Source organism: Roseomonas alba (genome assembly GCF_019430885.1).
GTDB lineage: Bacteria > Pseudomonadota > Alphaproteobacteria > Acetobacterales > Acetobacteraceae > Neoroseomonas > Neoroseomonas alba.
Genome location: NZ_JAHYBZ010000008.1, coordinates 222,211 through 279,881 on the forward strand (window position 1 = coordinate 222,211; position 57,671 = coordinate 279,881).

43 protein-coding genes (2 of these 43 only partly in view) are annotated in these 57,671 nt (G+C 69.5%); 14 read left to right on the forward strand and 29 right to left on the reverse strand.

All coding sequences use genetic code 11. The annotated features are described in order from the left end of the window. The 7 genes from KPL78_RS22430 to KPL78_RS22460 form a co-directional block, all read right to left on the reverse strand. A protein-coding gene (locus KPL78_RS22430) for a DMT family transporter (protein WP_219765206.1) crosses the window boundary here: on the reverse strand, window positions 1–232 show its start. The gene continues 638 nt to the left of window position 1, outside the view; the window shows 232 of its 870 coding nt (coding positions 1–232); its start codon is at window positions 230–232; its stop codon lies off the left edge, out of view. A gap of 340 nt (window positions 233–572) precedes the next feature. Continuing rightward, entirely contained in the window at window positions 573–1,574 is a 1,002-nt protein-coding gene (locus KPL78_RS30665) for a bifunctional GNAT family N-acetyltransferase/(deoxy)nucleoside triphosphate pyrophosphohydrolase (RefSeq protein WP_219765207.1), read from the reverse strand. 34 nt (window positions 1,575–1,608) lie between these two features. Beyond that, complete coding sequence (locus tag KPL78_RS22440; protein WP_219765208.1) at window positions 1,609–2,532, reverse strand: class I SAM-dependent methyltransferase; 924 nt, start codon at window positions 2,530–2,532, stop codon at window positions 1,609–1,611. Beyond that, entirely contained in the window at window positions 2,529–3,701 is a 1,173-nt protein-coding gene (locus tag KPL78_RS22445) for a glycosyltransferase (protein ID WP_219765209.1), read from the reverse strand. Before KPL78_RS22445 ends, KPL78_RS22440 begins: the two co-directional genes overlap by 4 nt. A gap of 244 nt (window positions 3,702–3,945) precedes the next feature. Next, the gene (gene argJ / locus KPL78_RS22450; protein ID WP_219765210.1) at window positions 3,946–5,175 is read right to left on the reverse strand and encodes a bifunctional glutamate N-acetyltransferase/amino-acid acetyltransferase ArgJ; all 1,230 of its coding nucleotides are present in this window, start codon (window positions 5,173–5,175) and stop codon (window positions 3,946–3,948) included. A gap of 39 nt (window positions 5,176–5,214) precedes the next feature. Next, window positions 5,215–6,177: a peptidylprolyl isomerase gene (locus tag KPL78_RS22455; RefSeq protein ID WP_255569316.1), complete on the reverse strand. Its 963-nt coding sequence runs from the start codon at window positions 6,175–6,177 to the stop codon at window positions 5,215–5,217. Window positions 6,178–6,411: 234 nt separating this feature from the next. Further along, window positions 6,412–7,434, reverse strand: a complete 1,023-nt coding sequence (locus tag KPL78_RS22460) for an Ivy family c-type lysozyme inhibitor (RefSeq protein WP_219765211.1) — start codon at window positions 7,432–7,434, stop codon at window positions 6,412–6,414. Window positions 7,435–7,842: 408 nt separating this feature from the next. Here KPL78_RS22460 and secA point away from each other — a divergent pair, with 408 nt between their 5' ends. From secA to KPL78_RS22560, 7 genes are all read left to right on the forward strand, one after another. After that, complete coding sequence (gene secA, locus KPL78_RS22465; RefSeq protein ID WP_219765212.1) at window positions 7,843–10,587, forward strand: preprotein translocase subunit SecA; 2,745 nt, start codon at window positions 7,843–7,845, stop codon at window positions 10,585–10,587. Between the two features lie 4 nt (window positions 10,588–10,591). Further along, a complete protein-coding gene (locus KPL78_RS22470; protein ID WP_219765213.1) occupies window positions 10,592–11,056 on the forward strand; it encodes a hypothetical protein in 465 nt (154 codons plus the stop codon). A gap of 68 nt (window positions 11,057–11,124) precedes the next feature. Continuing rightward, on the forward strand, window positions 11,125–13,260 hold the full coding sequence (locus tag KPL78_RS22475) for a peptidase domain-containing ABC transporter (protein ID WP_219765214.1): 2,136 nt from the start codon (window positions 11,125–11,127) through the stop codon (window positions 13,258–13,260). Between the two features lie 280 nt (window positions 13,261–13,540). Then, window positions 13,541–14,890: an HlyD family type I secretion periplasmic adaptor subunit gene (locus KPL78_RS22480; RefSeq protein ID WP_219765215.1), complete on the forward strand. Its 1,350-nt coding sequence runs from the start codon at window positions 13,541–13,543 to the stop codon at window positions 14,888–14,890. A gap of 158 nt (window positions 14,891–15,048) precedes the next feature. After that, window positions 15,049–20,718, forward strand: coding sequence for a heme utilization protein (locus tag KPL78_RS30425; protein ID WP_255569317.1), 5,670 nt, complete (start codon window positions 15,049–15,051; stop codon window positions 20,716–20,718). A gap of 44 nt (window positions 20,719–20,762) precedes the next feature. Next, entirely contained in the window at window positions 20,763–22,727 is a 1,965-nt protein-coding gene (locus KPL78_RS22555; RefSeq protein WP_219765216.1) for an O-linked N-acetylglucosamine transferase, SPINDLY family protein, read from the forward strand. A 2-nt stretch (window positions 22,728–22,729) separates the two neighbouring features. Next, window positions 22,730–24,496, forward strand: a complete 1,767-nt coding sequence (locus KPL78_RS22560; protein WP_219765217.1) for an O-linked N-acetylglucosamine transferase, SPINDLY family protein — start codon at window positions 22,730–22,732, stop codon at window positions 24,494–24,496. A gap of 100 nt (window positions 24,497–24,596) precedes the next feature. Here the strand turns inward: KPL78_RS22560 and KPL78_RS22565 are convergent, their stop codons facing one another. The 12 genes from KPL78_RS22565 to KPL78_RS22620 all read right to left on the reverse strand — a co-directional run bounded on the left by KPL78_RS22565 (window position 24,597) and on the right by KPL78_RS22620 (window position 38,654). Then, complete coding sequence (locus KPL78_RS22565; RefSeq protein WP_219765218.1) at window positions 24,597–25,175, reverse strand: class I SAM-dependent methyltransferase; 579 nt, start codon at window positions 25,173–25,175, stop codon at window positions 24,597–24,599. A gap of 12 nt (window positions 25,176–25,187) precedes the next feature. Further along, window positions 25,188–26,042: an FkbM family methyltransferase gene (locus KPL78_RS22570; protein ID WP_219765219.1), complete on the reverse strand. Its 855-nt coding sequence runs from the start codon at window positions 26,040–26,042 to the stop codon at window positions 25,188–25,190. Between the two features lie 87 nt (window positions 26,043–26,129). After that, complete coding sequence (locus KPL78_RS22575) at window positions 26,130–27,239, reverse strand: NAD(P)/FAD-dependent oxidoreductase (protein ID WP_219765220.1); 1,110 nt, start codon at window positions 27,237–27,239, stop codon at window positions 26,130–26,132. Continuing rightward, window positions 27,236–28,615, reverse strand: coding sequence for an FAD-dependent oxidoreductase (locus KPL78_RS22580; protein WP_219765221.1), 1,380 nt, complete (start codon window positions 28,613–28,615; stop codon window positions 27,236–27,238). Before KPL78_RS22580 ends, KPL78_RS22575 begins: the two co-directional genes overlap by 4 nt. Beyond that, window positions 28,612–28,887: a (2Fe-2S)-binding protein gene (locus tag KPL78_RS22585; protein WP_219765222.1), complete on the reverse strand. Its 276-nt coding sequence runs from the start codon at window positions 28,885–28,887 to the stop codon at window positions 28,612–28,614. The genes KPL78_RS22580 and KPL78_RS22585 overlap by 4 nt, the downstream gene beginning before the upstream one ends. Next, window positions 28,884–29,579, reverse strand: a complete 696-nt coding sequence (locus KPL78_RS22590; RefSeq protein WP_219765223.1) for an SDR family NAD(P)-dependent oxidoreductase — start codon at window positions 29,577–29,579, stop codon at window positions 28,884–28,886. The genes KPL78_RS22585 and KPL78_RS22590 overlap by 4 nt, the downstream gene beginning before the upstream one ends. Beyond that, window positions 29,576–30,553 carry an ABC transporter ATP-binding protein gene (locus KPL78_RS22595; RefSeq protein ID WP_219765224.1) on the reverse strand — a complete coding sequence of 326 codons (978 nt, stop codon included), beginning with the start codon at window positions 30,551–30,553 and terminating at the stop codon, window positions 29,576–29,578. Before KPL78_RS22595 ends, KPL78_RS22590 begins: the two co-directional genes overlap by 4 nt. After that, window positions 30,550–32,403, reverse strand: coding sequence for a dipeptide/oligopeptide/nickel ABC transporter permease/ATP-binding protein (locus KPL78_RS22600; protein WP_219765225.1), 1,854 nt, complete (start codon window positions 32,401–32,403; stop codon window positions 30,550–30,552). The genes KPL78_RS22595 and KPL78_RS22600 overlap by 4 nt, the downstream gene beginning before the upstream one ends. Next, window positions 32,403–33,356, reverse strand: coding sequence for an ABC transporter permease (locus tag KPL78_RS22605; RefSeq protein ID WP_219765226.1), 954 nt, complete (start codon window positions 33,354–33,356; stop codon window positions 32,403–32,405). Before KPL78_RS22605 ends, KPL78_RS22600 begins: the two co-directional genes overlap by 1 nt. 4 nt (window positions 33,357–33,360) lie before the next feature. Further along, window positions 33,361–34,890, reverse strand: a complete 1,530-nt coding sequence (locus KPL78_RS22610) for an ABC transporter substrate-binding protein (RefSeq protein WP_255569319.1) — start codon at window positions 34,888–34,890, stop codon at window positions 33,361–33,363. A 48-nt stretch (window positions 34,891–34,938) separates the two neighbouring features. Further along, on the reverse strand, window positions 34,939–36,588 hold the full coding sequence (locus tag KPL78_RS22615) for a hydantoinase B/oxoprolinase family protein (RefSeq protein ID WP_219765227.1): 1,650 nt from the start codon (window positions 36,586–36,588) through the stop codon (window positions 34,939–34,941). Next, window positions 36,585–38,654, reverse strand: a complete 2,070-nt coding sequence (locus KPL78_RS22620; RefSeq protein ID WP_219765228.1) for a hydantoinase/oxoprolinase family protein — start codon at window positions 38,652–38,654, stop codon at window positions 36,585–36,587. The genes KPL78_RS22615 and KPL78_RS22620 overlap by 4 nt, the downstream gene beginning before the upstream one ends. A gap of 154 nt (window positions 38,655–38,808) precedes the next feature. On the opposite strand from KPL78_RS22620, the gene KPL78_RS22625 reads away from it, so the two are divergent. Then, window positions 38,809–39,636, forward strand: a complete 828-nt coding sequence (locus KPL78_RS22625; protein ID WP_255569320.1) for an IclR family transcriptional regulator — start codon at window positions 38,809–38,811, stop codon at window positions 39,634–39,636. Between the two features lie 30 nt (window positions 39,637–39,666). Here the strand turns inward: KPL78_RS22625 and KPL78_RS22630 are convergent, their stop codons facing one another. The 9 genes from KPL78_RS22630 to KPL78_RS22670 form a co-directional block, all read right to left on the reverse strand. Then, window positions 39,667–40,305, reverse strand: a complete 639-nt coding sequence (locus KPL78_RS22630; protein WP_219765229.1) for a TetR/AcrR family transcriptional regulator — start codon at window positions 40,303–40,305, stop codon at window positions 39,667–39,669. Beyond that, the gene (locus tag KPL78_RS22635; protein WP_219765230.1) at window positions 40,302–41,786 is read right to left on the reverse strand and encodes an efflux transporter outer membrane subunit; all 1,485 of its coding nucleotides are present in this window, start codon (window positions 41,784–41,786) and stop codon (window positions 40,302–40,304) included. The genes KPL78_RS22630 and KPL78_RS22635 overlap by 4 nt, the downstream gene beginning before the upstream one ends. A 4-nt stretch (window positions 41,787–41,790) precedes the next feature. Further along, window positions 41,791–44,940 (reverse strand): efflux RND transporter permease subunit, encoded by a 3,150-nt coding sequence (locus KPL78_RS22640; RefSeq protein ID WP_219765231.1) that lies wholly within the window; start codon window positions 44,938–44,940, stop codon window positions 41,791–41,793. A gap of 15 nt (window positions 44,941–44,955) precedes the next feature. After that, window positions 44,956–46,176 carry an efflux RND transporter periplasmic adaptor subunit gene (locus KPL78_RS22645; protein WP_219765232.1) on the reverse strand — a complete coding sequence of 407 codons (1,221 nt, stop codon included), beginning with the start codon at window positions 46,174–46,176 and terminating at the stop codon, window positions 44,956–44,958. 111 nt (window positions 46,177–46,287) lie between these two features. Then, window positions 46,288–48,363 (reverse strand): acetate--CoA ligase family protein, encoded by a 2,076-nt coding sequence (locus KPL78_RS22650; protein ID WP_255569321.1) that lies wholly within the window; start codon window positions 48,361–48,363, stop codon window positions 46,288–46,290. 29 nt (window positions 48,364–48,392) lie between these two features. Further along, a complete protein-coding gene (locus KPL78_RS22655; protein WP_219765234.1) occupies window positions 48,393–49,475 on the reverse strand; it encodes an acyl-CoA dehydrogenase family protein in 1,083 nt (360 codons plus the stop codon). Window positions 49,476–49,478: 3 nt separating this feature from the next. Continuing rightward, window positions 49,479–50,657 carry an acyl-CoA dehydrogenase family protein gene (locus tag KPL78_RS22660; RefSeq protein ID WP_219765235.1) on the reverse strand — a complete coding sequence of 393 codons (1,179 nt, stop codon included), beginning with the start codon at window positions 50,655–50,657 and terminating at the stop codon, window positions 49,479–49,481. Between the two features lie 5 nt (window positions 50,658–50,662). Further along, window positions 50,663–51,433, reverse strand: coding sequence for an enoyl-CoA hydratase/isomerase family protein (locus KPL78_RS22665; protein WP_219765236.1), 771 nt, complete (start codon window positions 51,431–51,433; stop codon window positions 50,663–50,665). A gap of 38 nt (window positions 51,434–51,471) precedes the next feature. Further along, entirely contained in the window at window positions 51,472–52,470 is a 999-nt protein-coding gene (locus KPL78_RS22670) for a Bug family tripartite tricarboxylate transporter substrate binding protein (protein ID WP_219765237.1), read from the reverse strand. A gap of 242 nt (window positions 52,471–52,712) precedes the next feature. Between KPL78_RS22670 and KPL78_RS22675 the strand changes: the two genes are divergently transcribed. After that, window positions 52,713–54,293 (forward strand): ABC transporter substrate-binding protein, encoded by a 1,581-nt coding sequence (locus tag KPL78_RS22675; protein WP_219765238.1) that lies wholly within the window; start codon window positions 52,713–52,715, stop codon window positions 54,291–54,293. Between the two features lie 4 nt (window positions 54,294–54,297). On the opposite strand, the gene KPL78_RS22680 is transcribed toward KPL78_RS22675, so the two are convergent. Further along, entirely contained in the window at window positions 54,298–54,915 is a 618-nt protein-coding gene (locus tag KPL78_RS22680; RefSeq protein WP_219765239.1) for a TetR/AcrR family transcriptional regulator, read from the reverse strand. Window positions 54,916–55,193: 278 nt separating this feature from the next. On the opposite strand from KPL78_RS22680, the gene atpD reads away from it, so the two are divergent. The 5 genes in view from atpD to KPL78_RS22705 are tightly spaced (each overlapping or abutting the next) and all read left to right on the forward strand, a layout consistent with a single transcriptional unit that may run on beyond the window. Then, on the forward strand, window positions 55,194–56,612 hold the full coding sequence (gene atpD, locus KPL78_RS22685; RefSeq protein WP_219765240.1) for a F0F1 ATP synthase subunit beta: 1,419 nt from the start codon (window positions 55,194–55,196) through the stop codon (window positions 56,610–56,612). Continuing rightward, window positions 56,609–57,091, forward strand: coding sequence for a F0F1 ATP synthase subunit epsilon (locus KPL78_RS22690; protein ID WP_369412824.1), 483 nt, complete (start codon window positions 56,609–56,611; stop codon window positions 57,089–57,091). The genes atpD and KPL78_RS22690 overlap by 4 nt, the downstream gene beginning before the upstream one ends. Then, window positions 57,088–57,372 (forward strand): AtpZ/AtpI family protein, encoded by a 285-nt coding sequence (locus KPL78_RS22695; RefSeq protein ID WP_369412825.1) that lies wholly within the window; start codon window positions 57,088–57,090, stop codon window positions 57,370–57,372. Before KPL78_RS22690 ends, KPL78_RS22695 begins: the two co-directional genes overlap by 4 nt. Continuing rightward, on the forward strand, window positions 57,369–57,641 hold the full coding sequence (locus tag KPL78_RS22700) for an N-ATPase subunit AtpR (protein WP_219765242.1): 273 nt from the start codon (window positions 57,369–57,371) through the stop codon (window positions 57,639–57,641). The genes KPL78_RS22695 and KPL78_RS22700 overlap by 4 nt, the downstream gene beginning before the upstream one ends. Beyond that, window positions 57,638–57,671, forward strand: partial view of a F0F1 ATP synthase subunit A gene (locus KPL78_RS22705; RefSeq protein ID WP_219765243.1) — the beginning only. 668 nt of this gene lie beyond the right edge of the window; only the first 34 of its 702 coding nucleotides appear in the window; the start codon lies at window positions 57,638–57,640; its stop codon lies off the right edge, out of view. Before KPL78_RS22700 ends, KPL78_RS22705 begins: the two co-directional genes overlap by 4 nt.

A 57,671-nucleotide genomic window follows, 5' to 3' on the forward strand; every position in this document is an offset into this window, starting at 1 on the left:
CGAGGGTGAGGCTTCGCAGGGTCTGCCAGCCAGGTGCCTTCGACCGCCAGGGGAAATGGCCGGTGATGACCCGCAAGGCGATGGCGACCGTGATGAAGCCGAACAGGAACCGCGCCCACATCACCTGCGTGACCGGAAATCCCGCGGCGAGCAGCTTGATGAGGGTGTCCATGCAGACGAAGGTCGCCAGCGCGGCCAGTTGAAGGGCAACGCCGGCCAGGCGGGAGTGCATGATCAGCGGGCGCCCCACTGCGGGCGAAGGGACCATTGGAGGGGCTTTGCCCCTCCAAACCACCCCACCACGGGTACCCATTCACGTTGCCCCGGCAAGGTGAATGGGGCCCAAATAGGCCAAAAGGCCTTTGGAAACATCGACTTGGCGCCGCGCACGACAGGCACGCCAGCCAAGGAAGCGCAGCCCTTGCGCCCAATAGGCCCGAGGGCACGGGCGGCGCGTCCCGGTCGGCCCCGACAGCGCCGCGAAGCGCCAAGTATCGGTTTCCAAAGGCCTTGCGGCCTTTGGTGTGGAGGAGTCCGGGGAGGGGCAAAGCCCCTCCCCGCCACGCCCTGCGTCACAGAAAATCCCGCAGCAGCGCGACGAGCGGCTTGTCCGCCGGCGGCATGGCGTAGTCCCCCAGCCGCTGCGGCCGCACCCAGGCCAGTGCCTGCCCTTCCTGCGCCGTCACCATCCCGTCCCAGCGCCGGCACAGGTAGAGCGGCATCAGCAGGTGGAAGCTCTCATAACCATGCGATGCGAAGGCGAAGGGCGCGAGGCAGGCCTCGGACACGTCGATGCCGAGTTCTTCCTTCAACTCCCGGATCAGCGCGGCCTCGGGGGTTTCGCCGGCATGAACCTTGCCGCCTGGGAATTCCCACAGGCCGGCCAGGGGTTTGCCCTCGGGCCGGCGGGCCAGCAGCACGCGGTTGTCCGGGTCGATCAGGCCGACAGCGGCGACGAGGAGGATGCGCTTCCCCTCCCCTTCCGGCAGGGCGGGCGCGGCGGCGGGCGCGGCCTGGGCCGGCGAGAGGTCGGCGCGGCCGGCCTCGAACAGCCGCACCGGCATGGCGCCGCCACGGGAGAGGAAATCCTGCGCCCCGGTCCCGGTCTCGCGGAAGCCGATGCGGAGCAGCACGGCGGCGGACCGGGCGTTGTCGGTCAGCGCGCTCGCCGTGATGCGGTCGAGGTCGAGATTGGCCAGCGCCCAGTGGGTGAGGCGACCAGCGGCCTCGGGCGCGATGCCCTGGCCCCAGTGGCGGCGGCCGACCCAGTAGCCGAGCTCGGCGGACCGGTCGTCGCGGTCGCGGGTCAGGCCGACGCAGCCGACCAGGACGTCGTCCGTCTTGCGGGCGATGGCAAGGTGATAGGCCTCGCCCTCGACGATGCGGTCTGCGGTGGAGGCGATCCACTCATCGGCCAGGTCGCGCGGATAGGGAAAGGGCACCCGGGCGAGGGTCTTCGCCACTTCCCAGTCATTGACCAGGCGGTGCAGTTCGGCGGCATCCTCGGCACGAAGCGGGCGCAGCAGGAAGCGCTCGGTCTCGAGCGGAGCGAAGGTCAGGGCGGAGTCGGGCATCCAGCCGCCAGGAACGGCGAGGGGACGGTTGCCGTCAAGGCTTGCGCGCGACCAGAAAGACGAACATCGGCGGAGCGTGTCGCGGCAGCGGCAGCACGGCGGCGGCAAGGCGCCCAAGCAGCGCCGAGGCGGCCAGCGCGGCGTACCATGACCGCCGGGCGGCAAACCATGGCCCGTCGGGCGGCGCCTTGATCGGCGCAAGCCGTCCCATCCAGTGAATCAACGGCTGGGCCGCGACCGGGCCGAGGGGCAGCACGGCCTCCACCGCCAGCCCCAGCCGATCCGCAAGCGCCCGCATGGCGGGTTCGCTCCACCACGACAGGTGATGCGGCGGGGCGTTGAAGACGAAGTCGGGAATGGCCGTCATGGCCGAAGGCCAGGTCGGCGCCCCGAGCATGAGCAGCCCGCCGGGCTTCAGGCAGCGGGCCATGTCCCGCGCCAGATGCAGCGGATCAGCGACATGCTCGATGACCTGGAAGGCACAGGCGGCGTCATAGGCAGCCTCATGCGTCGCCGCATGGTCGGCGAGGCTTTCGGCACGAATCCCGGCCCCCGGCGCGGCATAGGCTCCGGGGTTGGGGTCGAGGCCGACATAGCGCGCCTCAGGGATCAGGTGGGCGAAGGCGCCGGCGCCGGCACCGACCTCCAGCACTGCATCGCCAGGGCGGATGCGGGCGGCGGCGTGGGGATACTCGGCACGGTCGCGGCCCGCGGCGCGGACCCGGCCGCCGGCGTCGAGACGCCGATACAGTGCCTCATAAAACGCACCGTCGCCTTCCTCGGCCGGGGCGAAGAAGATCAGGTCGCAGGGGCTGCGCCAGATGCCGATCCGACCCACGGGCAACGGCGTCGGGTCCACCCCAAAGGTCCGGCGCCACAGGCCGCGCAGCAGGCCCGCCGAAACCTCCTGCACCCGCCGCGCGGGCTCCCCCGTGATGGGGCAGACGCCCGGCGTCACGCCGTGGCGCCAGGGAGGTGGCGCCGCAGGACGCGGACCTCCTCGGGGCCCAGGACCTCGTATTCGATGTGACGCCAGCGGATCACGCGGGTTCGGGCACTGGTCCAAAACAGCGCCACTACGGCCGGCGCCGTCACCGGCGCCAGGGCGCCAAGCACAAGCTGAACGCCACGCGCGACCGCGCCCTCCCGGATGCCGACCGCCCGCGTCACCCGGTCATGCAGCACGGCCCGCCCCAGCCCCACCGCCGAGACAGCGGCGAGGAACCCCAGCGCCAGCCCATCCCCGGCAAGACCCAGCAGCGCGACCGGCAGGGCCAATGCCTCGGCATGCAACGCGAGGCCCAGCCAAACCCAGAGGCTGGGCACATAGACATGGACGATCTGGAGTTGCCGCGTCTTGAAGGCGATGGCCTCGCGATCCCCGCCCTCCGGCGGCGTCGGTAGCAGCACCGCCCGCCGCGTCAGCACCCGCAGCCCGAGCGCCCTCGCCCGCCGACTGATCGCCCCATCCGTCGAGAAGGTGTTCGCCAGCGCCCCCGGCAAATCCATCCGCCCCAACGCATCCCGCGAGATCGCCACCGACCCGCCCCAGACCAGCCCGGTCGCCAGGAAGCGCGGCCCCAGCGCCAGCGACCGGTCGAGCCAGGCCACCACATGCCGTCCCGGGCCCGCCCCATCCAACGCATGCCAGCGGTATCCGGTGACGACATCCGCCGCCCCGTTCATCGCCGGCGTCGCCAGCCAGGACAGCCAATGATCCTGCGGCAGGATATCGGCATCCAGCAGCACCAGCGCGTCGTCCTCGGCGTCCAGCCGCGCCAGCGCGGCGATCATGTTCGTCGCCTTCTGGCTGCGGGAATCATCCAGGCCAGCCACCACGATGTCGATCGGAAACGGCAACAGGTCCTGGAGTTCGCGCACTTGGGCCAGCGCCGGGTCGGCCTCGGACTCCACCGCCACCAGCATGCGGCGCGGGCGCAGCGTCTGGCGTGCCAGGGCGGCGAACAGAGCCGGCAGGCCCGCCGTGCGGCCGGTCACGGCCAACAGCAAGGTGACGCGGCCGGGGACCTCGATGGCCGGGGCACGGAAGAAGCGGAGGAACCAGATGACGCCCGCCAGCCAGGCGAGGGTCGCGAGCAGCGCGGCCAGGCCGAGTAAAACCGTCACAGGGCGCACCGGAGAGGGGCCTTGCCCCCCTCCGGACCTCCCCCCACCAAAGGCCACAGGGCCTTTGGAAACCGTTGATCAGTCTGGCAGCCCCGAAGAGCAAGGCTGCGTCCATCGCCCCCAAAGGAACTGACAGCAGCGCCCTGGACCGCCAGCGCAATTCGACGGGATCCAAGGGCCGTGGGCCCTTGGCAGGTGGGGTCCGGGGCGGGCGGCGCCCTCCCCGGTTCCGCCATCCGCCGCACTAGCTCCGATAGGACCCGTTGATGTCGATATACCCGTGCGTCAGGTCGCAGGTCCAAACCGTCGCCTTGCCCTTGCCGAGCCCGATATCGACGGTGATCTCAACCTCGCGCCCCTTCATGTGCGCGACGACGGGAGTTTCGTCGTATCCGTCCACCACGCCGCCATCGCGGGCCATCCACACCCCGCCCACGGCGATCGACAGAGTGTCGCGGTCGGCCGGTTCGCCGGCCTTGCCGACCGCCATGACGATGCGGCCCCAATTCGCGTCCTCGCCAGCGATCGCGGTCTTCACCAGCGGCGAATTGGCGATGCACATGCCGATCTTGTACGCCGAGCGCGCCGTCACCGCGCCGGTCACATCGATGCGGATCAGTTTCTGCGCGCCCTCGCCGTCGCGGGCCACCATCAAAGCGAGGTCCATCAACACCTCGTTCAGCGCCCGGGCAAAATCCTTGAGGATCTTGCCGCCTTCGGCCGGCACGCGAGGATGCTTCGCGGCGCCGGTGGCGAACAGCAGCACCGTGTCCGAGGTCGAGGTGTCGGAATCGACGGTCACGCAGTTGAAGGACTTGTCGCAGCCCTTCTTCAGCAGCGCCTGCAGCGCCGCCGCCGGGATCTTCGCGTCAGTGGCGAGGAAGGACAGCATCGTCGCCATGTCCGGCGCGATCATCCCCGAGCCCTTGGCGATGCCGGCGATGGTCACGGTCGTCTCACCGATCACCGCCGTGCGCACCGACGCCTTGGGGAAGGTGTCGGTGGTCATGATGGCCTTCGCGGCCTCGGTGAAGCCGGCCTCGGACACCGCCTTGAAGACCTTGGGCAGGGCGCCGACCAGCTTCTCGGTCGGCAGGCGCTCCCCGATCACGCCGGTCGAGGCCAGGAAGACCTCCTTCGGCTTGCAGCCCAGGATCTTCGCGGTGGCCTCGGCGGTCCTCTCGCAGGTCTCGCGCCCGGCCTTGCCGGTGAAGACGTTGGAATTGCCTGAGGTGACGACCAGGCCGCGCGCCTTGCCGCCCTTCAGTGCGGCACGGGACCATTCGACCGGCGCGCCGGGGCAACGGTTCTTGGTGAAGACGCCCGCCACGGTGGTCCCGGCCGGGAAGGCCATGGCCATCACGTCCTCCCGCGCCTTGTAGCGGATCTCGGCCATGCCGGTCGCGACCTGCACGCCGGCGATGGGCGGCATGTCAGGCATCGGCAGGGCCAGGGGCGAAACGGGATGGGCCATGGCGGGCGTGTCCTTGGGTGACGCTTGGAATGGGCCTGATCAGCGCCGGGTCGGCGCCGCCGCGGGGCGGGAAGCGGGCGGGGCGGCCGGCGCCGGGGGCTCCGCCGAATCGGTCGCGCGCGGGGTCGATCCGTCGAGGTTGAAGCGCTCAACCGTCACGGCATTGCGGGCGCGCTCCACCGCCGCCTGCACCTCGGCCTGGAGGAGCTGCTGGCGGATCTGCGGCGCGGCTTCCTCGAAGCTCGGCGGGGTCGCCTGGCGGCGTTCCTCGACCTTGATGACGTGCCAGCCGAAGGGGGACCGGACGGGGTTCTCGCTGATCTGCCCCGGCTGCAGCGCGAAGGCGGCCTCGGCGAATTCGGGCACCATGTCGCTGCGCTTGAAGAAGCCGAGATCGCCCCCTTCGCGCGTGCCGGGGCCGGTGGAGCGGCGCTGCGCCACCTCGGCGAAGTCGGCGCCGCCGCGGATCTCGGCAAGGGCGGCGCGCGCCTCGGATTCGGTGGGGACGAGGATATGGCGCGCATGCACCTCCTCCTCGGCCGGGCGGTTCGCCACCTGCTGCTGGTAGCGCGCGCGCAGCGCATCCTCAGTGATGCGGGAGGCGATCTCGGCCGAGAGCCAGGCCTGCTGGAGCTCCTGCTCCTCGGCGCGGCGGATGCGGGCGCGGACCGCCTCATCCTGGTCGAGGCCGGCCCGGCGGGCGGCTGCCGTCACCGCCTTGCCGGCGATGAGCTGGTCGAGCAGCAGCGGGTAGAGCATCTGCGGCGGGGCGCCGCGCAGTTCCTCCGGCAGGTCGCGCGCGGCGGCGGCGAGGTCGGCGAGGGTGATCGCCTCCCCATTCACCCGTGCGACCACGGTCTCACCCGGCGGCGTGGCCGGCGCGGGGGCTTGCGCGGGCGCCGGCGCAGGCTGCTGCGCGCCGAGCGGCTGCACGGCGCAGAGCACGGCCGCGAGGGCAAGGCCCATGCGAAGGGAATGGGCGGGACGGGGGCGCAGGGTCATGATGCCTCGGGGAAGCGAAACGCGCGGAACATGGCCGATGGCGCAGGGCGCTACAAGCAGACGCGCCGCGACCGTCCCATCCGCGGCCGCTCGCTGGCCCTCCGCGCGGCCCTGGCCCGCCCCTTGCATTCCGCCCTCATTCCGCCCTTTGCATCCCGCCCTTTGCACATGGCGCCGCGGCCGCGCACCGGGGGACGGGTGCTGGTCGGGCCCCTGCCCCGCCTGCCGCCGGTGTCAGCGAAGGCCGCGGCAGCGCTGGTCGAAGGCAGCGAAAAGCGGCTCGCCGCCTGCGATGTTGAACATCAGCGTGCGCGGCCTTCCACTCGCGACCAGGCCATTGACCCGCAATTCCCGCCCCGTCGCCAGGAGCCGGCGCGTCTCCTGAGAGAAGGTGGAGGTGTTGTTCTCGGTCGCATCCGACAGGACGAAGCCACTGTCGGCGCCGTCGACTTCCATGGCGCGCGTCACGCCGTCGATCTGGATCGTGGTCTGGAAGCCCGTGAAGCGCCAGCCGCGCGGCGCGGACAGGTAGGTCGTCAGGACATACGGGCTGCCACGCCCGGCGGTGCAACTGAGTTCCAGGCTGCCGCCGCGCTCCGTTGCAGGAACGGACAGCGACCATTGGGCAGGGCTCGGCGCGGTCAGCCGCCAGGCGGTGGCCTGGGCGACCGGTGCCGCGCCTGAGGGGGCCGCGGCGCCCGCGCCGCCGCCCGCAGCGCCGGCCTGGCGGAAGCGGACGTTCCGGCTATCGGCCGGCAGTTCCGCCATCCAGGCCCGCGCGGCCGGGCTCAACCCATCGCGCGGCCCGCGGCTGACCATGCTCGCCTTGCCGTCCATGAGGAGCCCGACCTCGACCGCCATCGAAGCCACGTCCACGCTGATGAAGGCCGTGTTGTAGTCCATCTGGCGAGGCACCCCCCCGGCGCCGGACAGCCGCCCCGCCTCCAGGCGCATCGGCATCACGACGCCGTTGAAGCTGCGGACGAGATGCTGCCGTTCCTGGCGCGTCAGCATCGCATCGAGCGCCGTGGCCACAGCCGGTTCGCGCAGCAGCCGCGGATAGTCGTAGCCGCCGGCATAGCGCGTCAGGGTGGATTGGGCATGCGCGCTTCTGATCGGGAGAAGCGATGCGAGAAGGGTCTGCGCCCGAGAGACCTCGAGGCCCGCGGAGCCGATGCCGTGATTGGCTCCGAACCCGCCGGCGATGACGGCCATGCCCAGCGCAAGTGCCCCGCGCGCCAACACTCTGCTCTTCATTCCCGGTCTCCGGCATGATTGGTTACGGAACCGTGCCCGGCCGATCGAACGCCGGCGCTGAAGACCTTCACGACGGTTGCAGAGCTGGGTGGCTTCGGGCCCGGCATGCCCGCGGTTCAATTCGAACCCGGATTCATATCCACAGCCCGCCCCCCCCGGCCGGAGATCGGCCTAGAGTACCGACGGCGTGTCGGTTGCAACGCATTATTCCTGAACGATTTTCTATCCATGCCATGCGGCATGGCCGCCGAATCAGGACGGCATCGCATGCCGCCTTCGTTGACCCGACCTCCCTGCCCGCCTATCTCTCCCGCGGCTGCGTCGCCTCCCTGCCGGGCGGCGTAATGCGTGTTGCCTGACCGCGCACGCGACCGGGCATGCCCCGCCCGACGGAGACTGACGCCCCCGATGTTCGCTCGCCTCGCCGCCGCCATTTTCGGCACCTCGAACGACCGCGCCCTCAAGCGCTACCAGTCGCGCGTGCCGGCCATCAATGCGCTCGAGCCGACGATGCAGGCGCTGTCGGATGAGGCGCTGGCCCACCAGACCGTGCTGTTCCGCGAACGCCTGGCCAAGGGCGAGACGCTGGACGACATCCTGCCCGAGGCCTTCGCCACGGTGCGCGAGGCCGCCCAGCGCGTCCTCGGCATGCGGCATTTCGACGTGCAGATGATCGGCGGCATGGTCCTGCACGAAGGCAAGATCGCCGAGATGAAGACCGGCGAAGGCAAGACGCTGGTCGCCACCCTGCCCGTCTACCTGAACGCGCTGCCCGCCAAGGGCGTGCATGTCGTCACCGTGAACGACTACCTGGCCCGCCGCGACGCGGAATGGATGGGCAAGCTCTACGGGTTCCTCGGCCTGACTACGGGCATCATCGTCCATGGCCTGACCGATGAGGAGCGGCGTGCGTCCTACGCTTGCGACATCACCTACGGCACCAACAACGAATACGGCTTCGACTATCTGCGCGACAACATGAAGTACCGCCTGGACGACATGGTCCAGCGCGACTTCGCCTACGCGATCGTCGATGAGGTCGACAGCATCCTGATCGATGAGGCACGCACGCCGCTCATCATCTCCGGCCCATCGGAGGATTCCTCCGACCTCTATCGCGGCGTGGACGAGGTGGTGAAGGCGCTCGTCACCGACGAGGCGACCTACGAGAAGGACGAGAAGCAGCGCACCGTCACTCTGACCGAGGAAGGCGGCGAGCGCGTCGAGCAGATGCTCAAGGACGCCGGCCTGGTGACCGAGGGCGACCTCTACGACATCCACAATGTCTCGGTCGTCCATCACCTGAACCAGAGCCTGCGCGCGCATACGCTGTTCAAGAAGGACGTCGAATACGTCGTCCGCCAGGACAAGATCATCATCATCGACGAGTTCACCGGCCGCATGATGGAAGGCCGGCGCTATTCCGACGGCCTGCACCAGGCGCTGGAGGCGAAGGAACACGTCACGGTCCAGCCCGAGAACCAGACGCTGGCCTCGATCACCTTCCAGAACTACTTCCGCATGTACCCGAAGCTGGCCGGCATGACCGGCACCGCGGGCACCGAGGCGGACGAATTCGCCGAGATCTACAAGCTCGAAGTCGTCGAGATCCCGACCAACGTCCCGGTTGCGCGCCTAGACAATGACGACGAGGTCTACCGCAGTGCGACCGAGAAGTACGAGGCCGTCGCCGCCCTGATCGCCGAGGCGCGCGAGCGCGGCCAGCCCTGCCTGGTCGGCACCACCAGCATCGAGAAGTCCGAGCTCATCTCGATGCTGCTGAAGAAGAAGAACGTCCCGCACCAGGTGCTCAACGCCCGCTACCACGAGCAGGAGGCCGGCATCGTCGCCCAGGCCGGCCGGCCCGGCGCCGTGACGATCGCGACCAACATGGCCGGCCGCGGCACCGATATCCAGCTCGGCGGCAACTACGAGATGCTGGCGCGCCAGGAAGTCGGCACCAATGAGGGCCCCGAATACGAAGCCGCGGTCGCGAGGCACAAGGCGGAAGTCGAGGCGCTGCGACCGTCGGTGAAGGCCGCGGGCGGCCTCTTTGTCATCGGCACCGAGCGCCACGAATCGCGGCGCATCGACAACCAGCTCCGCGGTCGCTCGGGCCGCCAGGGCGACCCCGGCGCCTCGCGGTTCTTCCTGTCCCTGGAAGACGACCTGATGCGCATCTTCGGGTCGGACCGCATGGGCGGGATGCTGCAGAAGCTCGGCCTCAAGGAAGGCGAGGCGATCGTCCATCCCTGGATCAACCGGGCGCTGGAGAAGGCGCAGAAGAAGGTCGAAGCGCGCAACTTCGACATGCGCAAGAACCTCCTCAAATACGATGACGTGATGAACGACCAGCGCAAGGAAGTGTATTCCCAGCGCCGCGCCTTCATGCTCGCCGACGAGGTGGCCGAGACTGTCCAGGAGATGCGTCACGAGACCATCGCGGAACTCGTCGCCCGCTGCATCCCCGAGAACGCCTATCCCGAGCAGTGGGACCTCGAGACCCTGCAGCGCCAGGTGCAGGACGTGCTGAACCTCGATGTCCCGGTCGCCGACTGGGCGCGCGAGGAAGGCATCGACGACGACGCCGTGCGCGAGCGGCTGGAGGAAGCGGCGGACCGTTCGTACGCATCCCGCGCCGCCAATGTCGGCCCGGAGATCATGCGCCAGGTCGAGAAGTCTCTGCTGCTGCAGGTCTTCGACCAGGTGTGGAAGGAACACCTGCTGGCGCTGGATCACCTGCGCCAGGGCATCGGGCTGCGCGCCTATGGCCAGCGTGACCCGCTGAACGAGTACAAGTCCGAGGCGTTCAACCTGTTCAACGCCATGCTGCACGATCTGCGCGAACGCGTGACGTCTCTGCTGCTGCGCATCGAGCTGCGCCCCGAGGCGCCGCCACCCTCGCCGGAGGGCATCGGCTTCCTCGATATGCGGCACCCGGACCCGGCCATGGCCTCGGCCGAGCTCGAAATGGCGAATGGCGGCGGCACGACCTATGAACCCGTGCCCATGGCGATCGGCACCGCCGCGCCACGCCCGGTCGCGGAAGGGGTGGATCCGAACGACCCGTCCACCTGGAGCCGCACGCCGCGCAACGCCCCCTGCCCCTGCGGGTCGGGGAAGAAATACAAGGCCTGCCACGGGCGGGCCTGACGCGGTGCGGCTCGGCTGCGTCGCGGCACTGCTGCTGGTCGCCTCCGCCGCGCCAGCGGCCGCCCATTGGGAGAACACCCGCTGGGGCATGAACCAGCAGCAGGTGCTGCGTGCCTTGCGGAACCAGCAGGTGCGGGCGCTTTCCCCGGCGGAGCGCCGGCCGGTGCCCTCGGCTCGCATGGAGTACCTGCTGGCCGGTGAGTTCCGCAGCGGCCCCCTGCGCCTGAACGTCGCCTTCGCCTTCGACGGCCGCACGGGCGGGCTGGTCTGCGTGTCGATGCAGGGCGAGGAAACGCAGGCGCCCGCGCTGCGCGCCCGGCTGGAACGGGCCTTCGGCGCACCGCAGGAACGGGCTCGCGACCCGGGAACGGGAATCGAGACGCTGGGGTGGTCCCGGCCGGACGAGATCGATTTCCAGACGGGGTTGGGGCGGCCGGTGACCGCGCTGCACTGCTCGCGCGGCGTGTGACGGCGCCGGCTTAACCGGAGCGCAAGACTGCCAACGGTATCGTCCTGCCGGATCCCGGGCCGGACAGGATGTTGGCGCCAGAATTCACAGCCCTGCGCTGCCTCTTCCTGCTGGCCATGCATCACGGCCGGCAGATCGCGCCCGAGGATCTGCCCCGGGCCGAAGGGGCGGCGATGTTGCCCGCCTTGCTCGACGCGCTGCGCCGGCAGGGGCTGAAGGCGCGCGCCCTGACCGGCGGCGGGTGGGAGACGGCGGCGGGCCTCGGCACTGCCTATCCGGCGCTGGCGCAGCGGCGGGACGGGTCCTGGGTGGTGCTGGTGCATGTCATGCCGGGGGCTGACGGCGCGCCCGCCGCGGCCGTGCTGGACCCGGCGGAGGAAGAGGCCGGGGTGCGGCTCGTCGCGCGGGAGCGCTTCCTGGCGACCTGGTCGGGGACGCTGGTGCTGTGCCGCGCGCCGACCGTACGCGCCGAGGATCGCCCTTTCGGCCTTGCCTGGTTCCTGCCCGAGATCGTGCGGCACCGCAGCTTCTTCGCCGGCATCGCCGTGGCGGCGCTGCTGTCCAACCTGATAGGCTTCGCCATCCCGCTGCTGTTCCAGGTGCTGATCGACAAGGTGGTGCCGCACCAGGCCTGGCAGACCTTGTCCGTCGTGGTCGGCGTCTTTGTCATGCTGGCGATGTTCGACGGCTTCTTTGCCTATGCGCGGCAGCGCCTGATGCTGCTGGCGTCGAACAAGGTGGATGCGCGGCTGGGGTCGCGCACCTTCGCGCATCTGCTGTCGCTGCCGCTGGCCTTCTTCGAGGGACACACCGCCGGTGTGCTGGTGCGCCACATGCAGCAGACCGAGAAGCTGCGGCATTTCCTCACCGGCCGGCTGTTCCAGACCCTGCTGGATGCGGCCATGCTGCCCGTGCTGCTGGTGCTGCTGGCTGTCTATTCCGGCGTGTTGACGCTGGTGGTGCTGGGGTTCTCGGCGGCGATCGCGGCAGTGATCGGGGCCATGGTGCCGGCCTTCCGGAAACGGCTGAACATGCTTTATGCCGCCGAGGGCGCCCGCCAGGCACATCTTGTCGAGACGCTGCACAACATGCGCGCGGTGAAGTCGCTGGTGCTCGAACCGGCGCGGCGGCGGGCGTGGGATACGCAACTTGCAGCGGCCGTGCGGGCGCATGCCGAGGTCGGGCGGATTTCCGCCGCCGGGGGCGTCGCGACCTCCGTGCTGGAGCGGCTGATGCAGATCGCGGTGCTGGGACTCGGCGCGACGCTGGTCTTCGAAGGGCATCTGACCATTGGCGCGCTGGTCGCCTTCACCATGCTGTCGGGTCGCGTCACCGGGCCGCTGGTACAGATCGTCACGCTGATCAACGAATATCAGGAAGCAGCACTGTCCGTGCGCATGCTGGGCACGGTGATGAACGCCCAGCCCGAGGTGCGTGCCGGCCAGCGCCTGTCACGCCCGCCCATCACCGGCGCGCTGCGCTTCGAGGGCGTGACCTTCCGCTACCCCGGTTCCGTGACGCCGGCGCTCGACCGCGTCTCCTTCATCGCGGAGCAGGGCCAGGTGGTCGGCGTGGTCGGGCGGTCGGGATCGGGCAAGACCACGGTGACGCGGCTGATCCAGGGCATCCACACACCGCAGGAGGGCCTGATCCGCTTCGGCGAGGCCGATATCCGCACCATCGATCTGGAGCACCTGCGCCGCCATGTCGGCGTCGTGTTGCAGGAGAACCTGCTGTTCCGCGGCACTCTGCGCGACAACATCGCCGCTGCCCGTCCTGGTGCGAGCCTGCCTGAGGTGATCGAGGCCGCCCGCCTGGCCGGCGCGCTGGAATTCATCGAGCGCCTGCCCCACGCCTTCGAGACGCTGGTCGAGGAAGGGGCGAGCAATTTCTCCGGCGGCCAGCGCCAGCGCATCGCCATCGCCCGCGCGCTGATCACCCAGCCGCCGCTGCTGATCCTGGACGAGGCGACCAGCGCGCTCGACCCCGACAGCGAGGCGATCCTGCAGGCAAACCTGAAGGACATCGCGCGCGGGCGGACACTGATCGTGGTGTCGCACCGGTTGTCGTCACTAGTCGGCGCGGACGCGATCCTGGTGCTGGACCAGGGGCGCGTGATGGATTGCGCGCCGCATGAGGTGCTGCTGGAACGCTGCGAGATCTACCGCCATCTGTGGCGGCAACAGACGCAGCATCTGCGGTGACGGGCACGGTCGACCGGAGAGGGGCGCCGCCCCTCTCCGGACCTCACCCCGCCAAAGGCCACAGGGCCTTTGGAAACCGGTACCTGCCGCTGTGCGCGTTCGGCGGGCCCCATGCCGAAACCCACCCTTGCGCACGAAACGCGCTGGACGGGGAGCAGGGCGCCTGCACCGCGCGGCGCCAGAAGCCGGCTTTCAAAATGATACGGTCATTTGGCGGGGTGAGGTTTGGAGAGGGGCAAAGCCCCTCTCCAATCGCCCTTCGCCACCCCGTGCGCCCGCGATGAAGCCCCGCCCCCAGGCGCGCCGCCGCCGCCCGCCCAACCTCGCCGCTGACGCGCTTCCTTTCCAGGACCCGCTGGAGGCGCTGATCGCCGAGCCACCCCCGCGCGCACTGCGCGGCATCCACTGGCTGGTCGCCGCCCTCTTTGTCGGGTTGCTGGTGCTTGCGGCGGTGGCGCAGGTGGATGTGGTCGTCACGGGGCCCGGCCGGCTGGCGCCGGACGCGCCGCCGATCGTGTTGCAGCCGATGGAACGCGCCGTAATCCGCGAGATCCGCGTGCGGCCAGGAGACAGCGTGCGTCATGGCCAGGTGCTGGCCGTGCTGGATCCGTCCTTCGCCGAGGCAGATCGCGCAGCATTGGTGGCACAGCGGCGCCTGCTGACCACGCAGCGCGCGCGGATCGAGGCGGAGCTCGCCGGCTCGCCCCCTCCGCCGGCCGAGGATCGCGACAGCACCTTGCAGGCGGGGCTGCATGCCCAGCGCCAAGCCTTCCTTGCCGCGCGGCTCGACGCGCTAGCGGAGGAGATCCGCGGGCAGGAAGCCGCAATCCGCTCGCTGGAGGAGGCCGAGGCCGCGCTCGCCGAGCAAGTCGCGATCGCGCGGGATGTGGAGATGCTCCGGGCACGATTGCTGGAAGGCCAGATCGGATCGCGACTGCAATTCCTCGAAGCGCGGGCGCGGCGCGTCGCGGCCGAGCAGCAGCGCGATCAGGATCGCGGACGGCTGACCGGGCTGCGGCATACGCTCGCGCAGAAGGAGGCCGAGCGGCAGGGCTTCCTGGACGATTGGCGACGGCAGCTGATGGAAGACCTCACCCGCCTGAGCGGGGAGATCGACCGCGTGGAGGAAGCCCTCGCCAAAGCAACGCGGCTCGCCGACCTGACCGTGCTGACGGCGCCGGCGAATGGCACGGTGCTGGAGGTAGCGCGGCGGTCCGCCGGGTCGGTGCTGCGGGAGGCCGAGCCGCTGATCACGCTGGTGCCCGCCGGCGCGCCGCTGATTGCGGAGATCACGCTGCGCTCGGCCGATATCGGCCAGGCGCGACCGGGCGATGCGGTGGTGGTGAAGGTCGATGCCTTTCCCTTCCAGCGACATGGCACGCTGACGGGCCGACTGCGCGCCATCGCGCAGGATTCGCAGCTTCCCCGCGCCGAGGGCGATCCCGCCGGGCCGCATCATCGCGCGCAGATCGTGATCGAGGATGCGGCGCTGCGCGGCCTGCCTGCTGGCGTGCGGCCGCTGCCCGGCATGACGGTCGCGGCCGAGATTCATGTCGGAACCCGCAGCGTGCTGGCGACGTTTCTGATGCCGCTGATCCGTGGCGCGCAGGAGAGCCTCCGCGAACCCTGAGTGTCGCAGTCGCGTTTACGCTCGGGAAACCGTGAGCCCGCCATGCTGAGCGGGACCTTCGGCCGACAGGACGTCCAAGTCGCAGGGTCATGCCGTCAGCCGCCGCCGCGGCTGCCTGCCGCTGTCCAATCAGGGCGGCGGCCAGCCGGGAGCCCGCGATGCCTGTCATCTCCAATCTCAACACGACGCAGATCGCGGCGCTGACGACGACGACGATTGCGGCGCTGACCACCGCGGACATCGCGAGCCTGGCGTCCACGCAGATCCAGGCGCTGACGACGACGCAGTTCGGGGTGCTGAAGGCGACGCATATCGCGGCGCTGAGCACGACGCAGATCGCGGCGCTGGAGACGACCGACCTCGCCGCGCTGAACACGACGCAGGTGCGGGCACTGGCGCCGACCAGGATCGGCGCGCTCAACACGACGCAGGTCGCGGCGCTGACCACGACGCAGGTGGGCGCGCTGACCGGCACGCAGCTTGCGGGTCTGGACACCACCGACATCACGGCACTGACCACCACGCAAATGGGCGTGCTGACCAGCACCCAGGTCGCCGCCTTCACCACCGCGCAGATGCGCGCGATGGAGACGACCGACCTCGCGGTGCTGACGACCACGCAGATCCGCGGGCTGTCCTCCGCGCAGATGGCCGCGCTGAACACCACGCAGGTCGGGGCGCTGACCACGACGCAGGTCGGGGCACTCAGCACGACCCAGGTGGCGGCGATGAATTCGGCGCAGGTCTCTGCGCTGACCACGACGCAGCTCGGGGCCCTGACCTCCACGCAGGTCGGGGCCCTGACTGCCGCGCAGTTCCGCGGCTTCGACACCACAGACATTGCGGCGCTGACCACAACCCAGGTCGCGGGCCTGCGGTCCAGCCAGATCGGCGCGCTCACCACCACCCAGGTGCAGGCGCTTGAGACCACCGACCTCGCCACGCTGACGACGGCGCAGTTGCTGGGCCTGTCGACCGTTCAGATGGGCGCGATGACGAGCACCCAGGTCGGGGCGCTGACCACGACCCAGGTCGCGGGCCTGGCGGCACGCCAGGTGGCGGCGCTGAACACGACCAATGTCGCAGCGCTGACCACGACCCAGGTAGGTGCGCTGACGACCAGCCAGGTCGCGGGACTGACGACCACCCAGATCCGCGGTCTGGAGACAACCGACCTTGCGGTGCTGACCACGACGCAGCTCCGGGCGCTCAGCGGCTCGGCCGTCGGGGCATTGAACACGACGCAGATCGGCGCCCTGACCACCACGCAGATAGGCGCCCTGACCACGACGCAGCTTTCCAAGTTCGCCTCGTCCCAGGTGGCGGCGCTGACCACCACGCAGCTCGGGGCGCTGAGCTCGGCCCAGGTGGCGGGGCTGTCCACGGTCCAGATCCGTGGCTTCGACACCACTGACATCGTCAACCTGACCACGACCCAGATTGCGGGTCTGACCGCGACGCAGGTCGGCTCGCTGACGACGGCGCAGCTCGCGGCGCTGGAGACGACGGATCTCGCGACGCTCAACACGACGCAGATCCGCGGCATCGCGGCCTCCAGCATCCGTGCGCTCACCACGACCCAGGTCGGCGCCCTGACCACGACGCAGATCGGTGCCTTGGCGGCCAGCCAGGTGGCAGGGCTGGAAAGCAGCGACATAGCGGCGCTGACGACCACACAGATTGGCGCCCTGTCCAGCACCCAGGCCGCTGCCCTGACGACCACGCAGATCGCTGGGCTGGAAACGACGGACCTCGCCGTGCTGAGCACGACCCAGCTCCGGGGTCTGGGGGCGACGCAGATCGGCGCCCTGAACACGACTCAGATCGGCGCCATCACCACCACGCAGATCGGCAGCCTGACCAACACGCAGGTCCTGGGGCTGAAATCCAGCCAGGTCGCTGCGCTGACCACGACGCAGATCGGGGCCTTCAGCTCGACCCAGATCGGGGCGATGGCGACCGCACAACTGGCCGGACTGAACACGACGGACATCGCGGCGCTGACCACGACCCAGGTGGCGGGGCTGCTCGCCGCCCGGATCACCGGCCTCGCCACGACCCAGATCGCGGCGTTGGAGACGACCGACCTTGTTACGCTGACCACGACGCAGCTTGTTGGCCTGAACACGTCGCAGATCGCGGCACTGACCACCACACAGGTGGCGGTGCTGACGACGACCCAGATCGCCGGGCTTCTGCCCGCCCGCATCAAGGGCTTTGAGAGCACCGACATCGCGGCGCTGACCACCACCCAGATCGGGGCGCTGTCCAGCACGCAGCTCGCGGCGATGAGCACGACGCAGCTTCGCGGCATGGAGACCACCGATCTCGGCGTGCTGACCACGACGCAGATCCGTGGGTTGACCTCGGCGCAGCTCGGTTCGTTGAGCACGACCCTGCTCGGCGCACTGACCACAACGCAGATCGGTGCGCTGACCAATACGCAGATCGTCGGCCTCAGTTCGACGCAGGTCGGTGCACTGACCACGACGCAGATCGGCGCGCTCACCTCGACGCAGGTCGGTGCGCTGACAGTGGCGCAGCTCAAGGGATTGAACACGACCGATGTCGCGGCGCTGACCACGACACAGATGAGCGGGCTGACGGCGACGCAGCTTGCCTCCTTGACCACGACGCAGATCGCCGGCCTGGAGACGACCGACCTCGCGGTGCTGACCACGACGCAGGTTCGTGGGCTTGGTACCTCGCAGGTCGCCGGGCTGAACACGACACAGCTTGGTGCGTTGACCACGACGCAGGTCGGGGCACTCACGGCCACGCAGCTTGGCGGGTTCACGACGACGCAGATCGCGGCATTGACCACGACACAGCTTGGCGCGATCGGGACCGCCGCACTGCCGGGCCTGGCGGCCAGCCGGATCGCGGCGCTGACCACCACCCAGGCGGCCGCCCTGACCACGACGCAGGTCGCGGCGCTCAGCACGGCACAGGTCGCCGGGCTGGAGAGCTCGGACTTCGCGGCCCTGACCACGACGCAGATCGGCGCGCTGACGAGCGCGCAGCTCAGCGCATTGGGCACGACGCAGTTGCGGGGGATGGAGACCACCGACCTTGCTGTGCTGACCACGACGCAGATCCGTGGCCTGAAGTCCTCGCAGATCGCAGCGCTGACGACCACGCAGATCGGTGCCATCACGACCACGCAGATCGGTAGCCTGGCCAATGCGCAGGTGCTGGGACTGACCTCCAGCCAGGTCGGCGCGCTGACCACGACGCAGATCGGGGCCTTCAGCTCGACTCAGATCGGGGCGATGGCGACCGCACAATTGGCCGGACTGAACACAACGGACATCGCGGCGCTCACCACGACGCAGGTGGCGGGGCTGCTCGCCGCCCGTATCACCGGCCTCGCCACGACCCAGATCGCGGCGCTGGAGACGACCGACCTTGCCACGCTGACCACGACGCAGCTTGTCGGTTTCAGCACTTCCCAGATCGCGGCACTGACCACCACCCAGGTCGCGGCGCTGACGACGACCCAGATCGCCGGCCTGCTGCCCGCCCGCATCGCCGGCTTCGAGAGCACCGACATCGCGGCATTGACCACGACCCAGATGGGAGCGCTGTCCAGCACGCAGCTCGCGGCGATGACCACGACCCAGCTTCGCGGCCTGGAGACCACCGATCTCGGTGTGCTGACCACGACGCAGATCCGCGGGTTGACCTCGGCACAGCTCGGCTCGCTCAGCACCACGCAGCTCGGGGCCTTGACCACGACGCAGATCGGGGCGCTGACCAATACGCAGATCATCGGGCTCAGCTCGACCCAGATCGGCGCCATCACCACCACGCAGCTGGGCGCCCTGACCTCGACGCAGCTCGGTGCGCTGACGGTGGCGCAGCTCAAGGGGTTGAACACGACCGACGTGGCGGCGCTGACGACGACCCAGGTCGGGGGGCTGACAGCCACTCAGCTTGCATCCCTCACCACCACCCAGATCGGCGGCTTCGAGACGACCGACCTGGCCGCGCTGACCACCACGCAGATCCGTGGGCTTGGCACCTCCCAGGTCGCCGGGCTGAACACGACACAGCTTGGCGCGCTGACCACGACGCAGGTGGCGGCGCTGACCAGCGCTCAGCTCGGGGGGCTGACGACGACGCAGATCGCCGCCCTGACCACGACGCAGCTTGGCGCGATCGGCGCCGTCACGCTGCCGGGCCTGGCGGCCAGCCACATTGCGGCGCTGACCACCACCCAGGCGGCCGCCCTGACCACGACCCAGGTCGCGGCCCTGAATGCGGGACAGGTCGGCGGCCTGGAATCGACGGATCTTGCGGCCCTGACCACGACACAGATCGGCGCGCTGACCAGCACGCAGATCGGCGCGCTGAGCACGACGCAACTGCGGGGGATGGAAACCACCGACCTCGCGGTGCTGACCACGACGCAGGTCCGTGGCCTTGCGGCGTCCCAACTCGGCGGGCTGACCACCACGCAGATCGGCGTGCTCACCACCACGCAGCTCGGTGGGCTGACGACCACCCAGATCGCCGGACTGTCGTCGACCCAGGTTTCGGCCCTGACGACGACGCAGCTCGGCGCGCTCTCCTCGGCCCAGGTGGCCGGCCTGTCCACGGCCCAGATGCGGGGGCTGGACACCACCGATATCGCCACCCTCACCACGACCCAGGTGGCGGGTCTGACCAGCGCGCAGATCGCCGGGCTGACCAGCACCCAGGCCGTAGCGCTCGAGACGACCGATCTCGTCACGCTGACCACGACGCAACTCCGTGGGCTGAACACGACCCAGATGGCGGCGCTGTCCACCACCCAGGTCACGGCACTGACCACGACGCAGCTTGGCGGCCTGGTCTCCTCCCAGATGGGGTCGCTGACCTCGACGCAGGTTGGGGCGCTGACCACGACCCAGGTCGCGGCACTCGCCACCACGCAGTTCCGCGGGTTGGGCTCGGCGCAGATGGCGGCGCTGACGACGACGCAGATCGGCGTGCTGACCACGACACAGCTCGCCTCCCTGACCCTCACCCAGACGCTGGGGCTGGAGACGACCGACCTCGCCGCGCTGTCCACCACGCAGGTGGGCGCGCTGACACGGACGGTGATCGGCGGACTGAGCACGACCCAGGTGCGCGCGCTGGAGACCACCGATCTCGCCGTGCTCAGCACGACGCAGATCGGCGGGCTGAACGGCAGCCAGGTCGCCGCCCTGAGCACGACGCAGGTGGGGGCGCTGACCACGACACAGCTCGCGGCGCTGACCAGCAGCCAAGTGGGTGGCCTGACCACGACCCAGATCGGCACGCTGACGACCACGCAACTCGGGGGCTTCGGCACGACGCAGGTGCGGGCGCTCAGCTCCAGCCAGGTAGCGGCACTGAGCACGACACAGGTCGGCGCCCTGACCACGACGCAGATCAGCGGCATGGGCGTGACGCAGGTGCGCGGGCTGGAGACCACCGACGTCGCGGTGCTCAACACCACCCAGATCGGGGCGCTTACCTCGACCCAGATCGGGGCGCTGACGGCCACACAGGTCACGGCGCTGACGACCACGGCGATCGGCGTGCTGACCACGACGCAGGAGGCCGGGCTGGTCTCCAGCCAGATCGGGGCGTTGACCAGCACTCAGATCACGGCACTCACCACCACTGCGGTCACCGCCCTCACGACGACCCAGGTCGCAGGGCTGACCACGGACCAGATCGCCGCCTTCACCACGACGCAGATTGGCGCGCTGGAGACGAGCGACATCGCGGCGCTGACCGATGCCCAGGTGGCCGGCTTCACCACCACACAGATCGGGGCGATGACCACCGCTCAGGCTAACGCCCTGTTTACCTGACCCGGGGCCGGATAGGCCCGACGGACCACGAAGGAGAGTGCGGCATGGCCAGAATGGGCATCGCCGAACTGGTGGGCAGCGCGCAGGCGCTGTCCGCCGCGGGCCAAGGTGCGCTGGCCGCGGAGCTGTATCGCGACTGGGCAGGGCAGAACCCGGACGACCCGCTGTTGCATGCGGTGCATTTCAACCGCGGGGTGCTGCTGGCCGATGCCGGGGACCTCGCGGGGGCGGTGGAGGCCTTCTCCGCCGCGATCCGTCGCAGGCCGGAATTCCTGCCGCCCTACATCAATCTCGGCGCGGCCTGCGAGAAGCTGGGTGCCAAGGCCCAGGCCTACGGGCATTGGGCGCATGTGTCGGGCAGCCTGGCCGGGGTGACCAGTGAGACCGTCGCCTACAAGGCCACGGCGCTGAAGCAGATGGCGCAGGTGCTGGAAGGCGGGCGTCAGCTTGCGGCGGCCGAGGATGCGCTGCGTCAGGTGGCGGAGCTGACCCCCTGGCAGCGCGACGTGGTGCAGCACTGGATCAGCCTGCGCCAGCGGCAATGCCAATGGCCGCTGCTGGTGCCGGTGGCCGGGCATGATCGCGCGGCACTGCTACGACGCATCGCGCCGCTGAGCATGGCCTGCCTCGCGGATGATCCGTTGATGCAGTTGGCCGTCGCCGTCGCCCATGTGCGGGAGGATGTCGGAACGCCGGAGCAGTTCCGCGTGACCGCAGACTTCGCCGGCCGCATCGGCGAGGTGCCGGGGCGCCGGCTGCGCATCGGCTATCTATCATCCGATCTGCGCGACCACGCGATCGGGTCGCTGATGGCCGAGATGTTCGGTCTGCACGACCGCTCGGCGGTCGAGGTCTTCGTCTATTACTGCGGCATCCCGCAGGAGGACGCGACCAAGCTCCGCATCCGCACCAGCGTCGAGCATTGGCGCGACATCACGGCGCTGGACGATGCGGCGGCCGAGGCGCTGATGCTCGGCGACGGCATCGACATCCTGGTCGACGTCAATGGCCATACGCGCAGTGCCCGGACGCGCCTGCTGGCGCGGCGGCCGGCGCCGATCATCGTCAACTGGCTCGGATATCCGGGCAGCATGGGCAGCCCGTACCACCACTACATCATCGCCGATCCGCACATCATCCCGGAGGGTAGCGAGCGCTTCTATTCCGAGACGGTGCTGCGGCTGCCCTGCTACCAGCCGAACGACCGGCGCCGTCCGACCGCCGGCGCCGTGCCGCCGCGCCGCGCGGATCACGGATTGCCCGAGGACGGGACGGTCTTCTGTTCCTTCAACGGCACGCAGAAGATCACGCCCTTCGTCTTCGCGCGCTGGATGGCGATCCTGCGCGACGTGCCGGGCAGCGTGCTGTGGCTGCTGAAATCCTGCGACGAGGTGGAGGACCGGCTCCGCGCCCATGCCGCTTCCGCCGGCATCGCGCCAGAGCGGCTGGTCTTCGCGCCGATCGTCGCGGCGCATGAGCATCTGGCCCGCTATGCCCTCGCGGATCTGTTCCTCGATACGCTGCCCTATGGGGCGCATACGACGGCCTCGGACGCGCTGTGGACCGGAGTGCCGGTGCTGACCGTGCCAGGGCGAGGCTTCGCGGGGCGGGTCTGCGCCAGTCTGGTGCATGCGGCAGGGTTGCCGGACCTCGTCTGCGCCTCGGCCGAGGAGTATGTCGCGCGCGGCATTGCCCTCGGACGCGACCGTGCCGCTCTGGCGGCGCATCGCGACAGGCTGGTGGCCGGGCGCGACACGGCGCTGCTGTTCGACACGCCGCGGCTGGTGCGGGAACTGGAAACACTGTTCCGCCGCATGTGGGACGATTTCGCGATGGGACGGCTGAAGCAGCCCGATCTCACCAATCTCGAGACCTATCTGGAACTCGGGGCAGCGATGGACCACGACGCGGTCGAGACCTCCTTCCAGCCCGACTATGACGCGCGTTGGCAGGCGGCGCGGGCGCGGCGACACGCCTATGCGCCGCTGCCCGCCGATGGGCGGTGCTGAGCGTGGCGCCGCTCGACAGCGCCGCGCCGACCAGCTTCGCCGGCCTGCCCCTGGAAGCGCTGCTGCCGGGGCTCGGTGCGCTGCCGCCCGCGCAGGGCGTCGCGGCCTATCGGGCGTGGCTCGCGGCCAATCCGGCCTCGCCGCAGCGTTTTGCGGCGTGGTTCAACCTCGGCGCCCTGCTGGGCCAGACGGGGGACCGGGCGGCGGCGATGATCGCCTATCGCCAGGCGCTGGCCCTGAAGCCTGATCTGCATCAGGCCGCGGTGAATCTGGGGCTGATGCTGGAAGCGGAAGGGCGGCCCGGCGAGGCGCTCGCCCTGTGGGGGGAGGCGCTGCAACCCGATGCGGCGCGAACGGCCCTGCTGAATCAGCGCGGCCGACTGCTCGAGACACACAAGCGCTATGCCGAGGCGGAACGCGCGCTGCATGCCAGCCTGCTGACCGACGCCGACCAGCCCGATGTCATCCAGCATTGGGCTCATCTGCGCCAGAAGGGGTGCCTGTGGCCGTTGCAGGGTGAAGGCATACCAGGCCTGTCCGCCGAGGCGCTGATCCTGCGCGGCGGGCCGCTCGGGGCCCTGGCGCTGACCGACGATCCCGACCTTCAACGGTGCATCGGGGAGGCCTGGATCGCGCGCAAGGTCCCCGCCGCGCCGGAACGCCTGTCCCCGGCCCGCGGCTATGCGCATGACCGCATCCGCATCGGGTATCTGTCCTCCGATTTCTGCCGCCACGCGATGGGGTTCCTGATCGTCGGCCTGCTCGAACATCATGACCGCGATCGTTTCGAGGTCTTCGGCTACTGCTCCACGCCGGAGGATGGCAGCGATCTGCGCCGCCGCATCATCGCGGCCTTCGACCACCACGTCCCGATCGGCCATCTGTCCGAGGAGGAAGCCGCTCGCCGCATCCGGGCCGATGAGATCGACGTCCTGATCGACCTGAACGGGCTGACGGCCGGCGCGCGGCTCGGCGCGCTGCGCTGGAAGCCGGCGCCGGTGCAGGCAACCTATCTCGGCTATGTGGGACCGGTGCCGCTTCCGGAACTCGACTGGATGCTCTGCGACGCCGTCACCGTGCCACCGGATCAGGCCAGACACTATGCGCCACGGCCGCTGCCGATCGAGGGATGCTACCAGGCGAATGACGGGCGCGACCAGGCGCTGCCGGCGATCAGTCGTGCCTCGGAGGGACTGCCCGAGAACGCCTTCCTGCTCTGCTGCTTCAACAACTTCTACAAGATCACGCCGCAGGTCTTCGCCGCGTGGATGGCGATCCTGCGCGCCGCGCCGCATACCGTGCTGTGGCTGACCGAGGACAATGCGACCGGCATCGCCAATCTGCGCCGCGAGGCCGCGGCGGCGGGCATCGCGGCGGATCGTCTGGTCTTCGCGTCGCGCTGCGATCCGTTGCAATACTTCGCCCGGCTCGGACTGGCGGACCTCTTCCTCGATACCTTCCCCTACAATGCGGGCACGGTCGCATCGGATGCGCTGCGCATGGGGCTGCCGATCGTCACCTTGGCAGGCCGCGCCTTCGCCTCCCGCATGGCGACCAGCCTGCTGACGGCGGTGGGCGCAACGGACGGCATCGCGACGACGCTGGATGACTATGTGTCCAAGGCGGTCGCGCTCGCGACCGATCCGGCGCGGCACGCGGCGGCGCGCCAGCGCCTCGCGGGCGATGCCTGGGTGCGCAGTCTGGGCGACACTGCGGGCTTCGCCGCGCGGATGGAAGCGGCCTACGAGAGGATCGTCCTGCGGCCCTAGAGCAGATCCTGTCCGGATGAATTCATCCGAACAGGCGAAGATGCTCGCAAAAACAAATACCTAGAGCATTGCAGGTGAACGGAAGCTCGCCGGAAATGCTCTAGGCCGCCGGCGCCACATAGGCCGTCGCCCACAGGGCGAAGGCGTTGTCGCGGATCACCCGCACCGTTCCGAATCCCGCACCTCGCAGCGCCGCGTCGAGCGTGCGGGCGGTGAAGCCCGTGCGATGCGCCATGAAGTGGTTGCCGGCCGCGATCGCCGCGCCGTGGCCATACAGCATGTCGAGCGGCGCGATCGGACCTGCCGGGGAGACATAGGCGGGTTCCGCAAGCTGGTCCTGCGCCACCAGCTCGGCCGCGCGTTGCAGGTCCGGCACGGTGATCAGCGCGAAGCCTTCCGGCCGCAGCACGCGACGGAACTCGGCGAGCGCCAGCGGCACCTCATGCGCAAAGAGGTGCTCGACATTGTGCGCCGACCAGACGGCATCGACGCTCGCATCGGCGACGGCGTGCATGTCGGTGATGGTGGCGATGATGTCGGGCGCGACGCCCGGGTCGATGTCGAGCCGCACTTCCCGCCAGCTTCCGGGTTCGAAGAAGGCGGAGGGCAGCTTGCGCGGGTCGGCCATCCCGCAGCCGACATGCAGGACGGTGCGCAGGGATTCGGCGAGCAGGGTCATGGCGTCTCGTCCTCAGGCGGCATGCGGCAGGGGGGCTTGCAGGCCCGCCAGGTAGCGCTGCGCCACGGCGCCGCCGCGGCGGCGGTCATGTTCGGCCAGCAGGCGGAAGACGATGTCGAAGGCGCCATAGGCGTCGTGCAGGATCACCGCGGTCGCGAGCAACTGCCGATCCGAAAGGGCATCGAGCTGCGTCAGGTCGCGGATGAACACCGCATCCGCCCAGACGATCTGGCCGAGCCCGCCATAGGGATCGTTGTTGACCATCATCGGCTGCACGGCGCGCGTCACGGTGGGGAAGAAACGGTGCAGCGCGAAGCCGTGGCCGCGCAGGAACAGCTCCATCTCGCTGAACAGCGGCTGGCCCTTATAGAGCGGCAGGAACTCCACCTCGGCCTGGATCACCACCGCATCGCGCAGTCGTGTCTCGGCGTGGCGCAGCACCATCAGCTCGGCGCCCTGGATGTCGAGCTTCAGCAGGTCCGCGCCCGCCGTGGCGGGCACATCGTCCAGCCGCACCGTATCGACCTCCTCGGTCGAGAGCACGCGGCCCCAATCGGGAAAGCCATGGAACAAGGCGAGCACGGCGGGATCGGGTTCGAGCAGCGAGGTCATGCCAGGCGCCTGGCAGATATGCAGCACGTGCCGCCCCCCATCGCCGACCGCATGCGGGAAATACTGTTCGAGCGGCCCCTTGCGGGTCTCCAGCACCGCGAGTGCGGCCGGGTTCGGCTCGAAGCCCACGACTTCGGCCAGGCCGGCCCGCAGCAGCCCGGCATAGGGCGGCTCGGCATCGATCGGGTTGGCGCCGATGTCGACCACCTTCACCCGTGGCGCGATGCCACCGGTCAGATCCTGGAAGGAACGCATGCGGGGCTGCCTCCTGCAGCGGAACAACCGATGCAGTGTGCGGGCAGAGCGTTGCGGAATCCTTCACGCCGTTCGGCGCAGCGGCGGTCAGGTCGCGAAGCGTTCGATCCGGAAGGCCTCGAGCGGGATGTCGGTGCGACCGTCCGCCACAAGCTCCGCCATGATCGCACCGATCCCCGGGCCAAGCTGGAAGCCATGCCCCGAAAAGCCGAAGGCGTGGAACAGGCCCGGCGTGGTGCGGCTGCGCCCGATCACCGGAATGGCGTCCGGCATCTTGCCGTCGATGCCGGACCAGGACCGGATGATCTGCGCGCCGGCCAGGGCCGGCACCAGCTCGACCGCGCGCTGCGTGGCCTCGATCGTCACCTCCGGCAGCGGACGGGACCAGGGAATGGCGGCGTCGTTCTCGCCGTGCCCGCCGCCGAGGATGACGTTGCCGCGCGGGATCTGGCGCAGATAGACGTTGCCGCCGACGACGCCGAGGTTGGGCTCGATGAAGTAGGGCAGCGGTTCCGTCACCGCCATGTTGGGGGACAGCGGGGCGACCGGCACCGACTCCCCGAAGGCTTCCGCGACGGCGCCGCCCCAGAAACCTGCCATGTTGAGCAGCACCGGCGCGGTGAAATCGTCGCCCGCCTTGGTGCGCAGGGTGAAGCGCGCGCCGTCATGCGCATGGGCGACGACTTCCGCATGTTCGCGGATATCCGCGCCGGCGGTGCGCGCGGCATGCGCCAGGGCCGGCGCAAGCAGGCGTGGATTGGCCGCGCCATCCTCCGGCGCGAAGGAGCCTGCGACGACCTTCGGCCCGAGCCACGGATACTCCCGATGGATCGCGTTCCGTCCGACCATGCGCAGCGGCAGATCGTACTGCTTCGCGACATCGAGATAGGCGATAAGATCCGCCTCCTCCGCATCGCTGCGTGCGAGCTTGAGATGGCCGGTGACGGTGAATTCGGCCTCGGTGCCGACCAGATCCTTCAGGCGCCCCCAGATCTCGCGCGAGCGCCGCGCGATGGGCAGTTCCGCCGGGTGCCGCCCCTGCTGGCGCACCCCGCCATAGTTCACGCCCGAGGCCTGGCCACCCACCAGCCCCCGCTCCAGCAGGATCACGCGCAGCCCACGCTGGGCGAGATGCAGCGCCGCCGAGCAGCCCGCCCCGCCGCCACCCTGGATCAGCACGTCGCAGGTCGTGGTCATGGCGCGGCTCCCGCAACGATGGGGATGGGCTTGACCGGCGGCTGGCCGCGCAGCCGGCCAATCCGCGGCACCGGCCGGCCAAGCTCGGCGGCGAGGATCTCCGCCGCCGCAGCACCGCAGACGCGGCCCTGGCAACGGCCCATGCCGACGCGGGTGAAGGCCTTGGCGCGGTTCATCTCGGGCGCCGGGCCGGTCGCGGCTTCGGCGCGCGCTGCGGCGCGGAGTTCACCGGCACGCAGCCCCTCGCAACGGCATAGGATCGCATCATCGGGCAGGCTGCGCGCGAGATGCGCCGGAAACGGGAAGGCGCGTTCCAGCGCGGCGCGGAAGCGTGCCAGGCCGGCCAGGCGGCGGTCGAGCGTCACGGTGTCGATCGGGTCGATGCGATGGCCGGCATCCTGCAGCAGCGCCAGCGCCGCACGTGCCCCCGCGAGTTCGGCGACCTCGGCCCCGCCGATGCCCGCGCCATCCCCGGCCAGATAGATACCGGGAACCGGCGTGCGGCCGGCATCGTCGCGCACGGGCACCCAGTTCGCCTGCACCGCGTCATGGCGGAAGGGCACGCCGGCGAGATCGGCAAGCTGCGCCTCCGGCTTCAGGCCCCAGCCCATGCCGGCGGCGTCGCATGCCGTGTGCTGTTCGCGACCCCGCGCGTCGCGCCAGCGCACGCCGGTGACACCCTGCGCATCACCCTCGATCGCCAGTGGGGTGATGCCTTCGACCATCGGAATGCCGTGCCGCTTCAGCCAGGCGGTGTAGTAGAGGCCTTTGGCGAAGGTCGCCCCGCCCAGCAACAGGCCGGGTGCCGCGCGCGCCTTGGTGGCGAAGGGCGTGGTGTCGAGCACCGCCGCCACCTCCGCCCCGGCCTTCGCATATTGGTAAGCGACCAGCACCAGCAGCGGCCCGGTGCCGAGGAACACCACGCGCCGCCCGATGCCGCAGCCCTGCGCCTTCAGAGCGATCTGAGCGGCGCCCAGCGTCGTGACGCCGGGCAGTGTCCAGCCCGGCACGGGGATGACGCGATCCATCGCGCCGGTGCAGAGGATCGCGGCGTCGAAATCGATCCGCTGCTGCGCCCCGCGGTGCAGCGCCTGCATCTGCTTCGCGCCAGCGCGTATGTGCCAGACCAGGGTTTCCGGCCGCCAGTCGGTGCGCGGCTTCAGCGCGTCCAGCGTGTCGTGGATCGCCGTGGCGCGCTTCGCCTCGAAGCCATAGAGCGTGCGTGCATCGCGCGCGAGCGGGGCCGGCGGGCGCTGGTAGATGCGGCCGCCGCCATCCGGGGCCTCGTCCATCCAGACCGGCGAAAGACCGGCCGCCACCAGACGTTCCACGGCGCGCACCCCGGCGGGGCCGGCGCCGACCACCGCGACCTTCATCCGCGCCGCACCTCCATCCCATCCTCGGCGAGCGTCGCGCAGGCACGCACCCGGCCGAGACCTTCCACCACCACCCAGCAATCCTGGCAGGCCGCCATCAGGCAGAAGCCCGCGCGCGGACCGTCGCCGAATTCGGAGTTCCGCAGATGGCCTGCGTCGGCGGCGAGCAGCGCCGTCAACAGCGTATCGCCCTGCAGCGCCTCGATCGGCGCGCCTTCCAGTGTCAGGGCAATGCGCGGGCGGGAAGCGTCGCGCAGGCGAACCAGTTTCACAGCGTATCCTCGTGCCGGCAGTTCACCAGCAGTTCCGCCACGGTGGCGTTGTTGGGCAGGCGCAGGACGGCTTCGATCAGGGCGGCGAGATCCTCGGGGCGCGACATGGACTCACGCGAGACCTTCGTGACGTGGGACGTCATGTCAGTATCGACGAAGCCGGGGCAGACCGCGGTGGCGCGGATGCCGTGCTCCCAGCCCTGGCGGCGCACTTCCTGCGTCAGGGCCATCACGGCGAATTTGCTCATCGCATAGCCGAGATTGTCGTTGCGCACGCGCTTGCCGGACAGCGAGGAGATGTTCACCACCCGCCCCTCACCCGCCGCGATCAGATGCGGCCAGGCGGCGCGAATGACGCGCATGGGGCCCTTCGCATTCACCGTCCACATGGCGTCGAAATTCGCCTCATCGGCATCGAGCATCGTCGCGCGCGGATTGATGCCGGCAGCATTCACCAGCGCATCGATGCGGCCGTGGCGCGCCATGGTGGCGGCGACCCAGGAATCCGCGCTGCCGGGCGTCGCGGCCTCGAAGGCATGGCCGGTCAGGCGATCATGCTGCGGCAGGCGCGACGGATCGCGCACGCCGGCACTGATCGTGTAGCCGGCGGCGATCAGGCGCTCGGTGACGGCGCGGCCGATCCCGCGTGTCGCGCCGGAAACCATGGCCACACGGCCGGCGGGGTCCATCATGCGGCAATCTCCTCGGCCCGGCGGCAGGCGATCTGGCGGCCATCCGCGCCCGGCAAGGGCCGCAGCACGGGGATGGATTCGGCGCAGGCGGGCTGCGCCATCGGGCAGCGCGTGCGGAAGACGCAGCCGGAAGGCGGGCGCGCGATGCTCGGCACCTCACCGGCCAGAGGCGCGGTCATGGCGCGATGATGCATGGACGGCGTCGCCGCCAGCAGCGCCCGCGTATAGGGATGCGCCGGGGCGCGGAAGATCTCCGCGGCCGGACCTTCCTCCATCACCAGGCCGAGATACATCACCACCACGCGGTCGCAGAGATGTCGCACCACATGCAGGTCGTGGCTGATGAACATCAGCGCGAGGCCCAGCTCCGCCCGCAGATCCGCGAGCAGGTTCACCACCTGCGCCTGGATGGAGACGTCGAGCGCGGAGACCGGCTCATCCGCCACGATGAAGTCCGGCCGTGTCGCGAGCGCCCGCGCGATGGCGATGCGCTGCCGCTGCCCGCCTGAGAATTCATGCGGCAGGCGTTGCGCATGGGTGGGATCGAGCCCGACCTGCCGCAACAGCGCGGCGACTCGCTCGGCCGCCTCGGCGCCCTGGGCTATGCCGTGGATCGCCATGCCGTCGGCGATCTGTGCGCCGACGGACCGTCGCGGATCGAGGCTGCCATAGGGGTCCTGGAAGACCATCTGCATGCGCCGGCGCAGGGCGCGCAGCTCGGCCCCGCCCATGGTGGCGAGGTCACGGTCCTCGAACAGCACGCGCCCGCCGGACGGGGCCATGAGGCGCAGCATGACGCGGCCGAGGGTGCTCTTGCCGCAGCCGGATTCGCCGACGACACCGACCGCCTCGCCGCGATTCACGGCGATGTCGACGCCGCGCAGCGCCAGCATCGGCACGCCGCGGCCAAGGAAGCCGCCGCGGCGATGGAAAATGCGGGTCAGGCCCTCCCCGCGGATCAGCGGCGCAATCATGCCACCTCCTTCCAGCGGCGGCAGCGCGCGGCGCGGCGGGGACCGGTTTCCTCCATCGCCGGTGCGGCGGCGGTGCAGGCCGGTTCGGCCATGGCGCAGCGCGGGGCGAAGCGGCAACCGGACGGCATGGCCCAGGGCTGCGGCACGGCGCCGGGAATGGCCGACAGGCGTTCCGCATCGCCCTCCGGCGTGCTTTCGATCAGCGCGGCGGTATAGGGGTGGCGCGGGGCGGCGAAGACCTCGGCGGCGGGGCCTTCCTCGACGACCTCGCCGGCATACATCACGGCGACGCGGTCCGCGATCTCGGCCACCACGGCGAGGTTGTGGGTCACGAAGACCATGCCCATGCCGCCCTCGGCCCGCTTCAGCTCCGCGAGCAGCGTGAGGATCTGCGCCTGCACCGTGACGTCCAGCGCGGTGGTCGGCTCATCGGCCAGCAGCAGGCGCGGATGGTTGGCGATGGCGGCCGCGATCATCGCGCGCTGGCGCTGGCCGCCGGAAAGCTCATGCGGATAGGCGACGGCGGCGCGCTCGGGATCGGGCAGGCCGACCTGGCGCAGCAGAGTGACGACGCGGTCGCGGATGCCGTCCGTCACGCCATGCGCGCGCAGGCTCTCGCCCACCTGGGCGCCGACGCGCAGCAGCGGATTCAGGCTGGAGGACGGATCCTGGAAGATCATCGCCATGTCGCGGCCGCGCATCGCGCGCAGCTCGGGTTCAGGCAGCCGCAGCAGGTCGCGTGGCGTGCCATCCCGCCCGGCGAGCATGATGCGGCCGGCGACCGGCCTCACCGCCGCCGGCAGCAGGCCCATGATGGCGAGGCCCGTCAGCGTCTTGCCCGATCCGCTCTCGCCCACGATGGCGAGCGTCTCGCCCGGCGCCAAGGTGAAGCCGACATCGCGCACCACAGTCACCGGCCCCTTCGGACCCGGCACCTGCAAGGTCAGGCCCTCGACCGAAAGCAAGGCGGGCGTGGCCGGCGTTTGCGGAGCCGGCGGGAGCGCCAGGACGCGTCCGAGGAAGCCGGGCTTGCCCGAGGCCCGCCCGCGCGGATCGAGCGCATCGCGTAGCCGGTCGCAGAACAGGTTCAGCACCAGCACCGTGCCGGTCAGCGCGAGGCACGGCCAGAACAGCAGCAGTGGCGCCTGCTCCATCGCCGAACGCGCGCCGCGGATCATCAGCCCCCAGGACGGCGAAGGCGGCACCACGCCGAGGCCGAGGAAGGACAGCCCGCTTTCCAGCAGCATCGCCGCCGCGACGGTCAGCGAGAACTGCACGATCAGCGGCGGCGCGATGTTCGGCAGCAGGGTGCGCGCCAGGATGCGCGCAGTGGGCGCGCCCAGCGCCTGCTGCGCCGTGACGTAGTCCAGCGCCCGGGCCGACAGCGTCTCGGCATAGGCGACGCGGGCGAAGCCCGGCGCGAAGAGGATGGCGAGCGACAACACCAGCGTCGCCGCGCCCGGCCCGAGTAGCGTCACCACCAGCAGCGCCAGCAGCAGCGGCGGGAAGCAGAGCACGATCTCCGAGGCGCGGACCGTCAGCAGTTCGACGACGCCGCGGAAATAGCCGCCGAGCAGGCCGAGCAGCGTGCCGGCCACCGCCGCCGCCGCGGCCGCGGCAAAGGCAACGGATAGCGACACCCGCGCGCCCCAGATGATGCGCGACAGCACGTCACGCCCATACTCGTCCTGTCCCAGCCAATGCAGGGCGGAAGGCCCAGTCAGGCGGCTCGCCACATCCTGCCGAACCGGATCGGTCAGCGGCAGGATCGGCGCGGCGACCGCCAGCGCGATGATGGCCAGCGCCAGCACGCCCGGCAGGATCAGGGGGCGAATCTTCGCGCGCCGCATCAGCCGTGCCGCACGCGCGGGTCGATCACCGCGTAGAGCAGATCGACCAGGAAGTTCAGCAGCACGAAGAGCGCGGAGATGACGAGCACGATGCCCATCACTTCCGGGTAGTCGCGCGCCTCGACGGAGCGCACCAGGTAGCCGGACAGGCCGGGCCAGTTGAATACGAACTCGACCAGCACCGTGCCGCCCAGCAGCGAGCCGAGATGCAGCGCAACCACCGTGACGACCGGCGTCAGCGCATTGCGCAGCACATGCCGGCGGATGATGGTGGCCGGCGCCACGCCGCGCGCCTGGGCGGCACGGACATGCTCCCGCTCCAGCACCTCCAGCACCGAGGAGCGCATGACGCGGAACACCACCGCACCTAGACCGACCGCAATCGTCCCGGCCGGCATCATCAGCAGCAACATGTGCCGCGCCGGGTCGCGCGCGAAGGGCACGTAGCCGCCCGCCGGGACCAGCTTGAGCTGCTGCGCCAGAACCAGCACCGTCAGCGTACCCACGACGAAGACGGGAATGGACAGGGCCAGGCCCGCCGCGGCCGAGAACACGCGGTCCAGCGCCCCGCCGGCACGCAGCGCCGCTGCGACACCAAGCGGCACGCCGAACACCACCGAGATCAGCCCTGCCATGCCCACCAGTTCCAGGGTGCGTGGCAGGCGCAGCGCGATCTCGTCCACGATGGGATGGTCGTCCTGGAGCGCCAGGCCGAAATCCCCCTGCAGCAATCCGCCGAGATAACTCACATATTGCTGCCATAGCGGCAGGTTCAGCCCCAGCCGTTCGCGCAGTTCCTCCACCGCCGCCGGATCCGGCGCGATGCCGCCCTGGGAGAGCAGCAGCTCCGCCGGATCGCCCGGGATCAGATGGATCACCAGGAAGACCAGCGAAGCCACCGCCCAGACCAGGCCCACCGATATGACAAGCCGGCGCGCGACGAAGGCGAGCACCGGCTCAGGCCACTTCAGTCGTCTCGAAGGTCAGGCCCGAATAGAAGGTCAACGCGCCGGGCAGGTTCCTGAAGCCGGTCACCGCCTTGCGCATGGCGTAGCCCTGGCTGCGCCAGGTCAGGCCGACCATCGGAACCTGCTCGATCGCAACACCTTCCATCTCGCGATAGATGGCCTTGCGCTTCGTATCGTCGAATTCGGCGCGGCCCGCGGCGAGGAGTTCCGTGATGCGATCGATCTTCAGCCCATAGGACCGCACATAGGAGGGCGCGAGCGACCCATCGATGAAGTTCGCGATGCCGTCCGGATCGTTGCTGTCGGCGGCGGTGCCCATCACCGCGAGCTCATATTGGCCGCGATTGCCGATCGCGACACGCGTCGCCCAGTCGGGCATGTTCAGCTCGGCGCGGATGCCGACCGCTGCGAGGTGCTGCTGCACCACCTCGGCCGTGTCCTTGTGCATGCCGTACTGCGCGGTCGACAGCAGCGAGCAGGACACGCCATTCGCATGCCCGGCCTCGGCCAGCAGGCGCTTCGACAGCTCCGGGTCGTACTTCCAGCCATCCTTGTATTCGGGGTTGTAGAAGGGGCTGGATTCGGCAATGGGGAGTTGCTGGAGCGGCGACCCACGGCCGAAGAAGGCCGCGCGCACCAGATCCTCTCGCTTGATGGCGTGCGCGACCGCCTTGCGGACCTTCGGATCGTTGAAAGGCGGCCGGCCGCCATTGAAGACCAGGAACATGAAGGCGCCGTCGACCGTGTCGAGGCTGAGCGCCGGATCAGCGGTGATCGCATCCATCGACTGCCAGGGCACGTACTCGATCAGGTCGACATCGCCCGAGCGCAGCGCCGCGACGCGCAGGTTCTCGTCGGCATAGGCGATGGCCTTCAGCTTCTTCAGCTTCGGCAGGCCGGCGCGGTGGAAGCCCGTGAAGGGTTCGAATTCCAGCGAGACCCCGCGTTCCTGCGCCTTCAGGATGAAGGGCCCGGCACCGACGAACTGGCCGCGCGGCGAGTTCCGCGAGATGATCGGCAGGTGGTAGGACGCCATCATCACCGGCAGCGTCGCCACGGGGGCCTTGAGGAAGATGCGCACCGTGCGGTCATCGGGCGTCTCGACACGTTCCACACCCTGCATCTCGGCGCGGAAATAGGCGGTCGAGCGCTCCGCGGCGATCTGCTCGATGGTCCACTTCACGTCGGCGGAGGTGACTTTCTCGCCGTTCTGGAAGCGGGCATCGCGCAGCTTGAATTCCCAGCCCTGGGTGCCGATGGGCTGCCAGGATTCCGCGAGCTCACCGCGCAGCGCGCCGTCCGGACCGTAGGAGGTGAGGCCGCGATACATCAGCAGCTTCATCGTGGCCGCGGCGGTGCCGGTGTTCTGCCAGGGCTGGATGCTGGGCGGGAAGCTCGACAGGCCGAAGGTGAGCTCCCCCGGCGTCGCGGCGCGGGCGCCGGGCATGCGGAGGAAAGGCAGCATCCCGGCGGAGGCTGCGCCGGCCAGCATGGCGCGGCGGGTGGCAATCGGTCCCATGCATCACTCTCCTTCTTGCATTTGCCCAGACGTGACGAGACTCAAGGATCAGCCAGAGTAGCCATAGACCTCGCGCGCCGTGTCGGCGGAGATGACGCCTTCGGCCAGATCGCGGGCGACCGCAGCGGGCGCGCGCTTGTCGGCGGGGCCGTAGCCGCCGGCCCCGGGGCTGACCACGGCGAACCATTGCCCCGGCTTCAGCACCGCGCTGTCGCCATCGAACACCACGCCCGGACCGCATTCCACCGCGCCATGCCCGCCGGCGCCGCCGCCGAGCAGGCCCCACGACTTCGACGACAGGCGCGAAACATCGACCCGTACGCGGCAATCGGCATCGGCGCGATAGACCCGCCGCAACCCCATGCCGCCGCGCTGCGTCCCGACGCCACCGGAACCGTCGACGAGCTCATAGCGCAGCAGGGTCAGCGGATATTCGATCTCCAGCGCCTCGACCGGCAGGTTGGAGGTGTTGGTGACATGGACATGGATGCCATCGAGGCCATCCTTCGTCGCGCGTGCCCCGCCACCACCGCCCATGGTCTCCAGATAGACCCAGAGCGCGCCATCTTCCTCGCGCTGGCCGATGAAGCTCGCCACGGTGCAGACGGAGTTGGAACAGGCCGTCACGCGATCCGGCACGGCCTGCGCCAGGGCACCGAGGATCAGGTCGGACACGCGCTGGCAGGTCTGCACCCGCCCGTTCACCGCGGCCGGATGCGCGCAGTTCAGCACGGTGCCCGGCGGGGCCGTGACGGTCAGCGGCCGCGCCAGCCCCGCATTGGGCAGGATGGTCGGATCGACCACGGACTTCACGACGTAGTAGGCGGTCGCCGCCAGCGCGGTCCAGGTCATGTTCAGGCCCGCGCGGAGCTGCTTCGGGCTGTCGAAATGCAAGGTCATGGAATCGCCCTGCACCGTGACGCGCACATGCAGCGGCAGTTGTTCCTTGACCTCCATGCTTTCGAAGACGTCTTCGAAGGTCCAGGTGCCGTCGGGGATGGCGGCGATGCCCGCGCGCATCTTGCGCTCGGCATAATCCAGCAGCGCGCGGCCTGCGGCAGTCACCGTCGCGGTGCCATACTTCGCGCAGAGCGCCTGGAAGCGCTGCACGCCGACCCGGTTCGCCGCCATCTGCGCGCGCAGGTCGGACAGGCGCTCGCGCGGCACCTGGCAGTTCAGCAGGATGAGGTCGAGGACATCCTTCTGCAGTTCACCCGCGCGGTACAGCCGCACCGGCGGAATCCGCAGCCCTTCCTGGTAGATGTGCGCATGCCCGCGATCGGCGAAGTCCGAATGGTGGGCGAGGTTGACCGTCCAGGCGACGATGGCGCCATCCACGAAGATCGGCTCGGCCAGCACGATATCGGGCAGGTGGGTGCCGCCGCCCTCATAGGCGTCGTTGCCGACGAAGACGTCGCCGGGCTTCATGTCCTCGATCCGGTGCAGCTTCAGCACATGGGGCACGATGCCGATGAAGCTGCCGAGGTGGATCGGGATGTGCTCCGCCTGGCAAAGCGTATTGCCATCCGTGTCGAACAGCGCGGTGGAACAGTCCCGCCGTTCCTTGATGTTGGTGGAGTAGGAGGCACGGATCAGCGCCTCGCCCGTCTCCTCGACGATGGAGGACAGGGCGGCGCCGATCACCTCGACGGTGATGGGATCGAGCACCGGGGAGTGCGTCGCGGGCGCGTCGTTCATGCCGCCACCTCCAGGATCAGATTGAGGTACGCATCCACCCGCGCCGACATGCCGGGCAGGACGACCGTGGTGGTGTCCATCTGCTCGACGATGGCCGGGCCGGTGAAGCTGTTGCCGGGCCGAAGCTTGTCGCGGGCATAGATCGGTGTGGCGACGAAGGCGCCGGCTTCGGGGAACCAGACCTCACGCTCACCGATAATGGCACCGGAGGCATCCGGGCCGGCATCGGGGAAGGATTTGAGTTCCGCCTTCTTCACCCGGCCGGTGGCTTCCAGGCGCAGGGTGACGAGCTGCACCGGCTCGCCTTCCGCGATGAAGCCGTAGCGCTGCTTGTGGGCTTCGGCGAAGCCCTCGGCCAGCGTGGCGATGGTCGCCGCGGTGACAGGGCCTTCCGGCAGCGGCACGGCGAGTTCGTAGTTCTGCCCGGCGTAGCGCATGTCCGCGGTGCGCGTCAGGTGACGATCCGCCGGCGCGATCTCCTCATGCGCGAACCATTCGGTGGCACGCGTTGCCAGCCCGTCGAAGGCCGCGGCCACTTCGCCGACCGAGGCTGGCGTCGCCGGCAGCAGCTTGGTCGCGGCGAAATCGGCGCGCAGATCGGTCAGCAGCAGCCCCATGGCGCAGAGGATGCCAGGATAGGGCGGCACCAGCACGCGCTTCATGTCGAGTTCGCGGGCCAGCCGCGCCGCATGCAGCGGGCCGGCCCCGCCGAAGGCCATCAGTGTGTAGTCGCGCGGGTCGTAGCCGCGCTGCACGGAGATGACACGGATCGCGCGCGCCATGTTCGCGGTGACGACGGAGATGATGCCCTGCGCCGTCTCCATCACGCCAAGGCCGAGCTTTTCCGCGAGCCTGGCGATCGCCGCCTTGGCCAGCGACTGATCCACCTTCATGCGCCCGGCGAGCAGGTATTCCGGGTTCAGCGTCTGCAGCACGACGTTCGCGTCGGTCGTCGCCGGCTCGGTGTTGCCGCGACCGTAGCAGACCGGGCCGGGATCCGCACCGCAGGACCGCGGACCGACCTTCAGCAGCCCGCCGGCATCAATGTACGCGATGGACCCGCCGCCCGCGCCGACCGTGTGGATGTCGAGCATCGGCGCCTTGATCGGATAGCCATGCACGATGGCCTCCGAGGTCAGCTTGCACGCCCCACCATTGAGCAGCGCCACATCGGTCGAGGTGCCGCCCATGTCGAAGGTGATCAGGTCCTCATAGCCCGCCAGGGCACCGATCGCCTGGGCGCCGACCACCCCGGTCGAGGGGCCGGACAGCACCGCGCGAACCGGCATCTCGGCGGCCGTGCCGAAGCCGATGACGCCGCCATTGGACTGCGTCAGATGCGGCGTCGCCGTCATGCCGATGTCGCGCAGTCGCGGGGTCAGGCGCTCGATGTAGTTGCGCATGACCGGGCCGAGATAGGCGTTCAGCACCACCGTCGACAGGCGCTCGAACTCGCGGAATTCCGGGGCGATCTCGTGGCCGGCGCTGATGAAGACCTCGGGCATCTCCTCGCGCAGGATCTCGACCGCGCGCTTCTCGTGCTCGGGGCGGATGAAGCCATAGAGGAAGGAGACGGCGATCGCCTTCACCCCCGCTTCCTTCAGCGCCTTGGCCGCGGCGCGCATGCGGTCCTCATCGAGCGCGAGGTCGATGCGCCCGTCATGGCGCACGCGTTCCGGCACCTCATGCCGCAGGTCGCGCGAGACCAGGGTGGGCGGCTTGTCCGCCTGCATGTCATACAGGTCAGGTCGCTTCTGGCGGCCGATCTCAAGCAGATCGCGGAAGCCGTCGGTCGTCACCAGGCCGGTCTTCACGCCGCGATGCTGGATCAGCGCGTTGGTCGCGACCGTGGTGCCATGGCCGAAATAGGCCACCGACGCACCAGGCTGGTCGGCATCGGGGGCGACGCGACGCATGCCCTCCTCGACACCCTGGGCGATGCCGCGGGACGGATCGTCCGGCGTGGAGGAGACCTTCCACACCTCGACCCGACCGGCCTCCTCATCGAAGAGGCAGACATCGGTGAAGGTTCCGCCGGAGTCCACGCCAACACGCCACCGGGCCATGCCGATTTTCCCCATCGCGAAAGAACGAACAGACCATGACTATCCTGTTGCATTCCGGACGTTCGCAAGGCCTAATTTTCTCCAAGCGGTAGCTTGTCCATCATTTTCTCTCTCAGCGGAAACGAATCCGCCAATAGCCCGAAGAGATCGTCCTTTGTCGGAAGATGTCCAGGATGCCGGAACGAGCGGCATTGGCCGTGCCTTCAGCCTGCTGCGCCTGCTGGGCGAAAGCGGCCCGGGCGGCGTGCGGCTGACCGAACTCGCCGCCCGCGCCGGCCTGCCGCGCCCCACGGCTCATCGCATGCTGCGCAGCCTGGCCGCCGAGGGCGCTGTCGCCTTCGATGCGCGCAGCAAGCGCTACACCCTTGGGCTCGGCCTGTTCCTGCTGGCCGCGCGCGCCGGGGACACGCTCGGCCTGCGGGAACTGGCGCGGCCGACGCTGTTGCGCCTGACCGCCTCCCTGGGCGAGACGCTCTTCCTGCTGGTGCACAATGGTTACGATGCCGTGTGCATCGAGCGCACGGCCGGGCCGCTGCCGATCCGCTCCTTCACCGGCGACATCGGCGGGCGCGTGCCGCTCGGCATCGGGCAGGGGGCGAATGCGATCCTCGCCTTCCTGCCACCGCCCGAGCAAGACGAGATCATCCGCCACAACCTGCCGCGGATGCGCGAATTCGGCGGGCCGGACGAGGCCACGCTGCGCGCCGAACTCGCCCAGGTCCGTCGGGAGGGCCATTGCGGCGGCGCCAGCGGGCTGATCCCGGGCATGGCGGGGCTAGGGGCACCGATCCTGGACCATGAGGGGCGCGCCGTCGCCGCCATCAGCATCGGCACGACGACCGATCGGCTGACACCCGATCGCCGGGCCGTGATTGCCGAGATGCTGAAGCGCGACGCAGCGGGCATCAGCCGCGGGCTCAATCCCTTCGACCCGACGCTGCGGCGCGCCGGCGCCGCAATGGGGGCGCAGACGGCCAAGTGAGGCGGCGCGGCAGGCGGCGCCGCCCCTTCCTCAGGCGGCCGGTGTGATCAGGGCGCCCCGCAGGAACACGGCCACCGCGTCGCCGGCGCGCCGTTCCATCTCCGCCTCCGACGGTGGCCCCTGCAAGCCGAGCAGCAGGAACATGTGTGCCGCGCCGATCGCCATCCCGAACAGCATGCGGGCGGCCTCGGTCGGATCGGCCAAACTGAGCCGCCCCTTCGCCATCTCGGCGGCGAGGCGCCGTTCGAGCGCGCCCGCCCCCTTGGCGGGCCCGGCCTGATTGAAGGCATCGGCGAGTTCCGGCGACCGCTTCACCTCCCCGATGATGAGGCGGAAGATCGCCACCTGGCGGGGATTGAAGAGATGGCGCGTCAGCGCGACCAGCATGCTGCGCAGCGCGAGGGCAAGGTCCGGCTCGTCATCCAGCGAGGAATCGAGTGCGAAGGGGCAGAGGCAATCCTCCATCACCGCCCGGAACAGCTCCGCCTTGGAAGCGAAATGCTGGTAGAGCGTGCGCTTCGACATGCCGGCGAGCTGCGCCACATCGTCCATCCGCGCCGTGGCATAGCCGTCGCGCAGGAAGACGGTCTCGGCCGCCTCGCGCAGCAGGCGGAAGCGATCCGCCTCGCCCAGGCGGCGCCGCGGTGCCGCCTCCGCGGTCGTGCTCATGGTGTGGTTGCACCCGCCTGCGTCATCGTCCCGCTCCGCTCCTCCCAGCCGCCGCCCAGGGCACGATACAGGGAAACGCGGTTCTGCTGGCGAAGCAATTCCTGGGCAATGAGTTCCTGCTGGGCGGTGAAGAGCTGCCGCTGGGCATCGAGCGAGGCCTGGTAGTTGTCGAGCCCGCTGCGGAACCGCATCAGCGCGAGGCGATAGGCATCCTGGTACGATTGCACCAGCGCCCGCTGCGCCGCGATCTGGCGGTCGAAGGTGCCGCGCGCGGCCAGCGAATCCGCGACCTCGCGGAAGGCGGATTGGACGGCGCGCTCATAGGTCGCGACCTGGATATCGGTGCGGATCTTCGCCGCGTCCAAACTGCCTTGCAGAGTGCCGCCGGTGAAGATCGGCAGGTTGATCTGCGGGGCGAAGGTCCAGCTTCCGCTGCCGGCGCTGAACAGGTTGGACAGGCTCGCGCTCGCCGTGCCGCCGCTCGCGGTCAGGGTGATGGACGGGAAAAAGGCGGCTCGCGCAGCGCCGATCTCGGCATTGGCGGCGGTCAGGTTGCGCTCGGCCGCCAGAACGTCCGGACGGCGCAGAAGGATGGCCGAGGAGACGCCGGCCGGCACATCCGCGATCGGCTGGTGCAGCGCCGACAGCGAATCCGGCAGCATGTCCTGCGGCACCGGCCCGCCGAGCAGCAGCGCCAGCGCGTTGACATCCTGCGCCTTGAGCCGCGAGTAGCGTTCGAGGCTGGCGCGCGCCGTCTCGACCGAGGTCTGCGCCTGGCGCAGCGCGAGCTCGGTGGCGGTGCCGCCCTGGAAGGCCGCCCGCGTGATGGCGAAGGCCTCCTCCTGGTTGGCCAGCGTCTGGCGGGTGAGGTCGAGCGCCTCCTGATCCGCGGCGATGGCGAGCCAAGCCTCGGCGACCTGGCCGACCAGGCTGATCTGCGCGGCGCGCCGCGTCTCGGCATAGCCAAGATAGCGCTGGAAGGCCGCCTGGCTGAGGCTGCGGACCCGGCCGAACAGGTCGATCTCGTAGGCGCTGATGCCGATGCCCGCCCCCCAGATGCGCCGCGTCACGCCGGCCGTCGCATCGATCGGCGCGGTGCTCGAGACCACGCCGAGCGGCGTGCGGGTAGCGTCCAGGCTGCCGCTCGCGCCGACGCTGGGGAACAGCTCGCCGCGCTGGACGCGGTATTGCGCCTCGGCCAACGAGACATTCAGCACGGCGATGCGCAGGTCGCGATTGCCGGCGAGCGCCGTCTCGACCGCGCGTTGCAGGCGCGGATCGGCGAAGACATCGCGCCAGCCGATGGCATCGGCCTCCCGCGCCGGGCTCGCCGGGACCGGCGTCGTGCCGGCCGTGCTGCGATAGGCCGGGCCCTCCGGCCAGGCCGCGGCCACCGAGGGATTGGTCGCCGGCTGGTCGGGGATCAGGCTGCAGCCAGCCATCAGCAGCGCCGCGAAGGATAGGACAGGCAGGCGGATCATGGCGTCACTCTCCGGCCTGCGGCAGGGCGGCCGGTGTTGGGGTTTCGGCAGCCGGCCGGCGGCGCGTGCGAAACAGGCGCAGCACCACCAGGAAGAAGATGGGCACGAAGCTGATCGCGAGGACCGTGCCGGCCGCCACGCCACCCAGCACGCCGACGCCGATGGCGTTCTGCCCGCCCGCGCCAGCACCGGTCGCGATGGCCAGTGGCACGACGCCGAGGCCAAAAGCGAGCGAGGTCATGATAATCGGCCGCAGGCGCTGGCGCGCGGCATCCGTCGCGGCCTCGATCAGCTCCATCCCCCTGTCGAAATTCTCCTTGGCGAATTCGACGATCAGGATGGCGTTCTTGGCCGACAGGCCGACCGTCGTCAGCAGCCCGACCTGGAAGTAGATGTCGTTGGACAGGCCGCGTGCGATCGACGCCATGACCGCGCCCAGCACGCCAAGCGGCACCACCATCATCACCGAGGCCGGGATCGACCAGCTTTCATACAGCGCGGCGAGGCAGAGGAAGACCACCAGCAGGGAGATGGCATAGAGCGCCGGCGCCTGGCCCGAGGATTGCCGTTCCTCGTAGGACAGGCCCGACCAGGCATAGCCGAAGCCGGGCGGAAGCTGCGCCATCAGGCGCTGCATCTCGGCCATGGCCTCGCCGGTGGTGCGGCCGGGCGCGGGGGCGCCGGCGATCTCGCGGGAGGCGATGCCGTTGAAGCGTTCGAGACGCGGCGAGCCATAGACCCATTCGGTGCGGCCGAAGGCGGAGAAGGGCACCATCTGCCCCACCGCGTTGCGTACGAACCAGCGGTCGAGATCCCCTGGCAGCATGCGCGATTCGGCATCGCCCTGGAGATAGACGCGCTTCACGCGCCCACGGTCCATGAAGTCGTTGACGTAGGTCGCGCCCCAGGCTGTCGACAGCGTCGTGTTGATGTCGTTGACCGTCAGGCCGAGCGCGCTCGCGCGTTCCCAGTCGATGACCAGATGGAACTGCGCCTCGTCGTTCAGGCCGTTGGGGCGCACGGCCATCAGCACGGGGCTTTGCGCGGCAAGGCCGAGCAGCTGGTTGCGTGCCTCCATCAGTGCGGCATGGCCACGCCCGGTCTGGTCGAGGAGCTGGAAGGTGAAGCCGGTCGCATTGCCGAGCTCGGTGATGGCGGGCGGGGCGAAGGCGAAGACCATCGCGTCGCGATAGGCGCCGAAGCGGGCCATGATGCGCCCGTTCAGGGCCTGGACGCGCTGCGCGGCGGTCTTGCGGTCGTCCCAGTCGCGCAGCCGGATGAAGGCCATGCCGGCATTCTGCCCGCGGCCGGAGAAGTTGAAGCCGTTGATCGAGAAGACCGAGGAGACGGTGTCGCGCTCCTCCTCCAACAGGTACTGCGTGATCTGGTCGAGCGCGGCCTGGGTCCGGCTGGCCGTCGCACCCGGCGGGGCTACGACCTGGACGAAGCTGATGCCCTGGTCCTCATCCGGCAGGAAGCCGCCGGGCAGGCGCAGGAAGCCGAAGGCGAGCGCGCCGAGCAGCGCGCCATAGACCAGCAGCATGCGGATCGGTCGGCGCAGGCTGGCGGTGACGAAGCGGGTATAGACGCGCGTCACGCGTTCGAAGCCGCGGTTGAACCGGCCGGCGAAGCCCTTCTGCGTCTGGCCCGGCTTGTGCGGCTTCAGGATCGTGGCGCAGAGCGCGGGCGTGAAGAAAATGGCGGTGAAGACCGACAGGCCCATTGCGGTGGCGATGGTGATGGAGAACTGCCGGTAGATGACGCCCGTCGATCCGGCGAAGAAGGCCATGGGCAGGAACACCGCCGCCAGCACCAGGCCGATGCCGATCAGCGCGCCGGTGATCTGGTCCATCGACTTGCGCGTGGCCTCGAGGGGCGAGAGGTGCTCCTCGGCCATCACGCGCTCGACATTCTCCACCACCACGATGGCGTCGTCGACCAGCAGGCCAATGGCGAGCACCATGCCGAACATGGTCAGCGTGTTGATGGTGAAGCCCGCCATCTGGAGCACCGCGAAGGTGCCGAGCAACACCACCGGCACGGCAATGGTCGGGATCAGCGTCGCGCGGATGTTCTGCAGGAACAGCAGCATGACCAGGAAGACCAGCACCACCGCCTCGAACAGCGTGTGCACAACGCTTTCGATCGACAGGCGCACGAAGGGCGTCGTGTCGTAGGGAAAGATCACCTCGACCCCGTCCGGCAACAGCGGCCGCAGGCTGTCGATGGTGGCGCGCACCGCCGTCGCGGCATCAAGCGCATTGGCGCCGGAGGCGAGCTTGATGCCGATGCCCGCCGCGGGGCGGCCATTGTAGAGCGCGCTGATGGCGTAGTTCTCGGCACCGACCTCAACGCGCGCGACGTCGCGCAGCCGGACCTGGGCACCGTCGGTCTGCACGCGCAACAGGATGGAGCCGAAGGCGTCCGGTGAGGTCAGGTAGGATGGCCCGATGACGGTGGCATTCAACTGCTGGCCCTGCACCGAGGGCAGCGCGCCCATCTCGCCGCTCGCCACCTGGACGTTCTGCGCGCGGATGGCGGTGGCCACATCGCCCGGTGTCAGGCCGTAATTCACCAGCTTCGCCGGATCCAGCCAGATACGCATCGCATATTGCGCGCCGAAGATCTGGTAGTCGCCCACGCCCGGCGTGCGGCTGATGGGATCCTGGATGTTGGTGACGACGAAGTCGGAGATGTCGAAATTGCTCAGCCGCCCGTCAGTCGAGACGAAGCCGACCACGAGCAGGAAGTTGTTGGTCGACTTGGCGACGCGGATGCCCTGCTGCTGCACCGTCTGCGGCAGGCGCGGCACGGCGAGCTGCACCTTGTTCTGCACCTGCACCTGCGCCGTGTCCGGGTTGGTGCCCTGGGCGAAGGTCAGGGTGATGGTCGCGCTGCCGTCCTTCGCCGCGTTCGACGAGAAATACAGCAGGTTGTCGATGCCGCTGAGCTGCTGCTCGATCACCTGCACCACGGTGGACTGCACCGTCTCGGCCGAGGCGCCCGGATAGGAGACCTGGATCGAGATCGCGGGCGGCGCGATGGCGGGATATTGCGCGACCGGCAGGCTGCGCAGGGAGAGCAGGCCGGCCAGCATGATCGCGATGGCGATCACCCAGGCGAAGACCGGGCGGTCGATGAAGAAACGGGCCATGGGGAGGTGCCTGGATCAGCCGCCGTTGCGGGCGGGCGTGGCTTCGGCGGTCGCGGCGGGAGCGGTCGCCTCGGTCGCGGTGACTTTGGCGCCAGGGCGTATGCGCAGCACGCCTTCCATCACCACGCGGTCGCCGGGGTTGAGGCCCGACGCGACGAGCCAGTTCGTGCCGATGGCGCGGCTGGTCCGCAGGATGCGCTGCTCCACCACCCCCTCGGCATTGACGACATAGGCCATGGGTTCGCCGCGCGGGGTGCGCTGCACGGCCTGCTGCGGCACCAGTAGGGCCTGGTCGATGACGCCTTCCTCGACCCGGGCGCGGACGAACATGCCGGGCATCAGCAGGCCGTCAGGATTGGGGAAGACGGCGCGCAGCGTGACCGATCCGGTGCCCTGGTCGACGATGACCTCGGAGAACTGGATCTCGCCGCGATGGGCGTATTCGGTGCCGTCCTCAAGCAGCAGGGTGGCGACGGCGCGATCCGTCGTCTCGCGCTTCAGAACGCCCTCGGCGATATCGCGGCGCTGGCGCAGCAGGGCGGCGCTGGGCTGGGTGACATCGACATAGATCGGGTTGAGCTGGGTGACGGTGACGAGCGCATTGGCCTGGCTTGCCGTGACCAGCGCGCCGACGGTGACCGAGGCACGCCCGGTGCGCCCGGCGATCGGCGAATTGACCACGGTATAGCCCAGGTTGATGCGCGCCGTGTCCACCGCGGCCTGGGCGGAGGCAACGTCCGCCTGGGTCTGGCGCAACGCGGCCTCCGCCGCGTCGAAATCCTGCTGGCTGACGGCGCGGGCGCGGACCAGCGGGCGGTAGCGGTTCACCGTGGTCTCGGCCTGGTCGGCCGTCGCCTTGGCGCGGGCGAGCGCGGCCTCGGCGGTTTCCAGCGCGGCCTGGAAAGGGGCGGGGTCGATGCGGAACAGCGGCTGGCCGGCGGTGACCTCCTGGCCCTCCGTGAACAGCCGTTCGCGCAGCACGCCGCCCACCTGCGGCCGGACCTCCGCGACGCGATAAGCCGTGGTGCGGCCGGGCAGCACCGTGCTGACCGGCGTCGGCTGGCGGCGCAGGGTGACGACGGTGACCTCGACCGGCCGCGGCGGCGGCGTGGCCGCGCGGGCCGCCGTCTGGCCCGGCCCATCATCGCAGGCCGACAGCAGCGGCAGAACACCCAGCAGCGCGAGCGCCACCGTCGCGCGCCGGCGGAATCTCCGGCGGTAAGCAAGATCCGGCATGGATACCTCAGGGAAACCGACCAGTTTTCAGATGCGAAACTGGCGAGTTTCCTGATCTGGGTCAAGCCGAATTGCTGCGTCGCAACATATCGATACAGACTGGGAGGCTGTTCAGTGGCCCCCGCCTGCAGCGCTGAAGACAACGAGCGCATCCAGCGCGAAGGCTCCCTTCTCCCGCACGAGGAAGGGATTGACCTCGACGCTCGCGACCTCTCCGGCATGGGCGGCCGCGAAGCGCGACAGGGCGCAGAGCGTTTCGACCAGCGCCGCCTGGTCGAGCGGCGGGCCACCGCGCCATCCCTTGAGCAGGGCCGCGCCGCGGGAGGCACCGATCAGCGCCTCGGCCCGCTTCGGCGTCAGCGGCGCGCTGGCGAAGGCGACGTCACGGAACAGCTCCACCGCCACGCCGCCGAGGCCGAACATCACCATCGGGCCGAAGACCGGGTCGCGCAGCGTGCCGATGATCGTCTCGACCCCGCCATGCATCATCGGGGCCACCAGCACGCCGTCGAGCCTGGCATCGGGCCGCGCCGCACGCGCCCGCTGCATCAGCGCAGCAAAGGCAGCGGCGACCCCATCGCCATCGGCGATGTTCAGCATGACGCCGCCGACCTCGGTCTTGTGCGCGATGTCGTCGGACAGGATCTTCATCACCACCGGATAGCCAAGCCGATCCGCGGCCGCCACAGCGGCCTCGGCCGTGGCGCAGGCTTCCTCCGGCAACACGGGAACGCCGGCGCGGGCAATCAGCGCCTTGGCCGCTGCCTCATTCGCGATGGTGAGGCCAAGCGGCGCGGCCGGCGCGATGGCCGGCACCGCTTCAGCGTCCTGCTGGAGACGCCGCAGCCGCGCCGCGCCGGCGACCGCGCGCACGGCGCGGGTCGGGTCTTCGAAGACCGGGATGCCCTCGGCTTCGAGGCGCAGCCGTACCTCGTCCACATGCGTCATCACCGCGACCACGGTGCGGTCCGGCTGGTTGCGCCGCAAAGCGAGGAAGGCGCCTTCGATCTTCGGGAAGCGCTGCATGTCGCGCCCGAGATGCGCCAGATAGAACATCGCTGCGCCGAGATCGGCCCCACGCATCATCGCCTGGCTGATCGTCTCGATGACATGCAGCCGGCCGGCCAGCTGCGCCGTGGTATCGATCGGATTGCACCCGGCCGCCATCGGCTGGACGGCGTGGATTTCGGCGAGCACTTCCGCCGACATGGGCGGAACGGCGAGACCAGCCTCCACGCAGGCATCGGCCATCAGCACGCCGATGCCGCCGGAGACGCTGAGCACGCCCGCGCTTTCCATGGGCGGCAGCGGCGCGATGGAACAGAGATAGGCGACATCCAGCATCTCCTCGATGGAGGAGACGCGCAGCGCGCCGCATTCGTGGAAGACCGTGTCGATAACGCGGTCCTCGCCGGCCAGCGAGCCGGTATGCGTCGCCGCCGCGGCTGCGCCGACCTCGGTGCTGCCGACCTTCATGATGATGACGGGCTTGCGCGCGGCGGCAGCCTTCAGCAGGGCGCGGCGCAGGCCATCGCCATTGCTGCAACCTTCCAGCGAGGCACAGATGACACGCGTGCCAGGGTCATCCACCAGATAGTCGATGGCTTCCGCGACATCGATGTCCACCTCATTGCCCGTGGCGATGGCACGGCTGATGCCGATGCCGCGGAAGCCCGCGACGGCATAGATGTGCGAGCCGTAGGCGCCGCTCTGCGTCGCCACGCCGACGCTGCCGGGCGGCGGCTTCGCCGTGGCGAGCAGGCTTGAGAAAGTGCCGAAGAATCCGTCGGGCGGGCTGATGCTGCCGAGGCAGTTCGGCCCCGTCAGGCGAATGCCCAGGGCGCGCGCCTGCTCGGCAAGGCGCGCCTGCAGCGCGACGCCTTCACCGCCCTCCTCCGCGAAGCCCGAGGACAGCACCTGCACATGGTGCACGCCCTTGGCGGCGCAATCGTCGATCGCCTTCGCGACCAATGCCGCCGGCAGCAGGATCAGTGCGCTGTCCGGCGTTTCCGGCAGATCCGCGACGCTGCGCCAGGCGGGCAGGCCCTGGACTTCCGTCGCGCTGACATTGATCGGGTAGATGCGGCCCTGATAGCCGAGTTCCTTCAGATGCAGCAGCGTACGGCCGCCGAGCTTCTCCGGATCGCCCGACGCGCCGACCACCGCGATCGAACGTGGCCTGAACATCTTCTCCAAGGGATGCATACCGATGCCTCTCAGGCTGCGCGGCGCGCCGCGTCGTCGAGCAGGCGCCGGGCCTGCACGCTGCGGTCGCCATATTCGAATTCCGCCATCATGATCCGCCGCGCCAGGCGGATCGCCTGCAGCCCTTCCGTCATGCCCATGCCGCCGTGACATTGGATGGTGGATTGGGCGATGAAGCGGCCACCCTCGCCCAGGCGCAGCTTGGCGAAGGCGATGTCGCGCCAGGCGCCGGGATCGCCGGCGCCTACGCTACGCAGCGCCTGGGCGGCCAGGCCGCGCAGGGTCTCGTATTCGACATACATCTCCGCGACGCGGTGCCGAAGCGCCTGGTGCGTGGCGAGCGGCACGCCGAACTGCACGCGGTTCAGCAGATACTCGATGGTCTGCTCGATCAGCGCACCCGCAGCGGAGACGGATTCGATGCAGGTCAGCAGGGCGCCGAGGTCGCGGGCCGCGGCGGCACGGTGCGTCACGCCCTCGCCATGTGCGAGAATCCAGGCCGGATCGACGGCAACGCCGACGAAACGCCAATCCGCCGAAGGCCGCCCGTCGATGCGCTGGTAGCGCGTGACGCCGACTCCTGTTGCACCAGCCGGGACCAGCAACAGGGCATCACCGACGACCAGCAGCGCATGTGTCGGATCGGGCGGCGTCTCGATGCCGACGACCGTGCCGGTCAGACGGCCATCCGCGAGCTGCGGGGCGGCAGCGGCATTATCGATGGCGGCCTCGGCGGGGACGAGCGCGATGCGCGCGCGGCCCTCTGCGAGCGCAGTCAGCACCTCGGCATGCTCCACCAGCAGATGCGGCAGTACGCCACAGGATGTGGCGATCGGCAGGGGCAGTCCGCCACGCCCTGCGCCGCCCACCAGCGCGGCGAGGTCGGAGATATCCCCCCCCGCGCCGCCCGCATCCTCCGGGATCGCGGTCGTGGTCCAGCCGAGGCCGATGATCGCGTCCCAGTGCCGCCTCAGGCAGGCCGCCTGGTCCGCCGCATCGGCGAGCAGCGCGAGCTCGGCATCCGCCGCACGCCCGATCTCGCAGGCCTGGTCGAAAGCGTCGCCACCAACGATGGGTTTGGCTGTGAAGGGCATGCGTCAGGACCCGAAAAGCTGCTTGGCGATGACGTTCTTCTGCACTTCGCTGCTGCCGCCATAGATCGTACGGACACGGCCATACATGTAGTTCTGGATCCACTCGATGCCGGGCGCCTCGGCATTGGCGCCGGCGGCATCGGTCGGTCGGAAACGCGGTGCAAGGCGCTCGCCCATCGCATCCAGCGCGATTTCCGCGACATGCTGCGACGTCACGCTGGTGGACAGCTTCAGCACCGAGGGCAGCAGCCCCAGCGGACGCCCCTCCATGGTCGCGGCGACCGCTTCCTGCCCCAACGCCTGGGCCCCGCGGAGCTCGGCCTCGGCCATGAGCAGGCGCTCCTCCAGCAGGCTGCGCTTCAGGGCGTGGCGCGGATCGGCCAGTTCCTGCGCCAGCAGCGTGCGCGTGCGCTCCAGGTTCTTCAGCGCGGGCGCGACATTCGCACCGCCCAGGCGCTCCCGCTCCAGCAGGAACTTGCCATAGGTCCAGCCCTGCCCTTCCTCGCCCACGCGATTGGCCACCGGCACGCGGACTTGGTCGAGGAAGACCTCATTCACATGATGCCAGCCATCGATGGTGCGGATCGGACGGATGGTAATGCCCGGGGAGTTCAGCGGGATCAGCAGCAGGCTGATGCCCTGCTGCTTCTTCGCCTCCTTCGATGTGCGGACCAGCGTGTACATCCAGTCCGACTCATGCGCGTGGGAGGTCCAGGTTTTCTGGCCCTCCACGATGTACTCATCGCCCTCGCGCCGCGCGGCGGTGCGCAGCGAGGCGAGGTCCGACCCTGCGCCGGGCTCGGAATAGCCCTGGCACCACCAATCCTCGCCGTTGAGGATGCCGGGCAGGAAGCGGCGCTTCTGCTCCTCCGACCCGTATTCGATGATGACGGGGCCAAGATGCCGCAGCCCGTGATGATACTGCGGCGGGCAGTCGCATTCGGCCATCACCTCGTCGAAGATGTGGCGCTGCTTCAGGTCCCAGCCCGTGCCGCCATATTCCCTCGGCCAGCCCGGCGCACCCCATCCATGCGCAAAGAGGATCTTCTGCCAGGGATACCAGACCTTGCGCGACAACTTGCGATAGGTCGCCACCACCGCCCGGATCTCGGGCGGGCAGCGGGTCATCGCGAAGTCGCGGACCTCCTCGCGGAAGGCACCGTAGTCGATGGGGGCGGCCATGCGGGTCAGCGTCCCTTGAAGACGGGCTTGCGCTTCTCAAGCTGCGCGGTGCGGGCCTCCTTCGCGTCCTCGGTCTTGGAGAGCTCGTAGGTGAAGTTCTGCTCGAAGCGATAGGCGTCCCGGGGCGGCATCAGCTCGACCAGGTTGCAGCTGTTCTTCGCATACTTGATGCCCAGCGGGCTCTTCTCCGCGATGCGCGCGGCCATCTTCATCGCCGCCGGCAGCAACTCGTCCGGCGACCAGACGGAGTCGATGACACCGAGGCGATACAGCTCCGGAGCCGGCAGCTTGTCGCCGGTGAACATCAGGCGCCGCGCGAAGGACCGGGTGAAGAACTCGTTCAGCATGGCCGCGCCGCCGGCGAGGCCGACATCGATCTCGGGCATGGCGAAATAGGCCGTCTCCGATGCCATCATGATGTCGCAGGACGTCATCAGCCCGAAGCCGGCGCCGAGTGCGGCCCCGTTCACGGCCGCAATCACCGGCTTGGCGCATTCGCGGATGGCGTTTCCCGTCTCGCGCGTGATGCGGTTGTGATGCCAATAGGCGCCCGGGATGCTCGGATCAGGCCGCTGCTTGAGATCCGCGCCGGCCGAGAAGATCTTCCCCTGTCCGGTCAGCACCAGCACGCGGACATCGTCACGGTCGGTCGCGTGATCGAAGATCTGGATGATGCGGTCGCGCACTTCGGCATTGACGGCGTTGACCGGCGGCCGGTTCAGCGTGACCAGGCCGATATGGTCGGCCACCTCGAACTTCACGACATCGGACGACATGAACGTGCTCTTCTCCTGAGTGATGACAATCGGCGCGGTCAACCGGCCTGGATACCGGCGCGACGGATGACCTCGCCCCATTTCGCGGATTCGCTGCGCAGCATGGTGCCGAGTTCCTCGGGCGTGCTGGACACCGGCGGGCTCGATCCGGCCACGCGCATGCGTTCCTTCAGCTCGGGATCGGCGAGCACCCGGACCAGCGTCTGGTTCAGATGCTGGATGATCGGTGCCGGCGTGCCGGAACGCACGCATACGTAGTTGATGACGCCGACCTCGAAGCCCGGGATGGTCTCGGCGATGGTCGGCACGTCCGGAAGTTCTTCCATGCGCTGCGCGCTGGTCACGGCGATGGCGCGCAGCTGCCCCGATTGCAGCAGCGGCACCATCGGCCCGTAGGAGTCGATGGACATCGTCACGCGGCCCGCCGCCACGTCCTGCAGGGCCGGCCCCGTACCGCGATAGGGCACGTGCGACATGCGGATATTGGCTTCCATGCACAGCAGCTCACCCGCCAGGTGGCTGCCGGCGCCGATGCCGGAACTGGCGAAGGTCAGCTCGTTCGGGTGCGCCTTGGCCAGGGCGATAACATCGGCGACGCTGCGCGCCGGCACGTCGCGATGGACCGCCATCACGTAGGCCCCGCGCGTCAGCAGGCTGACCGGCGCGAAGTCGCGATCCGAATCATAGGGCAGAGACGCCATGAGATGCCGGTTGGTGATCAGCGGTCCCGGCGTGCCGTAGAGCAGCGTGTAGCCATCCGCCGGCGCCTGCGCGACGGCCGCGGTTCCGATGGTGCCGCCGGCGCCGCCACGATTCTCGACGACGACCGGCTGACCGAGTGCGGTACCAAGCGGTTCGGCCACGAGCCGCGCCGTAAGGTCCGCGCCACCACCCGGCACGAAGGGCACGATCATGCGCACGGGCCGCGTCGGATAGGATTGGGCGAAGGCCTGCGGCAGGCCGGCCACGAAGCCGACAGCACCACCAAGGAGCGCGCGGCGCGTCGCTTCGCGTGATGGGCGTCGGATGGCTGGCATGGCGTCGTTCCCTTCCCTCGCCGCCGGTTCGTCAGCCTGCCTCTACTGATCGACCGGTCAGTCAGGCTGGCAGTCTGACTTGATCCACGCGGTCCGGCAATAGGGGTCCATTCGGGCCAGTAGATGCGTACCAACCCGCCTTGCGGCCATAAACATGCCGTCGTAGCGTCACCTCAATTGACCGAACGGTCAGGCCAATGCTGCCCCAGCGCAGCATCGGCCGCATGCAGAGGAGACCGTCCATGTTCCGCAGCACCCGCCGATGGCTGCTCGGCCTCGCCGCACTTCCCTGGACCATGGCCATGGCCGGCGCACAAACCCTGACCATGGGTGTCGGTGCGCCGGTCTCGTCGCTCGATCCGCACTATCACCTGCTCCGCTCGAACAACGAGGTGGCGCAGATGCTGTTCGATGGGCTGCTGGCCACCGATGCGCGGGCGCAGCTCCGATCCGGCCTCGCGGAAAGCTGGCGGGCCGTGGGCGACACCGTCTGGGAGTTCACCCTGCGCGAGAATGTCCGCTTCCATGACGGCACGCCGCTCACTCCGGACGACATCGCCTACACCTTCGAACGCATCCCGCAGATGCGCGGTCCCGGTGCCTCCTTCTCAACCCTGATCCGGCCCGTGCAGCGGGTCGAGATCGTCGATGCGCGCACGCTGCGCCTGCATACCGCGGTAGCCGCACCGTTGCTGCCGACCTATCTCTCCCAGGTCATGATCCTCAGCCGCCGCCTGCATGCCGAGGCGACGACGAGCGATTTCAACAGCGGCAAGGCGGCGATCGGCACAGGCCCATTCCGCCTGGTCTCGCATGCGCCCGGCGATCGCATCGTGGTCGAGCGTAACGCGCAGTATTGGGGCCCGAAGCCGCATTGGGCGAGCGTCACCTATCGCATGATCACCAATGACGCGGCACGCACCGCCGCGCTGCTGTCGGGCGACGTCGACTTCATCGACCAGATCTCGACCAGCGACCTCGAACGCGTGCGACACGACAGTCGTTTCCATGTCGCGGAGACGACCAGTCTGCGCGTCATGTACATCACGCTCGACGGCACGCGGGAACCGCCGGTGCCGCTGCTGGCGGCGGCCAATGGCGGAGCGCTGGACCGCAATCCGCTCGCCGAGCCGCGCGTGCGCCAGGCACTGGCCATGGCCATCGACCGTCACCAGCTCGTCGAGCGCGTCATGGAAGGTGCCGCACTGGCGACGACGCAGTTCATGCCGCCGGACACCTACAGCTATATCCCGAACCGGCCGGTGCCAGCCGCGGATCCCGCAGCGGCGCGCCGCCTGCTGGCCGAGGCCGGGTATCCGCAGGGCTTCCAGCTCACGCTGATCGGTTCGAATGACCGCTACATGAATGATTCCCGCGTCGTGCAGGCGATCGGCCAGATGTGGACGCGCATCGGCGTGCGCACCACGGTCGAAGCTCAGCCCTACGCGACCTTCATCGGCCGCGCGACGCGGCGCGAGGCCCCGGCCGCCCTGCTCACCTGGGGCAATTCCACGGGCGAGGTCTCGGTCCTGTTGAACTCCGTGCTGCGCACGCCCAATCGCGAGCGTGGCCACGGCGCGGCCAATCGCCTTCACTATTCCAACCCGGCCATGGATACGCTGGTCGCCGCGGCCGAGGTGGAGATGGACAATGCGAAGCGCGAGGAACTGCTGCGCCGCGCGAGCACCATCGCGCTGGACGACCGGATGCTGGTGCCGCTTTACCTGCAGAACGCGCTGTGGGCGATGCGCAGCGGGATCACCTATGAGGCGCGGATGGACGAGCGCAACGACCCCATGGCGGTCAGGCCCGCCACACGCTGATGCGTCAGCGTGCCTTCAGGCCGTTGAAGATGAGATCGAAATAGGCGTCGGCGATCTGCGCCGGCGTCATGCCCTTCTCCGGCTTGTACCAGCGATGCATCCAGTTGAGGGATGACAGCACGAGCCGGCCGGTGAGCGGGACATCCACGGGGCGGAAGTCGCCGGCGTCGATGGCATCCTGGATCAGTTGGCGGATCAGCCCCTCATAGCGGTCGCGCCACATCATGCGCTCCTTGCGGCGGCGCTGCTCCGGGTCGCTCCAGAAGGCGGCGGTGGAGGCGATCCAGTTCGACCGGTAGCGCTGGAAATAGTCGCCCGTCGCGGTCATGAAGGCGCGCACGCGATCCGGTGGCGAAGCACCTTCCGGCAGCCGGTCCTGGACGAATTCGCAAAGACGCTGCGTAGAGCCCAGCGCGATGCGCGCGTAGATCTCGTCCTTGTCGGTGAAGTGATGATAGAGCAGCGACTTGGAGATGCCGCAGGCCTCGGCGATGTCGCGCATCGAGGTCCCGTCGAAACCCTTGGTCGCGAAGAGGCGCGCGGAATGCGTCAGGATCTGAAGCATGCGGTCGGCAGGTTCGATCGCCTCCCCTGCTGCCGCCTTGATTTCAGAACGCGCCATCGAATTCCCATCATTCTCGCCGACGAGCGCCGCGCGACAGCCCAATTCTCGGATCGCTGACCAGGCGGTCAGGAACATTCAGTGTCGCACGGGCAAGACCCTCTGGCCAACAGGATCGCGTCGTCCAGACAAGTGACTCATTTCCTGTCCGGCACATTTATGGCCCTGCCTGCCCCCGGCCAGTATGGCGAGGCACGGCTCGATCGACTAACCTCGCGAAACCCACGACCGATACGGGCTGGGCTTGGCGCCTGTCCTGGCTATCGAGGAGCCGCGGCATGGAGACACGGGGACGGGTGACCGCCATACGCGGCGCGGTGGTCGACATCGCGTTTGGCGAGGCAGCCCTGCCGGACATCAATGAAGCCGTCCTCATCGGCCCGGGCGGCGACAGGATCGTTGCGGAAGTGCAGGCCCATCTGGACGAGCGAACCGTCCGGGCCATCGCGATCCAGGCGACGACCGGGCTGCGACGCGGCGATGACGTCACCAGGACCGGCGGCTCCATCACCGTGCCGGTCGGCGATGCCGTGCTGGGGCGCCTACTCGATGTCACGGGGCGGATCGGCGACCTCCAGGGCGATCTGCCCGCGGACGTGCCCCGTCGGCCGATCCACCGCGGCGCGCCGCCGCTCGCCGAGCAGAAGGGCACATCGGACCTCTTCGCGACGGGTATCAAGGTGCTCGACCTCCTCACGCCTCTCGCACAGGGCGGCAAGGCGGCGATGTTCGGGGGCGCGGGCGTCGGCAAGACCGTGCTGGTGATGGAACTGATCCACGCCATGGTCGCGACCTACCAGGGCATCTCGGTCTTCGCCGGGGTCGGCGAACGGTCCCGCGAAGGCCATGAGATGCTGCTCGACATGGCGCGATCGAAGGTGCTGGAGCGCACCGTCCTCGTCTATGGCCAGATGAACGAGCCACCTGGCGCGCGCTGGCGCGTGCCCATGACCGCCATCACCATCGCAGAGCATTTCCGCGACGAGACCCATCGCAACGTCCTGTTGCTGATGGACAACATCTTCCGCTTCGTCCAGGCGGGGGCCGAGGTGTCGGGGCTGCTCGGCCGGCAACCGTCCCGCGTCGGCTACCAGCCCACCCTGGCCAGCGAGGTCGCGGCGTTGCAGGAGCGCATCGCCTCGGTCGGCAGCGCCGCGGTCACGGCGATCGAGGCGGTCTATGTCCCTGCGGACGACTTCACCGATCCGGCGGTGACGACCATCGCAAGCCATGTGGACAGCATGGTGGTGCTGTCCCGCGCCATGGCGGCGGAGGGCATGTATCCGGCCGTCGATCCCATCGCTTCTTCCTCGATTCTGCTCGATCCCCTGATCGTGGGGCAGGACCATGTCGATGTCGCGAACCAGGTGCGCCAGACCATCGAGCATTATCGCGAATTGCAGGACGTGATCTCGCTGCTCGGCATGGAGGAGCTCGGCGCCGAAGATCGTCGGATCGTGCAGCGCGCGCGCCGGCTGCAGCGTTTCCTCACCCAGCCTTTCACCGTGACGGAAGCCTTCACCGGCGTGGCGGGCCGTTCGGTCACCGTCGCCGACACCATCGCCGGCTGCCGCGTGATCCTGGCGGGGGAATGCGATGCCTGGCAGGAAAGCTCGCTCTACATGATCGGCACGCTGGAGGAAGGACGGCAAAAGGAAGCCGCGCTGCACGGCACCCGGCAGGAGCAGACGGCGTGAACACCGCCCTGCACCTGACGATCACGACGCCTTCCTCCGTCCTGATCGATCGCGACGACGTCGTCTCGGTGCGCACCGAGGATGAGAGCGGTGGCTTCGGCATCCTGCCCGATCACGCGGACCTGCTGACGGTGTTGCCGGCCTCGGTGGTGCGTTGGCGCGGTTCCGACCACACCGAGCACTACTGCGTGGTCGATGGCGGCGTCTTCTCGGTGACGGATGGGCGACATGTTGCCCTCGCCTGTCGCCAAGGGACGGTCGGCGACGATCTGGTGCAGCTCGAGACCGAGGTCGCCGCCATGCATGCCGCGGAAACGGACCTTGCGCGGCGTGCCCGGACGGAGCAGACCCGCCTGCATGCGCGCGCGGTCCGTCAGCTCATGCGCTATCTGCGTCCCGGCCACACCGCAGGCATGCCGCCGGGCGGCCTGCGGAACGGCGATGCCGCGCCTTCGACCGATGACGGGAGCGCGGCGTGACGACCGACCCGCAACGGCCGGACCGGATGAGTGCCGCCGCGCGCGAGGCGGCCCGGCGCACGGAGAGCGGCGCCCGCACGCCGGAGCCCTCGCTGGGCGCGCGCCTCGGCCAGATCGGCATCCTCGGCTGGGCCATCGTCGTGCCGACGCTGCTCGGGCTGCTCCTCGGGCGTTGGCTCGACAGGGTCTTCGCCAGCGGCGTGTTCTTCTCGGCGCCATTCCTCATGATCGGGGCGGGCATCGGGTTGTGGTCGGCCTGGAAATGGATGCACCGCCAGTGACCGCCGGAACGCTGTTCGCCGTCGCGATCGGGCTCGCCACGGGGGCGGTGCTCGGCCTCGTGCATTTCGCGACGCTGCGATGGACGACGGATCTCTATCTCGGCAAGGGCATCGCCTATGGGTTCGGGCTCCAGATCCTGCGCTTCGCCGTGCTGGGCCTGGTGCTCTTCGCCCTGGCGCGGCTGGGCGCGGCGGCGCTGCTGAGCGGGGCGCTCGGCCTGCTCGTCATGCGCCGGATCGTCTTGAAGCGGGTCGGAGGCATGCCATGACCTCGCCGCTGACACTCGACGCCGTCTTCC

What these genes read in the sequence shown, in the direction of transcription:
- secA (WP_219765212.1), top strand. Translation starts at nt 7,843, where the DNA reads ATGTTCGCTCGCCTCGCCGCCGCCATTTTCGGCACCTCGAACGACCGC.
- KPL78_RS30425 (WP_255569317.1), top strand. Translation starts at nt 15,049, where the DNA reads ATGCCTGTCATCTCCAATCTCAACACGACGCAGATCGCGGCGCTGACG.
- KPL78_RS22555 (WP_219765216.1), top strand. Translation starts at nt 20,763, where the DNA reads ATGGCCAGAATGGGCATCGCCGAACTGGTGGGCAGCGCGCAGGCGCTG.
- KPL78_RS22645 (WP_219765232.1), bottom strand. Translation starts at nt 46,176, where the DNA reads ATGCCGGATCTTGCTTACCGCCGGAGATTCCGCCGGCGCGCGACGGTG.
- KPL78_RS22610 (WP_255569319.1), bottom strand. Translation starts at nt 34,890, where the DNA reads ATGGGACCGATTGCCACCCGCCGCGCCATGCTGGCCGGCGCAGCCTCC.
- KPL78_RS22480 (WP_219765215.1), top strand. Translation starts at nt 13,541, where the DNA reads ATGAAGCCCCGCCCCCAGGCGCGCCGCCGCCGCCCGCCCAACCTCGCC.
- KPL78_RS22670 (WP_219765237.1), bottom strand. Translation starts at nt 52,470, where the DNA reads ATGCCAGCCATCCGACGCCCATCACGCGAAGCGACGCGCCGCGCGCTC.
- KPL78_RS22475 (WP_219765214.1), top strand. Translation starts at nt 11,125, where the DNA reads ATGTTGGCGCCAGAATTCACAGCCCTGCGCTGCCTCTTCCTGCTGGCC.
- KPL78_RS22640 (WP_219765231.1), bottom strand. Translation starts at nt 44,940, where the DNA reads ATGGCCCGTTTCTTCATCGACCGCCCGGTCTTCGCCTGGGTGATCGCC.
- KPL78_RS22650 (WP_255569321.1), bottom strand. Translation starts at nt 48,363, where the DNA reads ATGTTCAGGCCACGTTCGATCGCGGTGGTCGGCGCGTCGGGCGATCCG.
- KPL78_RS22665 (WP_219765236.1), bottom strand. Translation starts at nt 51,433, where the DNA reads ATGTCGTCCGATGTCGTGAAGTTCGAGGTGGCCGACCATATCGGCCTG.
- atpD (WP_219765240.1), top strand. Translation starts at nt 55,194, where the DNA reads ATGGAGACACGGGGACGGGTGACCGCCATACGCGGCGCGGTGGTCGAC.
- KPL78_RS22620 (WP_219765228.1), bottom strand. Translation starts at nt 38,654, where the DNA reads ATGGCCCGGTGGCGTGTTGGCGTGGACTCCGGCGGAACCTTCACCGAT.
- argJ (WP_219765210.1), bottom strand. Translation starts at nt 5,175, where the DNA reads ATGGCCCATCCCGTTTCGCCCCTGGCCCTGCCGATGCCTGACATGCCG.
- KPL78_RS22600 (WP_219765225.1), bottom strand. Translation starts at nt 32,403, where the DNA reads ATGCGGCGCGCGAAGATTCGCCCCCTGATCCTGCCGGGCGTGCTGGCG.
- KPL78_RS22630 (WP_219765229.1), bottom strand. Translation starts at nt 40,305, where the DNA reads ATGAGCACGACCGCGGAGGCGGCACCGCGGCGCCGCCTGGGCGAGGCG.
- KPL78_RS22565 (WP_219765218.1), bottom strand. Translation starts at nt 25,175, where the DNA reads ATGACCCTGCTCGCCGAATCCCTGCGCACCGTCCTGCATGTCGGCTGC.
- KPL78_RS22460 (WP_219765211.1), bottom strand. Translation starts at nt 7,434, where the DNA reads ATGAAGAGCAGAGTGTTGGCGCGCGGGGCACTTGCGCTGGGCATGGCC.
- KPL78_RS30665 (WP_219765207.1), bottom strand. Translation starts at nt 1,574, where the DNA reads ATGCCCGACTCCGCCCTGACCTTCGCTCCGCTCGAGACCGAGCGCTTC.
- KPL78_RS22455 (WP_255569316.1), bottom strand. Translation starts at nt 6,177, where the DNA reads ATGACCCTGCGCCCCCGTCCCGCCCATTCCCTTCGCATGGGCCTTGCC.
- KPL78_RS22570 (WP_219765219.1), bottom strand. Translation starts at nt 26,042, where the DNA reads ATGCGTTCCTTCCAGGATCTGACCGGTGGCATCGCGCCACGGGTGAAG.
- KPL78_RS22615 (WP_219765227.1), bottom strand. Translation starts at nt 36,588, where the DNA reads ATGAACGACGCGCCCGCGACGCACTCCCCGGTGCTCGATCCCATCACC.
- KPL78_RS22580 (WP_219765221.1), bottom strand. Translation starts at nt 28,615, where the DNA reads ATGAAGGTCGCGGTGGTCGGCGCCGGCCCCGCCGGGGTGCGCGCCGTG.
- KPL78_RS22680 (WP_219765239.1), bottom strand. Translation starts at nt 54,915, where the DNA reads ATGGCGCGTTCTGAAATCAAGGCGGCAGCAGGGGAGGCGATCGAACCT.
- KPL78_RS22660 (WP_219765235.1), bottom strand. Translation starts at nt 50,657, where the DNA reads ATGGCCGCCCCCATCGACTACGGTGCCTTCCGCGAGGAGGTCCGCGAC.
- KPL78_RS22575 (WP_219765220.1), bottom strand. Translation starts at nt 27,239, where the DNA reads ATGACCACGACCTGCGACGTGCTGATCCAGGGTGGCGGCGGGGCGGGC.
- KPL78_RS22590 (WP_219765223.1), bottom strand. Translation starts at nt 29,579, where the DNA reads ATGATGGACCCCGCCGGCCGTGTGGCCATGGTTTCCGGCGCGACACGC.
- KPL78_RS22635 (WP_219765230.1), bottom strand. Translation starts at nt 41,786, where the DNA reads ATGATCCGCCTGCCTGTCCTATCCTTCGCGGCGCTGCTGATGGCTGGC.
- KPL78_RS22595 (WP_219765224.1), bottom strand. Translation starts at nt 30,553, where the DNA reads ATGATTGCGCCGCTGATCCGCGGGGAGGGCCTGACCCGCATTTTCCAT.
- KPL78_RS22655 (WP_219765234.1), bottom strand. Translation starts at nt 49,475, where the DNA reads ATGCCCTTCACAGCCAAACCCATCGTTGGTGGCGACGCTTTCGACCAG.
- KPL78_RS22675 (WP_219765238.1), top strand. Translation starts at nt 52,713, where the DNA reads ATGTTCCGCAGCACCCGCCGATGGCTGCTCGGCCTCGCCGCACTTCCC.